This window comes from Caballeronia sp. SEWSISQ10-4 2 (genome assembly GCF_030464885.1).
Taxonomy (GTDB): Bacteria; Pseudomonadota; Gammaproteobacteria; order Burkholderiales; family Burkholderiaceae; genus Caballeronia.
The window spans coordinates 57,672-114,713 of the sequence record NZ_JALPRJ010000014.1; the positions used below are offsets into that span (position 1 = coordinate 57,672).

Genomic DNA, 57,042 nt, shown 5'->3' on the forward strand with positions numbered 1-57,042 from the left:
ATCAGGTCATCGCTCTGGATCCCAACACCATGGTCCACCATGGCGACGTCATGACCATCGAAGGCGCCAAGCAGGATGTCGCACGCGTGGCGAAGCTCGTGGGATTTTCGGACCGCCCCGTCGAGACGACCGATGTGTCGTTCATGGCGCTAGGCATCGTCATCGGCGGCCTTATCGGCGTGATTACGATCCATGTTGGAGGGATTCCGCTGAGCTTGGGCACGTCCGTAGGCGCAATCGTCGCGGGAATCCTCTGTGGCTACCTGCACGGAAAAAAGCGCACATTCGGTCAAATACCTGGATCGGCCCTGTGGATCTTCAACAATATCGGACTAAACGGTTTCATCGCTGTCGTCGGATTGAATGCGGCGCCGGGATTCGTCCAAGGGCTGCACAGCTATGGCATCACGCTGTTTGTCGCCGGGATGGTCGTGACGACAGTACCGCTGATCGCTGGATTGCTGTTGGGTAAATACGTTTTCAAGTTCCACCCGGTGATTCTGCTAGGGGCCTGCGCGGGTGCACGGTCCACGACCGCTGCGTTGGGGGCCTTGCAGGAAGCAGCCAAGAGCAACGTCCCCGCAGTGGGCTACACAATCGGCTACGCGGTTTCCCGGATCGTGATGGCAGTCTTCGCGATCGTCCTGCTGCGCGTCTATTGAACGGGTTTTCGTGAAGGGAGCGCGATGCGCGTAGAGCATGCATCGCGTAGAAAGGTCGTAAGTCAGTATCACTTTAGGTGAGTAGCCGACGGGAATCGTGCGCGACGCTTGTTGAGCAACGAGGACTGGCAATCAAGACGACCGGTGCACAATTACGATTGGCTTCATACAATCGGTTAATGAAGTGCAGGCTGCCTCAAATTTGGAGCGGGATTGCGGTTTTAGGACTATTCTGAACTATCGTAGGCGTAGGGATTCCAGCAGAGCTGCAAGCGAAGCAGCGTAATCGACTACAACAAATATGTCATACCAGGTGGCCGCTGCGCCTCCTAATATGTTTAGTCAGGATGCATTCTCATGTTCCGGAACTTCACGGTAGTGCTCAACGATCTGTGCGAATCACAAGGAGCGTTAGAGCTAGCAATTGAGTTGATGATCCAAGTTTGACTCGCCCCTGTCGAGACTATCTGTCGACGCAGCGGTGACGCGGACGCAGACGGAAAGGACAACGAAAGAAGAGTCCACCTGGGAGCTGACATGAAATATCAACTGGGCGCATTCGTGCTGCTCGCAGCCAGCACGGCCGCATCGGCACAGTCGAGCGTGACGCTGTATGGCCGCGTCGACGGCGGTGTCGAGTACCTGAATCACATCGCCAACGGCACGGGCGGCAGCTCGAGCCGCTGGAGCGCGGAAGGGGGCGACTGGGGCACGAGCATGCTCGGCTTCAAGGGAACCGAGGACCTGGGCGGCGGCACCAGCGCGCTGTTCGACCTCGAAACCGCGCTGCAGATCATGAACGGCACCACGGGCGGCGGCAAGATGTTCTCGCGCCGCGCGTACGTCGGCCTGAAGAATGAGACGTGGGGCCAGCTGCAGGCGGGCCGCAATCTCTTCATCGACAGCGACGGCGTATGGGAATTCGATCCGTTCGTGCAGCAGGCGGTCTCGTCGGCCTCGCTCGTGCGCGGGCGCAACTGGCAGCAGACGAGCAACAATGTCGAATATCACAGCCCCGTCTGGCACGGCCTCGACGTGCAGGGGCAGTACGCGTTCGGCAACCAGGCGAGCGGCTTCAACAACGGCGCCGCAGGCGATTTCGGCCGCTCGGACGGCATCATGCTGAGCTATCACTCGCCACTCTTCGACCTGCGCGGCATCTACGACGAGCTGCGCGATTCGAACGGTCGCTTCTCCAACATCTTCACGGCCTCCCGCGAGTACTTCGTGGGCGCGAACGTGCGCGTGCAGAAGTTCAAGATCCAGGCCGCATACACGCACTACGCTGCGCCCGAATCGCCCGCGGGCGTCGCCGACAGCGCCGACCACTACTGGCTCGGCGCCACGTATCAGGCCACGCCGCACTGGGCCGTGACGGCGGCGGGCTTCTACATCCGCGTGGGCGACGGCGGCGGCGACGTCTCGCACGATCCGGGTAGCCACGCAATGCTCTATGCGCTCGGGACCACCTACAACCTGAGCGCGCGCACATTCCTGTACGGCACCGTCGCGTACGCGAACAACAGCAAGAACGGCACCTTCTCGGTGTTCGCGACGCCGCGCGATTCGAGCTCGCCGACAAGCCCGATCGCCGGCGAATCGCAGACCGGCGCGTACATCGGGATGATGCACGTGTTTTGACTTGACTGTTTCTCCCGTATTTCCGGTATGCCCGAGCGCAACGGTCATCGCGCGACAGGCGGTGCGAGCAACGTCCTCAAAGAAGGTTGAGATCATCATGTCCAGACAATCGACATCGCCGGGTTTCATCAGCGTCATCACACTACTGTTCACCGCGATAACCGCGCTCTATCTGCTGATAGGGGGCGCATGGCTGCTCTCGCTCGGCGGATCGGCGTATTACGTCGTGACCGGCGTCGTGCTGCTCGGCGTGTCCTGGCTGCTGTACCGCCGCAGTCCGGCGGCTCTCGGGCTCTACGCGCTTGTGCTCGTCGGCACGGCGATCTGGGCGCTGTGGGAGTCGGGTCCCGACTTCTGGGCGCTCGCACCGCGCTCCGGCGTGCTCGTCGTGTTCGGCGTGTGGCTGTTGCTGCTCGTGAGCTGGCGGCTCAGCGCGCCGCGCAAACTCGGCGTGACGTCGCTCGTCGGCGCGCTTGTGATCTGGGCGGGCGTGCTGGTCTACGCGAGCTTCAACGATCCGCAGACGGTCAATGGCACGCTGAACGCAGCGGCCGCAACACCCGCGGCAAATCCCAACGGCATTGATCCCGCCGACTGGCCCGCCTATGGCCGCACCCAGGAAGGAACGCGCTATTCGCCACTGCAGCAGATTACGCCGGAAAACGTAAAGAACCTGCAGGTGGCCTGGGCCTTCCGCACGGGCGACATGAAAGGCCCGAACGATCCGGTCGAGATCACCAATGAAGTCACGCCGATCAAGATCGGCGATCTGCTCTATCTGTGCTCGCCGCACCAGATCCTGTTCGCGCTCGATGCAAAGACGGGCGAGCAGAAGTGGAAGTTCGACCCGAAGCTGCAACCCGATCCGTCGTTCCAGCACGTGACCTGCCGCGGCGTGTCGTATGCCGATCTCTCGGCGAGCACCGTGACGGCAGAGCCCGCCGCGCCCGCGAGCGACGCTGCCTCGGCAGCGACGGTGGCAGCGTCGGCCAACGGCGCCTGTACGCGCCGCATCTATCTGCCCGTCAACGACGGCCACCTCTACGCGCTTGACGCGCAGACGGGCGAGCGCTGCGCGGGCTTCGGCAACAACGGCGACCTCGACCTGCAGCACGCACAGCCGGTCACGACGCCGGGCATGTACGAGCCCACCTCGCCGTCGATTATCACCAGCAAGGTGATCGTCGTGGCGGGCGCGGTCGAAGACAACTTCTCGACCCGTGAGCCGTCGGGCGTAATCCGTGGCTTCGACGTGCGCACGGGCGAGCTGCTGTGGGCGTTCGATCCGGGCGCGCAGGACCCGAACAAGATTCCGGGTGCGGGCGAGCACTACACGTTTAACTCGCCGAACTCGTGGGCGCCGTCCGCTTACGACGCGAAGCTCGACATCGTCTATCTGCCGATGGGTGTGACGACGCCGGATATCTGGGGCGGCAACCGCACGCCGGAGCAGGAGCATTACGCGAGCGGCCTGCTCGCACTTCACGCCTCGACCGGCAAGCTTGCCTGGTTCTACCAGACCGCACACCACGACCTGTGGGACATGGACCAGCCGTCGCAGCCCACGCTCGCCGACATCACCGACAAGGACGGCAAGACCGTGCCGGTCGTGTACGCGCCGGCCAAGACCGGCAACCTGTTCGTGCTCGACCGCCGCACCGGTGCGCTAGTCGTGCCGGCGCCCGAAACGCCAGTGCCGCAAGGCGCCGCTCCCGGCGACCACGTTGCGCCGACACAGCCGTTCTCCGATCTCACGTTTCGCCCGAAGAAGTTGCTCACCGACGCCGACATGTGGGGAGCGACGATGTACGACCAGCTCGTGTGCCGTGTGATGTTCCACAAGCTGCGTTACGAGGGCACGTTCACGCCGCCGTCGCTGCAGGGCACGCTGGTGTTCCCGGGCAACCTGGGCATGTTCGAGTGGGGCGGTATTGCCGTCGACATCGACCGCCAGATCGCTATCGCCAACCCGATCGCGCTGCCATTCGTCTCGCGCCTGATCCCGCGCGGCCCGGGCAACCCGATGCAGCCGCAGCCGGGCGCGAAGGGGAGCGGCACGGAAGCGGGCATCCAGCCGCAATACGGCGTGCCGTACGGCGTGACGCTGAACCCGTTTCTCTCTCCGTTCGGCCTGCCATGCAAGCAACCGGCGTGGGGCTACATCTCTGCGATTGATCTCAAGACAAATGAGATCGTGTGGAAGAAGCGCATCGGCACGGTGCGCGACAGCTCGCCGATTCCGCTGCCGTTCAAGATGGGCATGCCGATGCTGGGCGGTCCGATCGTCACTGCGGGCGGTGTCGTGTTCATTGGCGCGACGGCGGACAACTACATCCGCGCGTTCGACGCGAACAACGGCAAGGAACTCTGGCGCGCGCGTCTGCCCGCGGGCGGCCAGGCCACGCCGATGAGCTATTCCGTCGACGGCCGTCAGTACATCGTGATCGCCGCAGGCGGCCACGGTTCGTTCGGCACCAAACTCGGCGATTACGTGATGGCCTACGCGCTGCCGCAGTAACGGGTCGATCGGGCGCAGCGCGCATGATGCGTCACGGCGAGTGCAGTTCAGGACCCGCTGCAGTGCGCGTGCCGTTTTCGCTCGCACCGCAGAGAAAGGCAAATGTTTCGCGAGCGAAGCGTACTTTGGCAACGGCGGCGAGGCCTGTGCCGACGACCACGAGCTTCGACAGGAGCAAGGCAAGCGCCCCCCGTGGCGTGGATACGCTCGCGCGCGCTCACTTCGCCCTTGGGCGGGGCTCCCCGCCGAGGTCGAGCTCCTGCGTTCATATCCTCAAGCTCCTCTCAGTCCGATTTCTCGCTTGACAAAGTAACAGACCTGTTCGTAACATTAAAGAAACTTACAGGTTAGTCACTTTATGAGGAATAGCCATGCAGGTAATAGAAGCAGGGACCTTCTCAGGCTGTCGCAGGAAATCGTTAATGTCGAAGCCATGGCGTAAAGCTGGAACTGAATCATGGATCAGTTGAGCGAGCGCTATCTAGAAGATTTTGCAGTGGGGCAAACGTTCGGTTCAGGGCGATTGCGCATCGACAAGGAGCGGATCCTCGCGTTCGCTGCCGAATTCGATCCACAGCCCTTCCACCTCAATGAGGCGGCGGCGGGGCGCTCGATTTTCGGTGGGCTGGCCGCCAGCGGCTGGCACACAGCCGCCGTGACGATGCGGTTAATGATTGAGACCGAACTCAAGCCGGCTGGCGGCTTCGTCGGCGCTGGCCTCGACGAGTGTCGTTGGCCCCGGCCAGTGCGCCCCGGTGACGAGTTGCGCGTCGAGTGCGAGGTGATCGAGGTGAGACCGTCAAAGTCTCGTCCAGAGCAAGGCCTGATCAAGCTCCGAACGACCACGCTGAACCAGGACGACGAGGCCGTGCTGGTGCATGTCGTGAACATGGTCGTGCCGCGCCGGAAACAACATTCGTCTTGATACCGCAAAGCGGGATTGCGCGACAACGTATCCGACCGCGTTGCCCCAAGCGCTAACCACCTTAGGATTGAGGTAAATATGGACATCGGTTTCATCGGCTTGGGCGTCATGGGACAGCCTATGGCGCTCAATCTGGCCCGCGCAGGCACGCAACTCATTGTCTGGAATCGCTCCGTTGACAGATGCGAGTCTTTGGGAGCGGCGGGCGCAACCGTCGCGACGAATCCTGCCGAGATATATAAACGGACCCGAGTGGTATTCCTGATGCTGGTCGACGGCGACGCAATCGACGCGGTCCTCGGCCGCGGCACCTCGGAGTTCAGCGCGAACATCGCGCACCACACGATCGTCAACATGGGGACGACCTCGCCCGACTACTCGCGCGGACTCGAAGCCGACATTCGCAACGCCGGCGGCACCTATGTGGAAGCGCCTGTTTCGGGCTCGCGCAAGCCCGCCGAGGCGGGCCAGCTCGTGGCGATGCTGGCGGGCGAAGACGCGGCTGTCGAAAGCATCCGCCCTCTGCTCGAGCCAATCTGCCACCAGACGATTGTGTGCGGTCCGGTTCCGAGCGGGCTTTTCATGAAGCTCGCGGTGAACCTGTTTCTGATGACCACGGTCACAGGCCTTGCAGAAGCGGCTCATTTCGCGGAACGGCATGGCCTGGACATGCAGCAGTTCCGCGCCATCGTCGACGCCGGTCAGATGGCGAGCGACATCTCACGCGTGAAAATTCTCAAGCTGGTGATGCGTGACTTCGATGTCCAGGGGTCGATCACCAATGTGCTGAAGGTCAATCGATTGATTGCGGAAGCGGCCAGGGAAGCCGGGGTCGCGTCGCCGCTATTGGATGCCTGCTACGCGCTATTCGGTGAGACGCAGGCGTTGGGGCACGGGCAGTCCGACATGGCGGCCGTCGTCTACGCACTCGAGGCAAGAACCGATTCCAGCAAATGATCGCGTTCGTACTCGTGCGCCTGTCCATATTTACCGTGACAGGGCGAGGCAGCACGCCACTTGTCTCTCCGAGGTGCTTCGCCGAACCACTAAGCCAACAATTTCACGACGGCATCGACGAGGTAGCCCCTCAAATCAGCCGATTTTGCCATTAGGCCTGTGACGTACGCGCCGTTGATGAGTAGCGCGATCTGAGACGCGGTACGGTCGGGGTCGCTGACGCCCAGCTTGGCAACGATGGTTGCGAGCCGGGCTCGCATTTCGTCCTTGTTGTTCCGGGCAATGACCCGGCCAGGATGGTTGTCGTCAGGAAACTCCGTCACCAGGTTCAGGAACGGACAGCCGCGATAAGCGGGGCTCCCGATCCGCTTCACTATTCCAGACAACAGCGCCTCCAGCAAAGCGCGAGGGTCATCGGCGTGCAGCGCCTCAGTGCGATCCCACCACGCCCAGAACGACCGATCTTTTTCGGCGGCGAAAGCGGCGATCAAATCGTCCTTGGAGCCAAACAGGCGATAGAGGCTCGTCTTCGACACGCCGGATTGCTCGACGACCGTGTCAACACCGATGGCGCGGATGCCCTCGCGGTAGAACAAGTCGCTTGCCGTCGCGAGGATACGCTCGCGCGCGCTCACTTCGCCCTTCGGCGGGGCGCCCCGACGGGGTCGGGTTTCTGCCTTCATATTCGCCAGCTCCTCGCATTTCGATTTTCTGATTGACAAAGTAACAGACTTGTCTGTAACGTTCAAGTAACTAACAGGTCTGTAACTTTAAAAGAGAGTGACGATGCGTGCGATCGAGGCAAAAGCTTTTTCGGGCTATGGCGGGCTGCGGCAGTCCGAATTGCCCAAGCCGCAACCGACAGCGGACAGAGTGCTTGTCCGCGTCACGGCAGCCGGTGTCACGCCGCTCGAGTACACGATCCTGTCGGGTGGACATCCTCGAGCCACGGCGCCGCTGGTGCTCGGCAATGAGGGCGCGGGTGTCATTGAGGACGCCGGCGATTCCGGTCTCGCGGTGGGAAGCCGCGTAATGTTCACGGGGCCTTATGGCGTTGGTGAGAACGGCGCGTGGCAAGACTGGCTGCTGGTCAGACCTGAACATCTGGCGCTCGTGCCCGACGCGATCGACGATGTCGTCGCGGCCAGCCTTCCAGCGGCCTATCTGACGGCGCAGATCACGCTGACGCAGGCCGGATTTGCGCCGGGCAAGACGTTGCTCGCTCCTGGGATCGGCGGGTCGGTCGGGAACGCAACCTATCAGCTTGCGCGGGCGCAGGGTGCTGGCAAAGTGATTTCGACGGCTGGCAGCGCGGCCAAAGCGGCCAGGGCACGCGAGCATGGTTTCGACCACGTAATTGACCTGACGACGGAAGGTCTCGCCGACGGCGTTCGCCGGATAACGGCCGGCAAGGGCGTCGATATCGTCATCGACAGCATCGGCGGGACCGTGACCAGTGAGGCGCTGAGCAGCCTTGGTCACGGCGGTGTGTTGACCACGTTGGGGTATTCGGCTGGACGCAAAACGACGATTGATGTGACGGACCTGATCTGGAAGCGCGCGCGGATGACCGGTTTCTCCCTGTTCGCCCAATCACCGACCACGATTGCCGCGGCGTGGCAGGACATTCTCTCGCTGATCGGCAACGGATCCGTCAAGCCGATCGTCGAGCGGGTCTACCCCCTCGCCGAAGCGGGCGAAGCCCTGCGTCACCTGATAGAGGATCGGCCGTTTGGCAAAGTCATTTTAACGATGTGATCGACAAGACCAGCGGATATTCACCGCTCCCGTGCGCACCTTTTCCATTGGGGTGCGATTCGCCGAACCTTGGCCGAAGCGGGTCAAGCGGAGCGGACGAAGTTTTCCTCGACGCGATGCAACCATGAGGAGGTCGTTATGTTGAGTTGGCAGGTGGGCTCGGTGAAGATAACCTGTGTGGTCGAGATCGTGATCCCCTTTCCCGACGGCAGCCTCCTGCCTGAGGCGACGCCGGAGGCGCTAGGGACCAGCCCCTGGCTGTTCCCGCACCTCGCCACGGAGGATGGCACCCTCATCGCGTCCGTCCAAGCGCTGCTAGTTGAGGCGCCAGGGTTGAGACTGGTGGTCGATACGTGCATCGGCAACGACAAGCCGCGCCATTTGACGGGCGGAAACCCGCTGGCGACGTCGTTCCTTCAACATCTGGCAGATGCGGGCTGGAGCCGCGACATCGTCGACGTCGTGATCTGCACCCACCTGCACGTGGACCACGTCGGCTGGAACACCATGTTGATGGACGGCCAATGGATCCCGACCTTCCCCAAGGCCCGATACCTGATCGGCAAGCGCGAATTCGAGCATTGGAGCACAGAAGGCGACGCTGAGCAGCAGGCGGTCATGGGAGACAGCGTTCGACCGATCTTCGAAGCCGGCTTAGCCGAACTGGTGGAGATGGATCATCGAATCTCGCCCGAGGTACGCCTGACATCAACCCCCGGGCACACGCCAGGCCATGTCAGCGTGATGATCGAATCGGAAGGGCAGAACGCGGTGATCACCGGCGACATAACTCATCATCCTTGCCAAATGGCGCACCCCCACTGGATGACGAGCCTCGAAAGCGACACCCAAGCCGCGACGGCCACCCGGGCGAAGCTGTTCGCCGAATGGGCCGACCAGCCGATCCTGGTTATCGGCACCCACTATGCCGCGCCGACAGCTGGACACGTGAAGCGCGACGGGGCGGCGTTCCGGTTCGAGGTCTAGCGCGCCGGACGGCCAAGGAGATGATCGACTAGCTGATCAGCGTTGGTCGATATGCGCAAACCACCCTCGAATGCAGCGGAGCATAGGCGCTCCGTTATTTCTCGGCAGTTGAGCGCCAGCCCAGAGGCACTGCCAATCGGAATTATCAATCAACGGAGTAATCGCTATGGGTAAGTTGCAGGGAAAGGTAGCCGTCATCACCGGCGGCTCGTCGGGGATAGGCTTGGCCGCCGCGAAGCTCTTCGTCGCCGAGGGCGCCTACGTCTTCATCACCGGCCGTCGCCAGAAGGAGCTCGACGAAGCCGTGAGGGTCATCGGGGACAATGTGACTGGTATCCAGGGAGACGTCGCCGATTTGGCCGATCTTGATCGTCTCTATGAGAGCGTCAACGCGACAGGGCGAAGAATCGACATCGTCTTCGCCAACGCCGGCATCGCTGAGTTCGCCGCTCTGGGCAATATCACCGAAGCGCATTTCGACAAACTGTTCAGTACCAACGTGAAGGGAGTGCTCTTCACCGTCCAAAAAGCCCTGCCGCTCTTGAATGACGGCGGATCGATCATTCTCACGGGCTCCGTCGCGAGCGCCAAAGGGACGCCTGCCTTTTGGGTATACGGCGCGACCAAGGCGGCCATCCGCAATTTCGTGCGGGGATGGACCGTGGAGCTGAAGGATCGTTGCATCCGTTCAAACGTCCTTAGCCCGGGCCCAATTGATACCCCGATCATTGGTGAGCAGCCTCAGGACGCTATGGCGAGGATTTTATCTACCATCCCGATGGGACGCATGGGGGAACCCGACGAAGTCGCCAAAGCTGCCCTCTTTCTCGCTTCGGATGACTCGAGTTTCGTCACGGGCATCGAGCTCTTCGTGGATGGCGGCAGAGCGCAGATCTGAGCGTCGATTCATTCGCTCCGAAGGAGGCCGCCTTGTTCGCTGAAGATGGGGTTATCGAGCTTCCGTATCTGGCGGGACCCCGGCATGCAGTGGCAATACAAAGGGCGTACCGAAATTGCATCTCTGTATGCGTTGCATCTCCAGCTTGTTCCCACGTCGAAAACGGAAAGATCAAGCTGCTACACGAGGCTCTGAACATCGTGGTGACAGCGCGCGTGTTCTTCCGCGACGGATTGGCTGACATTCCGCAAACCGAAGCCGTATAAGGCATGCCCGGGCGCTGTGCCGACTTAGGCGTTCGTCGAAGAGGAGTTTCATCATGAAAGGTGTTGTGCTTACTGCATATGGCGAACCAGCAACGGGACTTGAATTCCGTGAGTTGCCGGAACCCGCCAGTTCGGGCGCGGGCCGGGTGTTGGTCGGCGTCGAGTATGCCCCAATCAACTTCAGCGACATTCTCGTCGCGCAGGGCCTGTACCCGCTGCATTCCGAGTTGCCATCTGTTTGCAGCGTGCGAGGCCCTGGCAAGCTGGAACAAGGGGAACTCGTCACCATTTTCCCTCTACCCGAACAGTCTGATCGGGCTTTAGCGCCGAATGTCGTTGGCTTTAGATTGCTGCCTATTCGTCGCGGGAAATGATCGCAGTCAGCTTCTCAACTGCTCGTTCGATGTGCTCGCCCTCGAGCCGGCAGGTAGTTGCAACGTCGCGCGCCAGCGCGGCTTCCACAATGGCCTTATGCTCCGCGTGGACATCGCGCTCTATTTCAGTATGCACTAGGGAAATACGTCGATAACGTTCGGATTGCTGAAAGAGGACCGCCTGAAACTGCAAGAGCCATCGTAAAGGGCACGCGGCTACCAGTGCCCGATGGAACTCTCGGTTGCATTGCTCATAGTCCGTGATCAAGCTCGGAGAGGGGCTTGCCAGTTTTTGTTCGACTTTGGAAAGACGGTGATAGGCGAGAACCAAGTTTCCTTCCCAACTGTCATTTGCGGCCAGAATCGATTGGCGCACAGCTTCAACCTCGATGAACTTTCGAGTCTTGCTTAAGTCGATGAAATCAGCCAATGAGGTGCCCGCCACGCGAAAGCCGCGCTGCTCTTCGGATGTTACTAAAGCTTCGCCCCCAAGGCGGGTCAACGCCTCCCGTAGGGTGGAGGCACCGACGCCGTAGCGGTCTTTAAGAATTTCCACACGAAGCCTTTCACCAGGGGCCAAGGTGCCATTCATGATGTCATCGCGCAAAGCGACATACGCTGCTTCGACCAGACTACGCGCCGATACGCCATCCCGGCGCTGCGGTTCGATCACTCTCATTGACGTGCCCCATTCTCAGTCCGCTCGACCACCTTCTCAGTCCTCTCGACCACCGAGAATTGCATGGCGAAGGACAACGTATTCTGAATATGCTAACAATCTCAGAAGATTCGTGCAAGTCTCGAATGTATGAAAAATTACGTATTTACGATTGTTAAGTTAAATCTCGATATTTTCGTTGACAGCAGATATTTCCGGCGATACGATCCGTTGAACGCTATGAGTTTGTTTTTTTGCCAAGAAGAGTTGGCGACCAAATTGATTGGGGAGGCTGGGATGGAATTTGATCGGCCCCAAGACCGGTCGGATGGGAAAGCGCCGTTTAACGCTGCCCCGGCGTCTTTTGTCGTAACAATAGATGGAGTGGGTCACGTTCCCGCTTTTTCCGATGAGCGTGTCCTTGTCTCGCTTGAACGCGCACAAAGCTTGGGGCGGCTCCCTGAATTGAGAACCAAGCTACCTATTGGTTGCCGTCGGGGGGGCTGTGGTATTTGCCGGGCGCGCGTTCTAAAGGGAAATTACCGATCCGAGGCAATGAGCCAAGAGCATGTCCCGCCCCGGGATCGCGATGTCGGAATCGTTTTGTGCTGCTCAATTTTTGCACTTTCGGATATCACGCTCAGGCTTGAACCGGCGCCGAAAGCAAGACCGCGAACCGCCGTGGCCACGGCCTCATGAAAATCTAGGAGGAGAAAGAGCATGGCGCTTACCGGTGTGCTTCGTCCGGGCTTCATCCAAATTCGCGTGCTCGATTTGCACGCCTCTGTTGAGCACTATGTCAAACGCGTTGGCTTGCACAAAGTCGCGACGGGCGATGACGGCCGCGTCTACCTTAAGGCGGCTGATGAAGTAGACCATCATTCGATCGTGCTGTGTGAAGCGGCATCTGCAGGCTTCGACTTAATAGCGTTCAAAGTTGCCCGGGAAACCGATCTGGATGAGTTCGAGCGTCGTATCAGGGAGTTCGGTTACAACGTAGATGATGTACCTGCTGGCGAACAGCCGGGGATCGGCCGGCGGATCGGCTGGACATTGGAATCCGGGCATCGCATGGAGCTGTATCATGCCGCCGAACCATCTCACCCCCGTCCGTCATTTCAAAACCCCGAAGTTTGGGAGCATGAACCGCATGGCATGCGTGCTCGGCGATTCGACCACGCCCAATTAAATGGACCGCATATCGAGCGAGTCCTGGAATTTTTTGAAGAGGTGCTTGATTTTTCTTTGGTGGAGCGGATTGAGGGGGAGGGTGGCCCCCTGGCCGTTTTCCTTTCCTGCGGCATGAAAGCGCACGACATCGCTTTCCTAAACTTCCCCGAGCCAAACAAACTACACCACGTCTCCTTTGAACTTGAGACCTGGAACGACCTTGGACATGCCGCGGATATTATCGCCCGTTACGATGTGTCGATCGAAATCGGTCCTACACGCCACGGTGCAACACAGGGCAGAACTATCTATTTTTTCGATCCGTCTGGAAACCGCAACGAGGTCTTTGCTGGCAGTTACACGTTCTATCCGGATCACCCAGTTCGGACTTGGGATGCGCGGCACATACCAAAAGGCGTTTTCTATTACGAACGGAAAATCATCGAGTCATTTCTTTCAGTTATGACCTAGATTCTCCTCCGCGAGGACAACAACCTCAGACGTTCATTGTGGTAGAGGATCGTTTGAAATCTCTCCGATTAAGTTTTACGAAAATTGCTTACAACAATTTCAGATTGTTAGGATAGCAAAATGTAACTCAGACTAAGCTGGGATTCGTATAAACACTAACAGACAAGGCGTCAGAAAGTGACTTCAGACCCTAACATCGTCATATCGGCGGAGCGGTTGATTCAGGCCGCGGCGGCACTCGAACCATGTGCGCCAATCCGAACGATTCTTCCTCCCGGCGACCTTGACGCCGCTTATGCGGTGCAAGCTCTAGTTACGCAAGCCGGGCTAAAATCGGGCCGTCGGCTTGTCGGCCGTAAGATCGGGGCGACCTCGGCCGCCATGCGCAGGCAGCTCGGCGTCGTTGAACCGAATTACGGGGTGTTATTCGCTGATATGTCTCGGTACGAATCCGAAGAAATATCGATGGCGAATCTGATGCTGCCGACCATCGAAGCAGAAGTTGCGTTCATCATCGGTCGCGATTTGAACGAGCCACAAATTACGCTTGCCGATATGCTTCTCGCAATCGAGTTTGCTCTCCCTTCAATCGAGATTTGTACCTCGCGATTCCGCAACCGTGATTTCGATCTCGTCGATGCCATAGCTGATAACGCCTGTGCAGGACTGTACGTGCTTGGCTCCAAGCCTGTCCGCCTGTCGGATTTCGATGTCCGGCTTTGTGGCGTCGTTATGGAAAAGGCGGGCGAGCCAGTCTCGGTCGGAGCCGGCGCGGCCAGCATGGGTAATCCAGTGAATGCGGCGTTGTGGCTCGCGCGGAAGATGGCGGAGGTTGGACTGCCGCTCAAAACAGGCGATGTCATTCTTTCCGGGGCTCTCGGGTCAATGGTCCCGGTCGGATCGGGCGAATCATTCGAAGTACGAATCAATGGACTCGGAACGGTCAGGGCCGTATTCTCCGATGATTATGCTCTGCCGCCTGGCATATCGAGGGACGCAGCATGAAGAACTGGTCCGAGTTTGCACAGATGCTCGACGAAGCGACGGGTAATGCCTCAGCCATTGCTCCACTCGCTGCCACGGTCTCCTTGACGGTAGAGGATGCCTACGCGATCCAGACCGCATCCATTGCGCGACGTCACGCCCGCGGCGATACGCGCGAGGGAGTTAAAGCGACCCTTACCTCGCGGGCAGCCATGCGGCACGCTGGTTCGCCGGAGATTATTTTTGGGTGGCTCACCGAAGCGATGCGCGTTGCCGAGGATGGCGATTTGTCGCTTAGCCGCTATCTGCGGCCACAAGTCCAGCCGAGCGTCGCATATATCATGGGGCAGCCATTAAAGGGCGGCGCTAGCGCGGCCGAAGCATCCGCGGCAATCGCCGCCATTGCTCCTGCACTCGAGATTGTCGATAGCCGCTACGACACCGCCGAATATTCTCTACGGGACATGATCGCAGATAATGCTTGCGCTGCCGGCTTCATTCTTGGTGGCTTCTGTCAATCCTCCACGAATATCGAAAATCTCGGCGTCCTGCTCGACATCAACGGCAGGACGGTTCAGATCGGTTCGACCGGCGCAATCCTTGGTAATCCTGTACGTGCGCTGTTAGCTACCGTTCGCGTCCTGGAGCGCACCGGCGCAAGCCTGCAGCCCGGAGATATTGTGTTGATAAGTGGTGCGACGCCTGCACATCCTCTTATGCCTGGTGACTACGTCTGCGCGACGACTGAGGCGTTGGGCAGAGTCGCATTCCATGTCACCCCATAGAATTCGGTCGAAAGCAATCTCGCAGACGCATATTCGGCCAAAACCGGAAAAGAGAGAAATCAGATGTCAATCAATCACGAAACATTAGCCGCACGTCTAAGGCGCGCCTATTCTCAAGGCGTTGTGCCGCCACTGCGTGATGGGCTTGAGGCGTCCGACGCAAACTCTGCCTATCTTGTGCAAGATATCAATACCCGTTTCTGGAAGCAGGAGGGCCGGCGCATCGTAGGGCGCAAGATTGGCCTCACTGCGAAGACGGTGCAAGCGCAGCTCGGCGTTGATGTTCCCGATTATGGCGTGCTGTTCGAGGATATGGAGGTGCTCGATGGGGGAACATTGCCGGTTTCCAAAACAATCCAACCGAAAGCAGAGGCTGAGGTCGCCCTGATACTAGGGCGGGACCTTGATTTGTCGAACCCAACACCAGACGACATAGCGGATGCGACTGATTATGCGGTTGCCGCCATCGAGATCGTGGACAGCCGCATTGCAGATTGGAAGATTACTTATGCCGATACTGTCGCAGACAATGGATCTTCCGGATACTTTGTCCTGGGCAAGGAGCATAAGAAACTTTCCAACCTCGATCTTTATGCATGCGGCATGGCGCTCGAGGTCAACGGCGAGATCCGTTCAGTAGGGGCCGGCGCTGCATGTCTCGGGCATCCGCTGAAAGCGGCAGCTTGGCTGGCAAGGACCCTGACCTCACTCGGCATCGGCCTCAAGGCCGGCGATATTCTGTTGACTGGCGCACTGGGGCCCATGGTTTCGATGACACCTGGTGACCACGTGCGGGCGGTAATCGGAGGATTAGGTGCTGTGAGCTTCACGTATCAGGACGACCGTCGACCTTAATTCAACACCGGAAAATCAGCACCGCGATTCGTGTCAACCGACGCAAGACGATGTTTGACTCGCGTTCACAATAACTGGAACGTGGAGAAGACAGGATGAAGGAAGAGTTCTTGGAAGCGCCGTCTCCAGATAGTGACGAGCTTGGTCCTCACGCTCTTATCGCCACGATAACCGCGAAGCCAGAACATTCGGATGCGTTGCAGGAAGACCTGCTTTCGCCGGTCCCATTAACCCGGCATGAGGACGATTCGGTTGTGTATCACCTGCACCGCGACCATGCCGATCCAAACGTTTTTGTCTTTCAGGAGGCGTGGAAAGCGCCCGGAGGCTCTGCAGGCACACAAAGTTTGAATTTGACATATTTAAGGAGGAGACTAATGACTCACCAAACGCTAAACCCCCATCTCAGCTGGCCACAAAACTTCAATGAAATTCCCAAGGAGAGTTTTGTTCGCCCCGATATTTATCGCGCGGAACTCGAGCGGATTTTTTATGGCCGGGAATGGCATCCGATAGCGCATGAAAGCGAACTGCCAAACCCGGGTGATTTCAAAACGACGAAGCTGGTCGATGTTCCCTTGCTGATTGCTCGTGGACAGGACGGCACGGTTAGAGTATTTTTTAATGATTGCTCGCATCGGGGCAATCAGTTGGAGACAGCCCCCTTCGGCACAAAGAAGGAATTCGAGTGCCCATATCACCGCTGGCTATTCAGTACGGAAGGCCAACTGATTGGTTGCCCTAACCAATCAGGATATTCGCCGGGGTTCAACCGGAAGGATTATCCTTTAAGTCAACCGCGCACCGATAGCTACCTGGGGCTGATATTCGTGACGATGTCTCCAGATACGGAGTCACTCTCTGAATTTCTCGGCGAAGAGATGAAACCAACCCTTGCTGAGCTGATGGGCGGGGATGGACGGTTGAAGTTGCTTGGATATCAAAAAGTTTCTTACCGTTCGAACTGGAAGATCTACGCAGATAACGATGGCTATCACGCCCCGTTGCTACACAAGGCGTTTGGATTGCTTAACTGGCAGGGTGGAAAAGGCCGCCAGTTCACGGCGACGAAGCGCGGGCATATTGGTTTTGAAAGCCAACTTTCGGTCTCTACCGGGGCAAACGTGCTGAAAGATCCATCTATCATAGCATTCAAGGGGGCGGACCCCACCGTTGGTACGCGGATTGTTGAACTGTTTCCAACGTTCGTTTCCACGAAGCATTTGGATGTTATCAATTTGCGGTTCGCTAATCCGGTTGGCGTTGATAAGGTTGAAGTTCATTACGCTTATTTTGCTCATCAAGACGACAATGAGGAATTGCTCCGTCATCGCTTACGGCAGAGCTCGAACCTGCTTGGGCCATCAGGACTCGTCAGCCTTGAAGATGCGTCGATCTTCAATCGTGTTTTTGCTGGGAGCTTTACACCAGGCAATGCCGTTTTTCAGAAGGGCGTGAAGGACTTCAGGAAATTGCCCGCGCAGGAATTGCAGCAAAATGAGGAATCCGGAAATCTGGCGCGGTGGGAGTATTACCGCACGGTGATGGAATTTTCGCGGAGTGATGAAGCATGAGTGAGATAAGTGCCAACGCATTGGCGGCCATTGATGCGATTAACCTCAAGTACATCGAAGCGCTTGATAGCAAAGAAATGAACAAGTGGCTGGATGTGTTTTCGGAGGATGATATGGCTTCATATATTTGTATTTCGCGCGAGAATGTCAATCGGGGATTGCCGCTTGCGTTGATGATGGATGACTGCAAGGCTCGGCTTTACGACCGGGTAACCTATATTGAACAAATATGGGCGGGCACATTTGAAGATTATCAGACGCGCCATTTCGTTCAACGAGTGCGTGCTGAACAGATTGATGATTCGGGCTTCCGGGTATTGTCCAATTTCTCAGTGCTATATACGCCAGAGAACACTGGCGGCTCGGGAGTTCTTGCGACGGGAGTCTATGAAGACGAAATTCGGCTCAGCTCTTCTCAAAGCGATGGACGGATATTGTCGAGACGGGCTGTTCTTGATACAACCGTTTTGCCGCGTTACCTTGTTTACCCGCTTTGAGGTTATACAGTCGGCGCCACACTGGAACTCACACTTCGGTTAGTCAATGCCGAAGTTTTTTGGGGTGCCGCAGGTAAGGTTGAACTGGATGAAATGGAACAGCAGCTGCTCTCGGCGGGGATCGAATATTGCGTTGTCTCGCCTGCAGAAGCTGCTGAACGGCGTGTTCCTGGTCTCCAAGAACTGCAGGATCCCGAGGGAACTCCAACGGAACCATTCTACAGGCCGCATGTGGATGTAATTGCATTTGGATCAAGCATATACCTTCTACAGCGCTCATCCTTTAGGCTGGCTCTTGGAATTAGGCTTGGACACCGAGATATCGAGTTAGGTTAACGAAGAGAAGCCATCCAATCTTTATTGCTACCGAACTGCATCTGTTCATGGCGGCTTCTCCTCCATATTGCCGTTGTAGCCTTGGATCAAATTACTGGTTAGAGGAAATTTATGCAAGACCACGTCCGCTTGTGCGAAGTCACTTCCGTTAAGGAGGGTTCGCCAGTCGCTATCAGTTTTCCGACTTTTCCTTGTCTAGCCGTCTATCAAATCGGCAGGGAGTATTTCGTCACCAATAACCGATGTACCCACGGCAATGGCATGCTGACGGATGGGTTTCAGGATGGCGAAATTATAGAATGTCCATTTCATGGAGGCGCTTTTAATATAAAAAATGGAGCCGCAACCATGCCCCCGTGCCAAACTCAGTTGCGAACTTATCCAGTTGAAATTGACGATGGATGGATATCAATTCAACGTCCAAACTCTGAGGAAGAGGCCGATTGATTTTTTAGATTGCGTTATTGATACGTTTGTGGAAATGATATTTTGTCCCATTATACACAGACTAAATCAGTTATCTCAATCTTCAAGAGGAAAGACGGGATGTTGGATCAGTAAGCATTACGCAAACAGGCAAGTTACATGGTTAAATCAATAGTCGTCGTAGGTGCTAATCTTGCTGGAGGGCGTTCCGTTGAAGCCCTGCGGAAAATTGGTTTTGATGGGCGAATTACTTTAATCGGCGATGAGCCTTGGCGCCCCTATGAACGTCCGCCACTCTCGAAAGAGGTTCTTTGGGAGCCGGGCAAGTCGACGCAAAAGGTTTTTCTGCATTCCGAAGATTGGTATCAAACGAATAGAGTAGATCTGCGGCTTGGCGCTCGCGCTGTGAAATTGGATCTTGCTGCGGGAGGCGTCCGGCTTTCGGACGGTGAACTGATTACGGCGGAAAGATTTTTGCTGGCAACGGGCGCCCGGGCGCGCCTGCTGCCACTTTCCGGCGCCAATGCGCCTAATGTACATCATCTTCGAACTAAGGATGAAGCGGATGCTCTCGCGAAGGATTTGTATCCAGGGGCCAGGATTGTTGTCATTGGGATGGGTGTGATTGGCTCAGAAGTTGCTGCCAGCGCTCATAAAATTGGCTGCGAAGTATTCGCGGTCGAACCGGCTGCGGCGGTTATGATTCGGGCGGTCGGAGAACGCTTTGGTCATTGGCTCGCTGAAAAGCATCGTATAAAGGGCATTCATGTCAGGTTTGGCGTTTCGCCATTAGCCTTGCGGCAACAAGGGGGCGAAGTCCGCGCAGTCGAATTATCGAATGGCGAAAGCATTGACTGCGATGCGGTAGTCGTTGGAATCGGCATTGTTCCGGCAACGGAACTGGCGGCCGGCGCCGGACTGATAGTGGACAATGGAATTGTCGTCGATCGCTCATCGCGTACCAGTCACATGAATGTTTTTGCGGCCGGGGATGTTGCCAACCAACCTGGCTTCTTCGGCGGCCTGGTGCGTTTAGAAACATATCAAAACGCCGCTGATCAGGCGGCCGCGGCCGCTGAGTCCATGCTCGGCCTGACGGTTGATTATTTTAAGCCGGCTTGGTTTTGGTCGGATCAATATGATCTAAACATTCAAGGCGTTGGAAGACTTGACGACAGCTTATCTATCGTTGTGCGTGGTGATTTGAAATACGACGACTTTTCCGCGTTTTTCTTAAATGGAAATGTTGTGGAAGGCGTTCTTACTGTCAATCGAGCTTTTGAAACGGGAATTGGAAAACGTCTTGTTGAACGTCGGATATCAGTCAATCCGGCCGCGCTCGCAGATCCTATGACGGATCTGCGCGATTTGTTGAAAATCAAGTCGGACGTTGCATAGACCTGACTTGCTGAACAGCTTTACGCGGCAGTGTTGCGCTGGAGCGAGAGAATTAACTGCGTGTTAGCCAATTCCGCCTCCTGCCACATATAGTGTCTGACCGGTAATGTAAGATGCCTCGTTGGAGGCGAGAAAACATATTGCGGCAGCAAGTTCGTCGGGTCTTCCAAATCTTCCCATAGGGGTGTCGCGCAGCGTCTGTTCCACGACGCCTTCAAGACCATGAATATCCATATCGCTTAGCGGCGTTGAACTGCGTGGTGTGGCGCGGGTGCCAACATCCACCCCACCGGGAGCTACGCAATTGATGCGAATACCGGTCGTGCCCAACTCCAAAGACAGAGCGGCAGTTATCGCAGCAACGCCTCCTTTGGCTGCGGCATAAGGAACGCGGTTGATACCCCGGGTCGCCACTGACCCTACATTGACGATCGCGCCGGAACCTTGTCGCAGCATCACCGGCAGTACGGCATGGCACCCCCAGAGCGTCGGCCAGAGAGATCGCTGGATCTCTGCAACAATTTCCTCCGGTGCATACTCCCAGTACGGTTTAGACCAAATAGTGCCTCCAACATTGTGTACGGCTACGTCAATACGCCCAAAGTCTTGTTCGATATTTTTAATGAGATCAACGGATCCCTCTCGATGTTCAAGGTCATGCACTGCATAGATCGCATTGCCACCATCGTTCTTGATCTGGCGAACTGCGGCCTGCGCAGGTTCAATTGCCCTGTCCGCGACAATCACAGTCGCTCCTTCGCGCGCTAACTGACGTGCTGTGGCAAAGCCGATTCCCTGCGCGGCGCCGGTCACCAACGCAATGCATCCATCAAATCGTAAATGGCTCATTTCTGCTCCCAATCTTGTATCGTACGTCAGTGTGGTATCGCCGCTGAACCTTAAATCAATCGGGGCAATATTAGTAAAGTCTGGTTCCGCATTGTCGTCGCAGCCGGATTTCTGTTAGTGTTCAGCGCACCTTTCTGGCTGCCCGTATTCATTCAATATGATAGTTATCCTAATCGATCGACGTTAGCATAACTTCCTGGAATCATGGGTAATTACAAAGATTTCGGCAGATGCAAACAGCCCCTAGAACGAATGCCGCATCCCAAGCATGGCGGCCGCCTGATTCATTCCCTTGGCCGGCGTGCCGCCAGCGGCGCTAACCGCGTAAGCTGCATTCCGGCTATTCTGCAGGAAGGCTACCTGCGCATAGACCGCCGTGCGCGCAGATAGCGAATAAGTGGCGCGCATCATCTCCATGGTCGCCCGCGTATCTTGCTGGCTGTTGACGATGCGCTGCACCAAGCTGTCAATTGTCAGCGATGGCGTCACCTTGTATTCCCCTTCCAGCACAAACTGATTCGACGTAACGTCGGGCGTCACCAGAGAATCTGCCTTGACGCGCCGGTTTATCCATACCGCACTGAAGATGAACTTGTCGAACTTCAAGTAGCCGTCCACTAACAGGCGCGAGTCTCTATTTCCGCTATCCGCCATAGGCAGGGGCGTGAGACCATTAAACATATTGACGGAGGCGCCCGGACCACCGTTCTGGCGATCGTAGACCACCGTAGTGCCCCAGTTTTTTGCGTCATACCCCAGCATCGCGGACCATTCGCGGCATGCCTCGGCGTTGCCTGGAATGCTGCCCGCGCATGTGCCTTCGCCCGGCGTGTTTGAACCTCCCGCAGGCGACGCGTCCCGGCCAAACGAATAGCTTGCGCCAACGGTCAGGCCATCGAAGCTTTTCCGGTAGGCCACGGTGTTGTCGCTACGCGGGACCTCGAAACCCGAATCAAACGAATCGATCCCATATATGCCCGGCCCAATGAAATCGGCATACAGCGATCCCCATGCCAACATCGTGTACTGACGACCGAAGGTCAATGCGCCGAGCGGCCCATCAAGTCCGACGAAGGCTTGCCGACCGAACAGCCTCCCTCCCTGACCCAGGGTGCCGGTACCGGCGTTAAAACCGCTTTCGAGCGTAAATATAGCGTTATAGCCATCACCGAGCGGCTCGGACCCCTTCACACCCCAGCGCGACGGAAGCTCTCCCGTGAGGCCCTGCATACGCACGACCGACTGGCCGGCCGGATTCGCGTTGTGAATATATTCAACACCGGTATCGACGAGACCGTAGAACACAACGCTCTGCGCCTGCGCAGGCGTACACCAACCGCCCAGCTGGGTCGCCGCAGCGATGACTGATACAACTGTGATTTGCCTCATGTCTCCTCCATTTATTTAATAGTACTAACTTAATAGAATCATTTACCTCCCCAGATTCAAGGTACCTATGAGCATCTTGCCGGTTCGTTTCGATACCCCGGCAGATCCCGAGCCGTAGGTGTTTTCGCCATCAAGGCCTCAACTACATTCCTGCATTCGCTCGGCGCGTCGCGCCGAAGATGCGAATGCGATCCAATGGGAACGTCGCTTCCTCAATGTCTCGGCCAAGTCGCACGAACTTCCGGCATCTACCTGATCGTGTCCCTCGACGTTCCAATGAGCCATGACACTACAACGTTGCAGCAGCGTCCGATCGGGCGTGTTGTTCCATTGCCCCCCAATTCAGGCTTGTTCCCTGCGAAGGCAGCGTTGGGTCGGTTCCGTACGTCGTCGCGACCGACTTTCCGTTTGTGTTCAGCGCGCCTTTCTGGCGCAGTTTATGGCGGGTGTTCCGGCCCTTGCGGCGGCTGGTGTCGGGCTCAAGCCGTTCCACCGTCACCTCGTACTTGGGGTCGCCGCACGATTTTGAACAAATCTCGCGGTGACCCCTAAGACAACTCATCGTCGGAATTTCTTATTCGAGGAATTGAGCTATCAACTCGGGAAAATGCTTGGCACGTTCGATTTGAGTCCAGTGACCGCAGCGGCCAAACACGTGGAGTTGGGCTCGTTGAATTAGCTCAAAGAGGCGAAAACTATTGGAGGCCGGAATTACGCGATCCTCACGACCGTGAAGAATCAAAGTTTCGTGCGGAAGCCCAGCGATCGCGGCCTCGTCCGAGGTCAAGGCTTCGACCCAACGCTGCCGCGGCGCCGGGAACAAGCCGGAATACGATTTTTGAAATCCCGGCTCAATACTCGCGCGGTAGCGCAGCCCCACGAGCTCATCGGTAATCAAGTCACCGTCGAAGGCGAAGAAATCAAGCAAACGCTTCATGTTTTCAAGCGCCGGCTCATAACCCCACACTGCGTCCAAACCAGGCGTTATTGGGAACGGGACACCAACACTACCGCACAACACCAGCCGCCTTACGCGCTCGGGCCGGGAAATGGCGGCCGCGAGCGCCACCGCCCCTCCGAATGAATTGCCAACGAGATCGACCTGCTCAAGGCCAAGCATATCCATCAGATCGAATAATTGGCCTGTCCACGTCCCGATGCTGCATACGAGGTCATCCGGACCTTCACTAAAACCAAAGCCGAACATATCGGGTGCAATCACACGGAAACGGGATGCGAGCGCCGGCATCGTCAGACGCCAATTGGCGTATGCCGAAACGCCCGGACCGGATCCATGTACAAGAATCACCGGTGGGCCTTCACCCATTTCCAGAACATTTGTACGCCATGGGCCCGTCTGGACCATACGGCCGACTTCGGGCCGTGTCGCGGAAAGGGCCGTGCTCATGGACGTGCCGAATTGAAAAATTGAACCGGCGCCGAACGCCGGCATAGTCCGAACACCGCTTTCCATTGGTCGAATGAAGTAGCGGGGCGATGGAGCAACACGCCCGGTCGGGCGCCGCTGCAACGTTGTTGTGTCATGGTTGATTTCCTCCCTAAACACCTCTTTTCGAAGTGCCCGTGTGCCCGCTTTTGTGCGGACAGGTTCGAAGTCTCACTAAATTCCGCCACCATCATCAATCCATAAATCTCGATTGTCAACATTAATATCGAGATTTTACAAAAAAGCGACTCTTACAGTCGCGATGGTTTGTGGGGTCACCAATTCATTTGAACGATGGTTCGTGCGATCGGCGCGTGATTCATGAGGTCCGGCAACATACGAACGCCGAAATCAGCCACGAACCGGGTCGGTGCTGTTCCATGAAATCGAACAGCGTGGCCGGATCGTTTGGCCGGATGTGATGTGATATCGGGGTGGACAGCCAGAGCGGCCTGGTGCACAGCGCGGTGCTCACGCCGGCCAACGTGCATGACAAGCATCCGCTGCCGCAACTGCTGCATGGACGGGAGCGGTGCGTCTATGGCGACAGCGCGTATCCCAGCCAGAAGGCGCTGATCCACAGCAAGGCGCCCAAGGCTCGCGATTTCACGAATTAGCGCGCACGCGGCGCTGGCAGGGAAGTCGATGAGGCGCAGCGTGGCAAGAACCGCAGCAAGTCGAAGATCCGCGCTCGGGTCGAGCATGTCTTCGCGGTGGTCAAGCGACTGTGGGGCTTTACCAAGGCGCGCTATCGCGGGCTGGCGAAGAATGCGAACCGGGCCTTCGTGGCGCTGGCGCTAGCCAACGTTTACCTGTCGCGCCGACGCTTGATGGCAGCAGTCTCTCTTTGACGGATGCCTAAGTAGGCACAGCGCCCGGGCATGCCTTATGGTCTGCCTGCGGATAGGTCTACCTGCGGATATCCCACAGTCCCTCACGAAGAAATAGCTTGACATTGTAGAGTTCGATCATAATACTGATTGTGAATTATGATCGGACTCCAGATTAGAGCTGAAACAGAGCAAAGTCTGACATGGGTACGCAGACCTCAATTGGGGAGATATTGGGAATTGTTAGTACTCCAAATATCGATCCGCGGTCGCTACCGGCGTGAAATTCATGTGGAAATCAGCCATGAAAACCGCAGCGCAACTTTTGAATGAGTTCCTCACTCTGGCGCACAACCCGAAGGAGGCCGCCGCCTTGTTCGCTGAAGATGGAGTTGTCGAGCTTCCGTATCTGGCAGACCTCGGCATGCAGTCGCAATACAAAGGGCTCGCCGAAATTGAATCTCTGTATGCATTGCTTCTCCAGCTTGTTCCTGAGTGGGAGTTCAGGGACGCGGTCGTGCTGATTGATACCCCGGAGCGTGCATTTGCCGAATACAAGGTGGATGCGCTCGCCGTCACGACTCAGCGGCCGTTCAAGCAGCATTTCTTTGGCTACATCCACGTGGAAAACGGAAAGATCAAGCTGCTACGCGAGGCTCTGAACATCGTGGCGACAGCGCGCGCGTTCTTCCCCAACGGATTGGCTGATATTGCGCAACCCGAAGCCCAGGAGAAGATGCACATCGATGGCGGTCCGATCGGGATTGCCGTCCTGGACGATTACCAGCACGCCGCTCTCTCGCTTGCCGACTGGTCATCGCTGAAGCCGTGGGCGAGCATCACTATCTTCCATGACCATCTGGCGGAAGCAGATGCGGTCGTCGCAAGACTGAAGCCATTTGCTGTCGTGTGCGTGATGCGGGAGAGAACGCCCCTCACCCGCGACATTTTGCAACGCCTGCCGAGCCTCAAGCTGATCGCGTCGACTGCACCTCGCAATGCCTCGATTGATACCGATACCGCCGATCGGCAGGGGATCAAGGTCGCTCACACGGGTTATACATCCACCCCCACCGTCGAACTGACATGGGCGCTCATTCTTGGTAGCGCCCGCCACATCGCAAGCGAAGGCGAGTCCTTGAGACGAGGAGGTTGGCAGCAGTCCGTTGGCGACGATCTATCGGGAAAGACACTTGCCGTCCTAGGGCTTGGCAATGTCGGTCGAGAAGTCGCCAGGATCGGCTTGGCATTCGGAATGAATGTAATCGCCTGGAGCGAGAACCTCACCCCGGAGCGCGCTGCGGCGGCCGGTGCAGAGTTGGTATCGAAGGAAGCGTTGTTCAAGCAGGCCGATTTCTTGAGCGTCCACCTCGTCCTGAGCCAAAGAACAAGGGGTTTGGTCGGAGCCGAAGAACTGTCCCTGATGAAATCGACGGCCCGTTTGATAAATACCTCTCGCGCTCCGATTGTCACTGAGTCCGACTTGGTTGAAGTACTTCGTGCCCGGAAAATCGCGGGAGCGGCGATCGACGTATTCGATCAGGAGCCGCTCACGCCGAACCACCCTTTCCGGACGATGACTAACGTGCTTGCGACGCCGCACATCGGCTACGTGTCGCGGGGGCTCTACGAAACCTTCTACCGGGACACAGTCGCCAATATCAGGCGCTGGATCGAACAGTCTTCAATCAGAGAGAGGAATCAATGACAACAATAAAGGCGATGCGGCTAGCTTCGCTGGTCACGGCAATCAATGTCCTGGTCGCGAGCGGTTTTTCCATCGCGGCGATCATTCGTCCGCAATATCTGGTCCCTGCCGAATCCGTTCCAACGGAGGCGTCGTTGATATTGGCGATGTACGCGGCGGCACGCACAATTCCTCTGGCATTGTTCGCATTGGGGGCGATCTACAAGCAGGCGGCGCCTTCGTTGCTGATCCTGGGTGCGCTCGCCGGCGCCATGCAATTGCTGGATGCCGGAATCGGTCTGTTTGAGCATGATCTTGGGAAATGCGCTGGGCCACTCTTTATCGCCGTCCTCCAATTCTTCGTGGTGTATCTGCTTCACAGATCCGTGCGGATCACGCCGCAAACCGAGCGCGGATGAACGCACGCTACGGCCCGGCACTTCCAAGTTCGCCCCAATTGCGCGGTGAAGCTGATGCAGCGCATTCGAGAGAAGAAATGGTCCGATCGTCGAAAGCGTTTTGGATCGAGAAGCCTAGCGGTTAGACAGCGCCGCGTCCTGGCGAGCTTGGCGGCAGAATTCGGCATCCTTTCTGTTGGGCGTGAAACGTCGGAGACACGGCCCGATTTGTCCAAAAATCACATCGCGGGGGGATTTTCATGCAGTTCACGAAGTTCAGCCGAACGGGTCTGTCTGTCTCCCGTCTCTGCTTAGGCACAGGAACATTCGGCAAACAGACCGATGAAGCCGAGTCGATTCGGGTCTTCGACAAGGCGGCGGACGCCGGTGTGAATTTCATCGACACTGCGGACGTCTACCCGGGCGGCGCAGATTTGCCTGAAGTCGGCCGAGCAGAGGAAATCACCGGCCGCTGGCTGAAAGGCAAGCGCAACAGATTCATTCTGGGGACCAAGGCGGGAGGGCCGATGGGGTCATCCCCTTGGGATCGTGGCTCGTCTCGCAAGCACCTTCTTGACGCGATCAACGCATCCCTGCGGCGTTTGAACACCGACTATGTGGATCTCTATCAACTCCACATGGATGACCCGGTGACGCCGCTGGATGAGACCGCCGAAGCGCTCGACGCCATCGTCCGTTCGGGCAAGGCCCGCTATATAGGCGTTTCAAATTTTCTGGCCTATCGATTGGCCCGCGCTATCGGCCGCCAGGATACGCTGAGGTTAGTGCGCTTCGTCTCGGTGCAGCCTCGGTACAACCTTCTGTTCCGGGAGATCGAGCGGGAACTGTTGCCGCTGGCTCAAGAGGAAAACCTAGCGGTGATCCCATTCAACCCGCTGGCCGGTGGCCTCCTTAGCGGGAAATATCAGCTGGACGATAAGCCGGAAAAGGGACGTTTTTCGGCGGAAGTCGGACAGTTCGGCGCCACGTATAAGGCCCGCTACTGGCATCAGCCCGAGTTCGTGACGGTCGGCAAGCTGCGTGAGATCGCTGGCGAGGAAGGCGAAGCGCTGCCGAAACTGGCAGTCGCCTGGATTCTGGCGAACCCGGCTATTACGTCCGTCATTCTCGGTGCGAGCCGAACCGAGCAATTGACCGACACGCTCGCTGCCGCGGACTATAACCTCCTACCGGAACTGAAGACGAAGCTCGACGACCTCTCTGCAGAGTACCGCCGCGGCGACGCAGCGCGTTAGAGGATTGCGCAAGCGGGGCTAAATTGGTCCGGGTTGGGGGTCTTCGACTTCCTATTTTCCTCAAAGCAAAGGATTCCATCCATGGGAACGCACATCAAATTGACTGCCAGCGACGGCCACGAGTTCGGTGCCTATCGCGTCGATCCAGCGGGGGCGCCCAAGGGCGGCATCGTCGTCATTCAGGAAATCTTCGGCGTCAATCACCACATTCGCTCAGTCGCCGACCGTTTTGCTGCGCTCGGTTACGTCGCGATTGCGCCGGCCCTGTTCGATCGCATTGAAGCGGGGTTCGAATGCGGCTATTCGCCGGAAGAAGTGCAGGGCGCAATGCGCTTTGTCGCCAACAATCCACCAATGCAGGCCTGGATGTTGGACGTCGCTGCCGCACGCGAGGCGATTGCTGACGTCGGCAAGCTCGCGGTCACCGGCTTCTGCCTCGGCGGAACGCTGACCTATGGCGCGGCGGTCAATCTGCCGGGCTTCTCGGTGGCAGTCGGCTATTACGGTGGCCAGATCGTTGGGATGGCGGATCAGTCCCCGAAAGTCCCGACCATGCTGCATTTCGGTGAGTTGGACGCGCACATCCCGATGAGCGACGTCGAGACGATCAAGTCGAAGCAGCCGTCGGTCGATGTCTACACCTATAACGCTGATCACGGCTTCCAGTGCGACGAACGCGATAGCTTTGCCCCCGAAGCAGCTCAAATCGCTTGGGGCCGCACCCTGCGCTTCATCGACAGTCATATGTAAGATGGACGTCCTTCTCCTCGCAAAGAACTCACCACATCCGCTTTGGCGCACGGATCACCTTGATGGCGAGGTGATCGACGTGAGGCCCAAACACCACGCAGCAGGAATTCGACCACTTGGCCGCCCAGCCTGCCAGTCGCTCCCGTGACCAGGATTTTGGTCATCGGAGTTTTTCAGGCAACGGGTTCCGCCGGTGCGTCGAACTGCTCAAGCTTGCCGCCGGCGAAGCCCCGTCGGGGTCTCCGGAGCATTGAGCACCGTGTAAGGGAAAACCGATGGGATCGCGCTCACCTCCAACTGGTTGCGGGTTTCGATCGAAATCATGGTGGCGCTTCTTAAGGATGACGGAGTGTGTACGGAATGGAGTGTTTGAAAAGCGTGCGATGCGCAGACATGTTCTGTTACGCGAAGTTGTATCGATGGCGCGGACGAGCGACATCGTGGCGCCGGTGATGACGCACAGGTCCCGGGCGGGTGATCAGCTACGGCAGTAGTGCCGCAGAACTCACCCGCACGACACAGACTATCGGCCTTGCCGACGGTCCCGAAATTGTCGCGCGGATCTTCCAGGGCAAGGTTCAGGGCAGCACCGTCGTCGACGTTAGCGCCTGAGTTCCCGCCCTTTCAATTCAGAACAACAAGGAGAACCAAATGCCTCAAGTCGATCTCGCCGCCACCGCGCCGACCCAGTTCCAGGATATCGGCGGTGTGAGCCTCGCCTATCGTCACTTCGGCAAGCAGGGCGCCCCGCCGGTGGTGTGCTTTCAGCATTTCACCGGCACGATCAACAATTTCGATCCGATCCACTCCAACCGCCTGGCACAAGACCGCCCGGTGATCCTGGTCGATTATCGGGGCGTCGGTCGCTCGAGTGGCGAGATGCCGGACTCGATCCCCGCTACCGCGGCCGACATCATCGCCTTCGTCAAGGCGCTCGGGCTGAAGCAGATCGATCTGTTCGGTTTCTCGCTCGGCGGCATGGTCGCGCAGCAGGTGGTGCTTGACGCGCCCGAACTGGTGCGGCGCATCCTCCTCGCAGGCACCGGCCCGTCGGGCGGCGAAGGCATGCAGGAATATACGCCCGAGGTGCAGGAGATCGTCAATCGACCCAACAGCACCCCGCAGGAACGCACGCTCGACCTGTTCTTTTTGAAGAGCCCGGCGAGCTACGCGGCGGGCAAGGCTTGGCTCGAGCGGATCGCCGCGCGAAAGGTGGACCGCGAACCGGAAGCGAAGCCCCAGGTCGCCGAGGCCCAGCTCGTCGCTCTTGCCAAATGGGGTGCGATCCCTGCGACAGACCGCTACGGCGATTTGAAGAAGATCAAGCAGCGCACGCTCGTTGTCAACGGCAAGAACGACATCATGGTGCCGACCATCAATTCCTACATCCTTCAGCAGAATCTGCCGGATGCCCGGCTTATCCTTTACCCGGATTCCGGGCATGGCGCGCACTTCCAGTTTAATGAAGAGTTCGCCGAAGAAGCCGCACACTTCTTCGCTGCGCCGTAAACCAACGCGACCACCGCCAGGGCGGCCATGAAGAATTCAACAGGAGCAGAAGATGACAGAATCCAGCACCATCAGCCTGGACCGGCTGAGCCCTCATATCGCCAAGGTGACATTCTCGAATCCGCCTGCGAATCTGATCGTCCCCGAGACGGTTTCGCGGCTGCACGAGATCGTCGTCGAGTTGAGCGAGGATCCGGACATCAAGGTTGTGCTGTTCTCGAGCAGCCTGTCCGAGTTTTTCTTCAACCACTTCGATCTCAATTATGCGTCGGACTTCCCGGCTCTGCCGGGCGTCGAGGCCAAGCCGACTTGGACCGATCTCGTCGTGCGGATGACCGAGGCGCCGTTCATCAGCATCGCGTCCATCCGGGGCAGGACCCGAGGCGGCGGCAACGAACTGACACTTGCCTTCGATCTTCGCTATGCCAGTTGCGAGAAGGCGATCTTCGGTCAGCCTGAGGTCGGCACAGGCATTCTTCCGGGCGGAGGCGGCAGCGAACGGTTGCCCCGCTTTGTCGGCCGGGATCGTGCCCTAGAGGCAATCCTGAGCAGCGACGACTATGATGCCGATCTGGCGGAGAAATGGGGATGGGTGACGCGCGCCCTTCCCGACGCAGAGCTTGACGGGTTCGTGGAGAAGCTTGCAGCCCGCTTAGCCTCGTTCGACCGACAGGCGCTGGCCGCGGGCAAGGCTCAGATCAATCGGGCATCGCTGCCGCCGCAGGGCGATCTCTTCGCAGCCTATGGCGAATATGTGGGCTCACTATCCTGGTCGGGCTTTCAGGCCCGCATGCCAGGCTTCGGGCAGCGGATCGCCGAAAAAGGGCTCGTCGAGATCGAGCTCAATCTCGGCGCCTATATTGGCGGGGCGAAAGCCTGACCATGGCCGACGCGGCAAAGCCCCTTGCGCTGGTCACAGGCCGTCGGTCCAGGAGCCGGCGCCGCGATAGCGAGCCGGTTTTCCGAGGGCGGTTATCGTGTGGCGATGCCGGCGCGCGATGCGGCCGCCTGTCGAGAGTGCGCCATTCCGGGGGCTGAAACTTCTATGCCGCCTCCTTTAGCGCCGCTGGTTCTTCCGGTCTCATTCCGGGAAACCAGCGAACGAAGGTTTTCCGCAGATCGTCGTTCAGGACCTGCACGCGGGTTTGCAGCAGCAGATGCGCGCCGCGCTGGGTCCAACGCATCTGATGCTTTTTCACAGAGCGCTTGCTGACCACATAGTTCACGGTCGACTCGACAAACGCCGTGGAAATCGTCTTATCGTGCCGGTAGCGGTCGCCGTAGTTCGGAATGAACGCCTGGTTGGTCCCGATATAGGTGCGGAATTCCCGTACTGCCTTCTCTGGTTTCTTCTTGTTTGCCAGGCTCTCTTCCAGCATCTCCAGATCGTCGTCCAGGTCATCAATCCGTTGCAGGGCGTGCGGAACATTGCCATGCCAGAGATTCCATTTGACGCTTTCCAGGTGTTTCTCCAGATCGGCCAGCCCCGTTGCAGTTTCCGGGCATTTGTCGCCGGGCGTCAGTTCCGCCGTCATCCCCTTGATCATCTGCCTCATGACGGTCAAGCGCATGGTGATGTGGAACCAGTCGAGCAGATGTTCGGATTCCGGGCTGAGATAGTGCTGCAGATCACGCACGGTGGCGCCGCACGGACGTGGGGCTGATCTCTTCGGCGATCGGCAGGACTTCCGTCAGCAACTCAACGCTCAACCCATAGCACATCAGCGAAGCGAACCTGGTCTCCGGATACAGTAGTTGATGACAGCAGTCTCTCTTCGACGGATGCCTAAGTAGGCACAGCGCCCGGGCATGCCTGATGGTCTACCTGCGGATATCCCACAGTCCCTCACGAAGAAATAACTTGACATTGTAGAGTTCGATCGTAATACTGATTGTGAATTACGATCGAACTCCAGATTGGAGCTGAAACAGAGCAAAGTCTGACATGGGTACGCACACCTCAATTGGGGAGATATTGAGAATTTTTAGTATTCCAAATTGGTAGCGCCCGCCACATCGCAAGCGAAGGCGAGTCCTTGAGACGAGGAGGTTGGCAGCAGTCCGTTGGCGACGATCTATCGGGAAAGACACTTGCCGTCCTAGGGCTTGGCAATGTCGGTCGAGAAGTCGCCAGGATCGGCTTGGCATTCGGAATGAATGTAATCGCCTGGAGCGAGAACCTCACCCCGGAGCGCGCTGCGGCGGCCGGTGCAGAGTTGGTATCGAAGGAAGCGTTGTTCAAGCAGGCCGATTTCTTGAGCGTCCACCTCGTCCTGAGCCAAAGAACAAGGGGTTTGGTCGGAGCCGAAGAACTGTCCCTGATGAAATCGACGGCCCGTTTGATAAATACCTCTCGCGCTCCGATTGTCACTGAGTCCGACTTGGTTGAAGTACTTCGTGCCCGGAAAATCGCGGGAGCGGCGATCGACGTATTCGATCAGGAGCCGCTCACGCCGAACCACCCTTTCCGGACGATGACTAACGTGCTTGCGACGCCGCACATCGGCTACGTGTCGCGGGGGCTCTACGAAACCTTCTACCGGGACACAGTCGCCAATATCAGACGCTGGCTCGAAGAGTCTTCAACGGGATGAACGCCTCGACGGTTTCGCCGTCCGGGTTTGTGCCGATGGAATTGTCGTGAGGTCACCCAAATCAGCAGCCAGGATGTGGGTTCATTGACAATTGTGGTCAACATTGACTCTTAGGTTGGGTCAGATGACCCCGTCGCTAATCAAAGATAAGGAGTGCTTTATGTTGCTTGCGAAGGCTGTTGTTGTGGGTGTCGGTGCTGAGGATGGTCTTGGGGCGGCGTTAAGCCGTTGCTATGCAGCTAACGGTCGCCACGTCCTGGTCGCCGGACGCACGCTCGAAAAAGTGGAGAGGGTTGCAGCCGCGATCCGGCACAACGGTGGCCGCGCGAGCGCCTATGCCATCGATACGACGCAGGAAGATGATGTCATCCGACTGTTCGATGCTGCAATGACCAGCGACGAGGATGGCGGTCCCGCCGACCTGGTCACCTATAACGTCGGTAGGAACCTGAAGATCGATTTTCGACAGATGGACGCCTCGACGTTCGAGGACTTCTGGCGGATGAACACTCTCGGGGGATTTCTGGTGGGCCGTGAGGCGGCGCGACGTTTTGTGCCGCTCGGCCGCGGCTCCATCTTCTTCACCGGGGCCACGGGATCGCTTCGCGGCATGCCTGGTTTTGCCCAGTTCGCCGCGAGCAAGGCGGGTCTGCGCATGATCTCGCAGAGCATGGCGCGCGAGTTCGGGCCGCAGGGCATTCATGTCGCGCACGTCATCGTCGACGGCGCGATCGATGGAGAGCGAGTGCGGTCGCTGTTCCCTGGCGCCTTCGAGCAGCTCGGTGAGAACGGCATGCTCAACACCAATGCGGTCGCTGAGACTTATTGGCAACTCCATCTGCAGCATCCGTCCGCTTGGACGCAGGAGCTGGATGTCCGCCCGTTCAAAGAACAGTTCTGAAGCTTTGACACTAGTCCTAATATGGAGAAAACGATGAAACTTGTTGGCCCCTGGATTTCCGGATTTACGCGCCGAACTGCTATCACGATGAAGCTGCTCGGAATTCCATTCGAGCATCTCAACCTCAACGCCTATACCGACAAGGAAGAAGTTCGACGCTACAGTCCGATGGGCAAGGTGCCGGCGCTCGTTCTGGATAGCGGCGAAGTCCTGATCGATAGCGCCGGCATCATTGACGTGTTGCACGAGATGGTCGGGCCCGAGAAGGCTCTCCTCCCGCAGTCCGGCGCCCCGCGTCTTAGGGCATTGCAACTTGTCGGGGTCGGCCTTGCCATCTACCCGAAGCTCAGCGCCTTATTCGACGAAAGCCTGCGCCCGGAAAACTATCGCCTGCAGTCTGCGATAGAGGGTTTCGCCGAGCAGGCGATTGTCGGGTACAAGATCCTCGAGGAGGAGGCCGGAGATGGCTGGTACGTGAACGACACGCTCAGCCAGGCCGACATCATGGCCGTCGTCTGCTACGAGGCGGCTGCTCAGTTTGTCCTTCCCGATGTTGTCACCCCGGTGAATTTTCCACGCCTAGCAGCGCTGGCTGAGCGCGCGATAAAGATCGACGCCTTCGCATCCACTGTGCCGCACCTCTAAATGCCTCGCATGGCCCTCTCGCAGTCGAGGCAGGATACAAGCGGGATCGATGAGCGGCTCCGGGATAGCGACTACATCGCCGAGGCTTACTCGATTGCCGACATTGCGTGCTATCCGTGGATTAGGCTGCACGCTCGTCAGGCCAGGAGCTGGAGGACTTCCCTCAGGTGCGCCGCTGGTAAGTTGATGCCATCGGACTTGTCGACGCAAGTGATTAAGATTATGCTTGAAATCTTAAGTAAGGATCAACGAGTCAACTCTTAGGTCGTGGACAAATGGGGCACTCACAAGCGGATAAGGCGGCATCTCATGATGCGATCCTTGAGATCGCTGCGAAGCGGTTCCGTGAGCTAGGAATCGACGGAATCGGAGTCGCAGACGTAATGCGGGAGGCCGGACTCACAGTGGGAGGTTTTTATAAGCACTTCGAGTCGCGTGAAGAGCTGGTCGCGGAGGCGCTTGCGGCCGCTTTCAAGGACCTCGACGTCTGGGAGGACAACGCGGACGACCTCGCAGCGTCGATTCGTGGGTACCTTTCCAAGCAACATAGGGATGATCCGGGCAGCGGTTGCGCGATGGGCGCACTACTGGGAGATGTCGGCCGGAGCAGCGAGACGATTCGCGATATTTACACGAAAAGGATCACTCGCAATCTTGAATTCTTCCAAGAAAGAATGGCTGATCAACAGCCCGCCGAGAGGCGCGCCAAAGCTTTAGCCATCCTCTGCAGCATGCTAGGGGCAATTGGGTTATCGCGTGCCGTTAACAATCCCGTCTTATCAAGTGAGATTCTGAGCACCGTCGCGCGCCAACTCATTGCGCAGTTGCCGAAAGACACTAGTCGCGGCTAACGGCAGTTGGGCGTTACATCTTGCGCACCACCACGCCGTTGTTGGTCTTCGCTAGACCGTTATCGTTGCTGTGTCGCGGGCGACTACGCGTGAACTCGATATTCAGCTTGTTCGACATCCCAGCCGCCCGATGATTGACGTACTCGCCGCCGTTGTCAACGTGAGAGCCCATGATCACGAATAGAAACTGATCGAGCATCTGGCTTGATGATGGATGATAGATATACCTCGGAGATCGTTTGCACCGTGGATGCCATCTCCCACTGCGTGACACAAACAATCGCTGATGTGATACAGGCCCTCGACACCGTCGAGGTCGCCCTGATGGACGCTTTCGATGGGATGAGCCGGGGACGTGCCTCGGAGCGGCGGCGCGCGGTGAATGCCGATCGTTACCGGCCTGGTCTGCCGGGTCTTGGTCTGCACGACGCGCCCCTCGCGCTTCGTTCATATTGATCACCTTCCGGTGATGATGATCGACCCGCCGCACTGGCCGGCTGCCAATCGCCGTTTCCCCAGGCTCATTCCTCGTCGGAATCACACCCGCACCTTCAGGCTCTTATCTTATTGAGCAAGACTCCGTATTGACAATTTTGGCGCATGATCATAATCTTGTGTATCTGGATTACACAATGGCAATTGTCGGCTGCTTGTCTGAAAAATTGGGCGCCGATCGGCGCATGGAATTGCTGATAAAAGGGTAAAACCAACACAAAGGTCGGGGAGGAAATGACGTCAATCGGGGGCGTTGCCCCCTAAATCATCAGGAGAACGAAGATGTCCATGCAACAACTGGCAAGAATTCTTGAAATCGGTGCCGAAAATCCCCCTCCAACAAATGCCACGCCGGACATGATGCGCGCATGGCTAGACGAGGTTACGAGCTACCTGCCCGTGGCGGAAAACGTCAAAATCAAGCGCGTGAAGTGTGGTCCATGTGAGGGCGATTTGATCTTGCCCAAAGGTGGGGATGACTCGCGCCTCATCATTTTTTATCACGGCGGTGGCTTCGTCTTTGGTTCGAGTCGCACACACCGAGTCATCGCTTCCAACTTGGCACGCGCCGCGGGGAGCGCCACGTTGGTGCCCGATTACCGCCTCGCCCCCGAAAATCCAGCTCCCGCCGCCCACAATGATGCATTCGCTGTGTATAAATGGGCCCTGAGTCAGGGTTACACCCCTGGCAGTGTGGCTTTAAGCGGAGATTCAGGGGGAGGCAATTTGGCGCTTGCCACCGCGGTGCACGCCAAGGAGGCTGGGCTTGCGCTACCTAGTTCGTTGACGCTGGCGTCGCCCTGGTTGGATTTCGCGAAGGAGGGTGCCTCTCATTGGAAGGTGCCCGACGATCCAGTCATTTCCACAGAACTGTTGAACCTGTTGACGTCTTGCTATCTTTGCGTCGGCGACCACAAGTCGCCCAAAGTGACGCCGTTCTATTCGGACTTTACCGGTCTGCCTCCGACGCTGGTGCATGTGGGTAGTTGGGAGAGATTGCATGACGACTCGATCACGGTTGTTGCGCGGATGAAGGCAGTCGGCGTGGCGGCTGAATTGAAAATTTTTGACGGCATGTTCCATGGTTGGCAACTCTACGCTCCGATGCTGGATGACGGCATGGCTTCGATCGAAGAGTTTGCAGCGTTTATAAGGGCGCATCAGGTGTGACGTTTCATGTCGATGTTGCGTCTGAGCCAGTAGTTCTGCGGCGTCATGAGCGATTCCTTTCCCGGAGTGTGATCTTCTGCAAGCGGAAAAAGTGAGTGAACGGGACTGCGAGCGAGTTTGTTACAGAATTAAAATCTACGTTCTGATGCGTGGACCGTAGTGGGGAAATCTTGGGCGCGTGCAGTAATATCGCCAATTTCTTTTCCGACCGACAACCGATGTCCAATACGGTTAGCATGGGCGGGCTTAACCGGCACCCCAATGTCATCAGTTAGAAATTCGCATCTACGCCAGTAACCGTAGACGTGTTGTCGCGATAGCCCTTTGCCAATCGTGCGACGAGATCGGACTTCTCGGGCACAAGCTGCGTCGTGGCAAAGGGAACACGGGCTGGTTGCAGCAACAGCGAGATTGAACGAGAAGTTGATGGAAAAGACTGAAAGGTCCTCGTGTGACGCACCATTCAAAGCTTCGAGAGCGGGAACTGTGTTGTCAGTTGTACTGTGTTCTTCGTCAAGCCACGTTAGCGCACCTTGACGAAATTAGGCTGCCGCTGATCACCAGAAGCGGATGCCCGTTTTTCGCCCGAATTCTTGCTTTGATGGGCATCGCGCTGTTGAGGTGGTCGCCCACGATTCCTTGCGACTGGCCAAAAAACGTGCCGGGGCTCCGGCACGTTTTTTGGGCAGAGGCTGACGGAGACAGCGAGATGCGGCGTGAAAGTTGCGTAAGTCGTTGCTTTTGTCGATTTGACGGTGATGTCGATCCACATTCGGCTCGACAGTGGAGAAGCGAAATGATCAAGATCCTGATTGCAGACGGTCACGTGCTGGTGCGTTGCGGGTTGAGGCGGATCATCGCGGCGACGACCGATATCGCCGTCGCCGACGAAGCAGCGCGAGGCTTCGAGGTGGTCGACAAACTACGCATCGGCTATGTCGATCTGGTCTTGCTGGAGATGGCGATGCCCGGCATCAGCGGCGTCGACCTGATCCGCCGTGTGCGTGCCGAGAGGCCGCGATTGCCGGTGCTCGTTTTCAGCACCTGTAACGAAGCTCACGTCGCATCGCGCGCGCTGCGTGCGGGCGCCACCGGCTATGTGACAAAGAACAGCGATCCGGATGTCCTGCTTGCTGCGATTCGTCAGCTCGCCAGCGGCGGGCGATTTATTGATCCGAAGTTGGTGGACGCGATTATCTTCGAGACCTACGAGGGCGACGCGCCTCCGTACGAGGTCCTGTCCGGCCGTGAGTTTCAAGTACTGCAGATACTCGCTGCCGGCAGGAGTATCAACGACACCGCGCTCGGATTGGCGCTTAGTGCGAAGACCATCAGCACCCACAAAATGCGCCTCATGCAAAAGCTCGGACTAGGCAACAACGCAGAGCTGATGCGCTATGCGATCAGGCACGGTCTAGTCTGTGGCTGACGATTTTGGGATGCTGAATTAATCATAAATTCGAGGCAAATTGGCCAAGTCTTATCGCCTGCAACTTGCCTGCCCAAGAGAAGGATATTGCCGCCCATGTCGTGAATGTACATGGACCTCTCGAATTTACAATTGCTGAGCTTCGCGTCGATCTGGGCAATGCGCTGTACGACAGGCTCCAAGGCAAAATGTGTCTGGGTGCGAAGCTTCGATGGTCTTATTCCCGGCCAGCAACTTCGACGTTATCCATTTATCGATAGCTGCAACGGCGAAGCGGCGTGAGCAGATCGATTTCACGAACCGGCTGTAAGCAATCAGACGAAACTGGTCGCGCGCAAGGATTCCGGCTTTGAAGAACACTAGGCACCGGCTCAAGCAGAGATCGCAATAGACAATAGTTTAGTTATCTAAATTATTTGACATAAACTAAACCACATTTTCGTCAGCTATACGAATCATTTGCGTCTGCTGGGCCGAGCGAAGACCAAACCCCAATGAAAGCATGTTAAGTCTGTGACTCACATGACACAGCAGTTCACGAATCACGAGGAGGGCGGCAGTGCCGGGCAGTGAGATAGATGGAAGCATAAGACGTTGGCGATCAACTTTAGCGCGCAACGCCGAGTGTCAAAAGATCCGCTGATGTCCGCACCTTGGCCAGTTTTCGCCTGCGAGACCGACCGTCGCCATGTTGCCTTCGGTCAGTGGGCGCCGAAGATCCGGTCGAGCGCGGCCAATATGGCATCGCGGTGATCCGCAAGGGAGCCGATGCGCCTGCCGAGCGCGTTCAACGGAACAGCGCTCATGGCAGGCGTGTCGAGGAAGTGTTTCTCGCCATTGATCTCGAAGACCGGCAGCAAATCGGACGGTTTGCCTGAGAACCCGAGATCCGGGGTAGGTCGCAAAGGAATCACGATGCGCGTGGGCAAGATTCCGACATGCGTGCTCTGCACGTCGAGCAGGTACGGCGCAAGGCGCCGCGTCTGATCGTCGGGGTTACCGTAGAGATCAAAACGCGCCATTAAAACGTTCTGTATTTCGCGAGCGGCAGCCCGTCGCGTTCAACCATCGCAGTGTATGCTGCGACCAACTCGGCATTGTCGTCGGCCCAACGGCGAGCCTCAGTCTCCTGAATTTCTTCGCGCACGCCACGCTCACTCGCGCGCGAAAGGTTGATCCCCAGCTCCTTGGCCCGCGCCAGGACTTCAGGCGGCAATGTGACGTTCGTGGACTTGCGCGCCCGGACTTCGAGTGCCTTACCCATGTGTATTCCATGTTTGAAAACATGTGCATTATAGTCCACATGCATGATGATCGCGCTCGACTGAAGCACTTTTGTTCACTCGATTATCTATCCAACCCAATGATTTAAAATGAATTTGCATTTTCCACTGGTCAGTTTTCCATCTCTGCTTCCTGAAGCAGTCGCGACCACTCTTGATCCTTTCAGGCGTGTTACAGCCTTTCAATAACCACGCGACGCAGTTGTGACCCAGCGTTAGCCAGTGATCATGCAGTCTCATCCTGTTTCGGCAACCGGCAGGCGGGTGCACATGGGTAGGTCGGCGTATATGTCGGCAAAGGCTCGGGGTGAACGGGCGAAATCGACTCTACGAACACATCGGCCAAGCGCTAAGTTTGTGACGGTCGATTCTTGCAAAAAAAATGAAATTTGAGGGAGTGCTGCTACCTCTAGTTCCTGGAGCGAGCATATCGGCGAGTGCGTAACGTTCATCACGGTCGCGCGGGATGGATGCAACTTTCACGTGCAAGCCGTATGCGGTCAGTTCATCGGCAACGTCAATGAATTCGGCTTCATCGGCCACATTCAGTTGGAGTGTTGAGATGCCGGTTATGCGCGTTGTCGTCAGCGGCCCGAACGGCAAACGAATACTTTTACGCGGGTGACGAGGCACATCAACTATTGCAGCGCGCGGCGCGAACGGCGGAACGTTTTCGCGTCAATGTAGCTCAGGTCATCCTGCACGGATGGGTACCGCGCCAAGCCCTCCCCTGGCGCGCCACGCCGCGCGCGTTTCCTGGCTGCGCCGCGCTGCAGTCGATCCCGCAATTCAGGTGCAAGCCCGATAGCGGGCTTCTTGTTACCCGAGCCGGCGCGGGCCGTGCCAGCGGCGCAAGGGGAGGCGCTAGGGGATGCCCCGACAATGGACGGCCTCACGAGGGGAGGGTGGCTGTTACTTCGCCCTGATGAGCCAGGAGATAACGGCGCTAACCGGTCGCATTTCAGTGCCGCCCGCGAGCTGGGGTTGGACGGTGACATGGCGGCTTACCGTGGCCGTTACCGAGCCGATGTAAAGCAATTCACCGCTCTCATCCTGGTAACCTTGCTCTAGTAACAGTCGTCTTCCGTGCGAACCTCGGCGGTGCGAACCAGCGGTTTCCCCACGGGCCTCGCCGCGGGTTTTTTGCGTTGCAGCCTGCCACTGCCACAAATATTGATCGGGTACAGTGTACGGGAAGCGTTTCTATCTACCGCCAACAAGAATTCGAATGGTCCGCACCACCTGCCGCAGCCTACTTGCCATCAGCCTCGCATTGCTTGCCGTCACAACCGACGTACACGCCCGTCAATCCAATCTCGCTGATCTCGCCCAGGCGCGGCGACTGGTCGGCCAGAGCCGCCAGCTAGTCAGAGACGCGCACTGCCGAGATCCGCATGGATTCGGTGGTCACGAAGTAAAGGCCGCGGAACTGCTCAGGCGTGCCGCGCTCCAGCTCAATGAAGCGCGCGACTTCAGGATCTACAACGTTCACAGACCATCGCGTCCGGCCCATCGAGCGAAGCGATGGTCTGGCCGCCATCTCGCCTCCAAAGCCGTGCAGCAACGTATGTCGGGATGATTATTCGGTAAGCGCCCGAGCGAGGCCGTCCTTGACGCGAATCGCGATTAGGATGCGTATGAGGGCAACTGATCAGCGACGGCCCAAGGCAGCAGTTCGCTTACCTGATTGACCGGACTGGATCAAGGTCATTGAGTTTGGCGGTCGCGACCACCGTGTAGATCGCGGCGCCTCGCTCACCACCGCTGTCAGAGCCGAAGTGAAGGAAGTTTTTACGGCCGAGCGCTACCGCTCGTAACGCGCGTTCGGCGGCGTTCTCGTTCGAGGGCACCAGATTACAGATTCACAAGAATGGAAGCGGTTGAACGAAGCGCGGCCATATTGTGCGGTACATGGCGGGTAGTTCACTGAGTGGTCTACCTTGATAAGCATGAAGTGCTGATTAGTTCTCCAAACAGACGATCGGGACCCCTCAACGGACATACAGGCGCATCCGTACTCTCGAGTCTCGAGTGCGCTCATTCGGCCATCGCCATCGCGTTGGAGGACGCAAAAAAAACCATCGGGGGAAGACCGGCCGATTCCCCGAGCGGCTCTGGATAACGTGGGCTCAACGCCTGACCGTAACGATCTGGTGGATCATATTTCGTTCGATTCGATGGGAGACCGTCTTTGTAGCTCATATCGGAATGACACGCAAGAACGAGAACTTCGCCTTGCGGGAGGCCATCGTTCGTAACCCTCAGAATAGTTGCTTCGATCTTCCCGTTGGGACGGCTCAGAACCAGCGCCTTGAAATGATCAGTAAACGAAAATGGTTGATGCTCGGAATTCCAGAATCTTTCTTAGAAAATGGAGTGCGACACGGGCAACTTAAGGATGAGGCCGGTACTTGTCGAAACGGTTCTCCGGAAGGATCGTTGCGTACGATGATGGTCCTCCCGCGCAGAGGATGACGCCTACGCCGAAGGTATCAAAAACGCCATCCTTCGACAAACTAAAACCACGCCGGACGCGGGTGGCCGCGTTAGAAAAACTACCGTTACCACGCCTGTACGGGTGGCGTGCATCATGGGCGAGCGGCCTTCGTATATCCGTTGAATGTTATCGAGTCGTCACCTATATTGACCTTGTCGTCTCTCGCTCAGCTCCAAAAAGAATGACTGTAACGTAAGCTAATCGCCCGATTACTGTCACATTGCTGTCAAGTTGACTTGCAATACCGTGCCCACCGAATGCGCCACGCCTCCCGATAGCGGCCGCCGGGCTATGCATAAGCATTAACTACGCAAACGTTCGTTGCTAAAGAGTGGGCGCTCTAGAAAATCGTCTGGTCGTCGGGGACGGCCCTTGGCCGGCGAGCCGCGTCTCGAGGCGCAATCTGCTACCGGTTCGGATAACGCTCGATCTCTAGACCCGAATTGGAGGAACATATTCATGGCACACCCCACATCCCCCGATTTACTGAGCCGATTGCAGACCTTTGAGTCGCCGCCAGCCGAATTTGACCCGCAAATTGCGGATGCCAAGCAACTTCGGCGGCATGGGTTCCCACGCCGACCGGACCCGGAGAAAGAGCCGCAGTTGATGCGGCTCTGGCGGCGGGCCTTTACCCGCGCGCCACGGCTCCACATGGTCAAGGCGGAACTTGCGATAGACCCGATCATGAGCCGACGCGATCCTCAACGCAACCTGAAGTCGGACTTCAACCCGTCCGGCTGGGGTGGCGTCATCGTGCCGACGGCGTCGCTCGGCTTTTCCCCGTACGAGCCGGCTAATACTGTGTTCGCAGAATGGGTCGTGCCGGAGATCTTTCCCGTTGCCGGCGACCCTTCGACGCCTTTGACCGTTGGCTTCTGGGTCGGTCTAGACGGCTCTGACCCCACGTCGTACGAGCTATTGCAGGCGGGCACGGCAGCCACCATCACCGGCAACAGCGTGAGCTACTGGGCTTGGACGGAGTGGTACACAAGCCAGTACGGTGACCCGGCAGTGCAAGTCACCAATTTCGCGATTCAGCCGGGCGATATGGTGTCCTTCCTAGTTTGTTCGCCGCAACCGGACCAGGGCTTTGTCTCAATGATGAACTACAGGACCCAGCAAGCCACCAGTGTCGGCATTCCTGCGCGGCCAGGCGTCACCTCAGTCGGCGGCCGAGCGGAGTGGATCGTGGAGGGGATCTCAGCCGATCTTCCAGACTTCTCCCCAGCGGTGTTCACAAACATTAGCGCCGGCACACAGCACCATAGCTTCAGTTTGTCGCCTGGCGGCTCAATTACCAATATCGCGGGCAGCGGCGGCAGCTCGCTGACGCAGGCGTATATCGCCTCGCCGACTACCGCGTTGGTGCTCTGGGAAGGTAGCGCTTAGAGACTGCGGGAAGGAACCTGCGATATTGGTGTCTCACTCGGCGTTGTCACTTTATTGTCGGAGAGACGAACTGAACGCCGATGCAAGAGCCGCTCACAAACCAGCAGGTGGGGTTGGTCGCAGTAAGGCGTTCAGTCGCCAGGTTCGTACAGCCGCTATCGGCCGGCTGGAGCCGCAGCGGGTGATTGGTTGTACGCCGGCATCAAATTCGGAACCGGCCATTCGCGCAACGAGTCGGAGCCGGGCCAATTGATTGGCTCCTGAACGGTCCCGTTTATGCTGCCTATGCGTGACCCTATGCCAGATGACCGCGCGCAAAGCGCAATCCGGTTGTGTAATGCTGCTTCATGATGTCAGAGAGAGGGCTCCGATCATGGACTTACGCTCAGGTTCCCTGGATTTCTCACAACCACTCAGTGGGAGTGGTCCCCGCACCGCGTCCGCTACCGTTGTTTTTCCTCATACAGTGAAGTCCGCCATTGCGGGACTTTCGGGTTACGCGGCCGAATAGCGGCGGAAACGATCACCACATAGGCTTGCTCGAAATCAAGCTGGACACTTCGATCAACGACAACACCGTAACTGTTGACGGGAGATTCGGCTTACGCGATTGGTCCGGCAACTGGGACGACGAATACGACGGCAGCATCGATTTCGTCGTCGTTGCCGATCTTGCGTCAATCGGCGAGCCGCCTCCGCGCGGCGATCTAAGCATCACGGGAATGGAATTGAACCAGGTAGTTCAGTTCTTCGGTACGGCAGGCTTTCTCGACCCTGCCAACGTCCGGCCAGACAATTCCATATTCCTAGTCGCACGAAAGACCACGGGAGTACGGGTCTACGTGGACTGGGATTCGTCGGCCGGCCTTGCGCCAATTACGAATCTCACGGGTCAGCTGACCGTCAAGACAAGTGGCGGCACGGTCGTGCTCAATCCCATCAATCCCGGCCAGGCCATTACGCCGAAGCGTTCCACGCAGATCAATCAGGCCCTGTCCAACGACACGCTGAACTTTTCGATTCCCGCAGCCCAGTCCGTCGGCACGGTCACGGTCAGCTGCCAGGTGTGGGACCAGGCTGCGCCGGCTTCGAAGAGCGCCGAATTCACGCGCACTCTCGTGTTCGTGGCAGTCGATCCGCTCAACATCTTCCTGGTGGGCGTGAACCTTACCAACCTTCCGGCCACTGCCCCGACGCAGGCGCAGATTTCGACCGCGCTCTCGTCCTTCATGTTTAAGGTATATCCGCGCGGCGATATCATTCAAACGGGTTTTACCACTATCAACTTCAATGAGACCGTCACAGGCCCATCCAGCAGCGGATGCACCAGCGGATTCAACGACCTATTGGAGAACCTGGAAGACCTGGGCGGCGGCTCGGGCAACATGGTCTTCGGCGGCTTGCCAACACCGCCCGGAGGCATTCCGGCTGGCGTCGTCGGCTGCAACGAGTCTCTCGGCGATGGGGTGGGCACCGCCTTCATCGCCCTGACGTCCGCCTGCGCGCACGAACTGACCCATGCCCTCGGGCGTGACCACAGTGACACCGACTCGAACTATCCGAATTACGACAGCTTCCAGAATTCGAGCATTGGCGTTTTCGGATTCGATCCAACCACCAATACCGTGTTCAATCCGGCCACCGCGCAAGACTTCATGAAAGCGTCTATTCCAGGCACTCCATGGGTCAGTCCGTACACCTATCAGGCGCTCCTCGCCGGCCCGCAAGGCGCCCCTGGTCCGGGCGGACCGCAGATGAGTCGACACGTGAGAACAAACATGTTGTTCTTACGATTGAGTGTAGATCGCAAGCGCAAAGTGACCAGGCAGCCGTCGTTCTACTATGAGGCGCCGCTTCAATATCGAGGAGGATGCCGGTCGGACTTTACGGTCGAATTCCAGGATGCGGATCGCAACGTCCTAGATTGCGCTCCGCTGCACTGCCGATGCACCGATCACGGTTGCCGCTGCTGGCCCAAGGCGCTGCACGACGGGATTCCCTATCCGGATGGCACCAAGTGGCTTCTCGTCTGGGAGGACGACAAGCAGCTCTACGAAGAGGAGATCCCCGACCCCCCCATGGTCAAGATAACCGGCACGGAGCCGCACAAGGAGGGAGTGATACTGAAGTGGAGTTCCGACGCCAAGCCGCCGTGGTATCTCATCCATTGGTTCGATCGGAAATACGGCGTCTACCGCGGCGTTGCGCCTCGACTTCAAGACACCTCGCTCCTCATACCGCGAACCCTGTTCACCCACGATCCTCGACTCGAGGTATGCGTTCTGGCCACGTCCGGCATCGCCACTGGACGCGCTTGCATGGAGGTGAGCCTCGACGACTATCGGCCTCAGGTTCCCGGAATTGGGATTGTCGGGGTCGATCCAAACGAACCGTATCCCAAACCGATATCATGCGTCATTAGTGCCACTGCGACCGACACAGCGGGACGGCAGCTGGACGGAAACCACCTTACCTGGTACCGCGACGGAGCCGCAATCGCGCGGGGAAACCAACTCGATCTGCGCACACTCAACAACGGAAGGCACGTTGTGCGTGCCGTCCTGCGCGGAATTGGCGATCGACTGGTAGCACGCTCCTGGGTCGTCGATAGGACGCCGGCGGGATGCGTGCTCATCAGCACGGTGTGCGATCCACCGACAAAGGGCACGCCGGAAGACCATCCGCATCCGCATCCGGAACCGCCACCCTGCGATTAATGAGGAGGAAGAGTTATGCAAATCGTAAACAGTTCGCAGGCATTCCCGAATATCTCGGGCTTCGGACCCCAGGTAAGTACTGCCAACATTTCGATGCCGGCTAGCGTGACTCAAGCGACGGCCATACTTACCGGCTTCCTGGCGGAATTCGGCAACAACAACGACCACCACCTGGGCCAGATCGACGTACAGGTTAACGTTCCGCCAGGGGGAGTGAACGGCACTTCGGTCACGGTGAACGTTTCCCTCGGCCTGCGCGACTGGTCGGGCAATTGGGATGATAACTACAACGGAACGGTATTCTTCTCCGTAATTGGAGAGTGACCGAGCTGGCATTAGACCTATCCGGGTTTTGTCGCAATAAGGCGTTCTGGTAACCTGGCTCAATCGAAATGGTTGCGTGGGTGAAGAATGAAGACGCTGGATCCGGGTGTGGCACGCGTGCTTAAACGGCTACATTATCCGCTGGAAGCGATCCTGACCTGCGTGCGTTGGTACGTCGCCTATCCACTTAGCTTGCGTCATCTCGAGGAAATGATGGCCGAGCGTGGGATTGCGGTCGATCATTCCACGGTGCACCGCTGGGCCATCAAGCCTCTGCCCGTGCTTGAGAAGGCGTTCCGCCGATGCAAGCGAGCAGTTGGCAAGAGCCGGCGGATGGACGAAACCTACGTGAAGATCCGGGGCGAATGGAGGTACCTCTACCGGGCCGTGGACAAGGAAGGCAACACGGTCGACTTTCTTCTGCGAGCTAGGCGGAACAAGGCTGCTACCCAGCGTTATTTCGAGAAATCGATCCAGCAAAACGGCGTACCTGAGACGGTGACGATCGACAAAAGCGGAACCAATTTGGCCGCGCTGCACGCGGTGAACGCCGAGCTCGACATACCCATCAAGATTCGGCAGTTCAAGTATCTGAACAACGTGGTTGACCAGGACCACCGGGCCATCAAACGCATCATCCGACCGATGTTCGGGTTCAAGGACTTCCGCTGCGCGCGTGTCATTCTGAGTGGCATCGAGATCATGCATATGATCGCCAAAGGGCAGATGAAACACGCTGGCAAAATCAAGCCATCTGCAGCCTCCCAGTTCTACTCGTTGGTGACGTAAGCTATCCTCATGATATCGCCTTTGTACAACTCAACCGCCTTACCGCGACAGAACCTGTCATGCTTGGGTCCAGCAGCGGCGCGAGCAGCGGTGGGCGGTCCAATCTAGACGCGCAGTACTGCCGAGCCGACTGTGCGACGCGACTCGAGGTCATGGTGTGCTGTGATTACTTCTTCGAAGGAATAGACACGAGTCGCGGTAACGTCGAGAACTCCAGTCTGTATTGCGTTGAACAAATCCCTGGCTGCGGCCAACAATTCAGTGCGCGCGCCAATGAAGGAGGGCAGACTGGGCCAGGTAACCATCAGGGACCGGGGCGCGAGCTCCAACAAGTTAATAGGGCGCGACTCTCCGGACGCAATGCCGAATTGCGCGAGCGTTCCTCGGTTCTTCAATGTGGCCAAGGAACCTTCAAGCGTATCCTTGCCGACCGAGTCGAAGACTGCCTTCACGCCTTCGCCATTCGTAAGCGCTAAGGTACGGACCACGAAATCCTCAGTGCGGTAGTTGATGATCTCATCGAAGCCGGCCGCCCTCGCTGCTTCTGCCTTCTTTGAGTCCGACACGGTCCCGATGAGACGCACTCCAATCGACTTCGCCCACTGCGCGAACATCAGGCCCACACCGCCTGCGGCGGCGTGATAGAGCACCGTGTCGCCTGGCGTCAGCGCGACGATCTCCTTTACGAGGTAGCGCGATGTCAATCCTTTGAGGAAACTCGACGCGGCTTGCTCGTCGGATATGCCGTCCGGGATAACAACCACGTGGTCTGCATCGCAGATTCGTACGCTCGCGTAAGCGCCGTAAGAAGGGTGCCCGTAGACCACACGGTCACCGACTTTAACTGAGGTGACATTGGGACCAACAGCCTCGATCACGCCGGCGCCCTCATTGCCGATGATAGCGGGGAATTCTGGAACTGGCATCGAGCCGCGGCGGTAGTAGACGTCAACGAAATTTAGACCGATGACTTTATTGCGGATTCGAACTTCATTGCCGACGGGATCGGCTACGGAAATGTCTTCGAATTGCAGCACTTCGGGGGCGCCATATTGATGGATACGAGCAGCTGTCGCTTGAATGGGCATGAGGGGCTTCTCTTCTGAATGGTCGTGCGCCTCCGCCAACTGGCGTGACGAACTCGCGGCGCGCTCATGGAGCGTGACCGCCGCTTTTGGATTGATGGGGTTTCGACAGTGGCCAGTAAGCCCTATCAGATGGGCGCGGCTACTCGACGGCCTGTTTTGGACGACTCAACAGCAAGTTCCAGTAGTTGTTGCATCCAGAGTGCATCGTCGAACGATGGCAACGTACGCGTATCGTTTTCGACGTCGGCCGCGTGAAGGGCGTAGAGATCGCCAAGCTCTAGGACGCCAGTCGGCAGGCCTGTCGAATCGGGGACGACTTTGTAAGGCGCAGGGATAGGAAGGGCGCTCAGTGGAACGTTTTCACCTGAGGCGCCCAAGATCTGATAGTGCTCATCGGGCCCCCCGAAGGCAGACGTATTGGTCAGCTCCAGGTCGCCCTTATCACCAGTGATGTCGAGCCGCACTCCTGAGCCATTATGCTTGCCGCCTTCGATGTGTACGCTGAACACGGCACCGCCTTGCAAGGTTCCACTTATCAACAGTTGATCGGGTACGTCCGTTCTCAGTTGTTCACCGGTTTCCGCAATGATTACTTCAGGAAACTGATTCAGCATCAGTGCGGAGAATTCTTTTGGCCGGCCGACGACTGAGAAGAGTGGGTCCATCAGGTGGGCGCCGAAGATCGAGGTGACGCCCATGAAGTTTTCCGGAAACACACTCCAACGCAGCCCGCTAGCGCGGCGCTGGCCGAACGAGTTGACGCTGACATGCAAGCGTACGGAACGAAGCTTCCCGACGTACCCGGCGGCAACTAAATCGCGCAGGTAGCGAAAGGCCGGGGCGAAACGACGTTGCACACCGAGGATGGTTCGCACGCCCGCTACGTGTGCAAGAGCGACCAGTTCTGCGGAGGTTTTGACATCGGGAGTTAGCGGCCATTCGCAATAAACGTCCTTGCCCGCGGCGATAGCGCCTCGGATCCCTTCCTCGTGCTGCGGACCGGTGGTCAGGACCAGCACCAGATCGACCTCGGGATGATGGACGAGGCCATCAAGTGTCTTGACTACGTGTTTGATGCCGTGCTTCTGCGCTGCTTCCTGCGCCGCGTCAGCGCGCTGACTGTAGATGGCGCTCAGCTCGTACTGTGGAAACAGGGCTAGGACCGGAAAGTGCCCGTTGTTAGCCCAATTCCCTACACCAATCAGGCCGAGGCGGATCTTTTTCGTGTTGTTGGCGCTCACGTTGCTGACTCCACTTCAAGAGCTTTGGCAGCCGATTCCAATTCTGGGAAGAACTCGCGCAGCAGGTTTTCGATATATGCACGAAGCTTCGGGAGGCTTCGGAAGTAGTCAGTGATTTCCGGATGCATGTCGCGAATCTGGAACATGATGACAGTCATTCCGAATACGGCGGCATCGAACGACGTCGGTTTATCGGTGCCGAGGAGATAGCGATTGTCGCCAAGAACCTCCGCCACTGCCGCGAGATCCTTCTTTGCCTTTTCAATCACCTCATCTGGCAGATAACGACCGATGCCTTGTTTGTACATTCGGTCTGCGAAATCATCGACCAGAGGCTGGAACGCGGGCAAAAAGCCACCAAAACCGGCCTTGAAGAATGCCTCGCGGCCGGCATCGTCGTAGAACTCGTAATACAACACCACCCAGTACAAGTGATCTTCAAGAGCGCGTTGGACCAGATGGCCGATGGCGCGCTGCGACGCGCTCAGCGCGGCATCCGGATCGGGGGTAATCGTTCTCAGAAACCCGATTATCAGATCCGAGTCGACGATCTTTACGCCGTCCACAGAAATGAACGGGACCTTGCGGCGAGGTGCATTGTCCACGCCCATTTCGTAGACGCTTTCATAGGGGATCTTCTGGAATCGAAGATAGGCGGCGAGCTTGGCCGAGAAGGGCGATAACGTCGGTACCAACCGCGCGGCCACCGGGTCTGCAACTCCAAAGTAGTGCAGCTTCAGTCTAGACAGTGCGTCGCGGTCGACAGCATCGTAAGGATTCGAATAAACAGGAACTTTGTTCATTTTCTAGCTTCCTCGTGATTGTTAATTGGTAGCTGACCTGCTCATTTGCGGCCAACTGTGGGAGAACTGGCTTTTCCTCGCTGTATTTGCTAGCGATCACTAGCATAATAGGCTGACGCAAAATTAATCGCAAGAAAAACCTAGTGAATGCTAGTAAAAATATTCTGTGTTGCCAGCGCGCGGCGCGCTATGCTCGTTTGACCATGGCGCACGCTCAAGACCGGGTTCGAGTTTGTCTAAGAGCGTGACCGGGATGCGCAGGTACCGGGACTGACAAGTGCAATTGGATAAGCTCCCCAGCGGTCTATGCCGCCTTTCGCTCGAGAGAGGGATTTTTCCGCGAGGTTCGAGACGTAGTCTGCGGGTGGGGTCGGCGCCGACCCGACTGCGAACTTCGACGTCCCAACCGCTTGCGCTGAAGTCGAGAGCGAGTTGCACGGAGACCGCGCCAAAGCGGGGGCTGAAGTCTGACCTGTGAATATGGCCGCAGGGAGCAGCTATAGTGTAGGTCGATGTTCGGCGATGCTTTCCAAACCTCTTCTGCGCTCCAGTTGCGAATCAGTCTGCGCGGCGTCAGCCCTCTGGTCTGGCGGCGCATCCTGATTCCGGAGCAGATCACGATTGCGCAACTGCATCATGTGATGCAGTTTGCCATGGGCTGGAACGACGAACACCTGCACCAGTTCATTATTCGCGGCTGGCGTTACGGCAGGCAACGCGATGGTGCACTGCAGTTCTTTGACGGTCCAGACACCTTGTCGCTGGCGGCCTTTGGTTTGTACGAGCATGAGCGGTTTGGCTACGTGTACGACTTCACCGCGTGGTGGTTACACGACGTGCGCGTCGAGAAGCAAACGCACAGCCAGCGGTCGAAAACGCTACCGCGCTGTATCGCTGGCGCCGGACGGTGCTGTCAATCGAACTAAACATGGAACCCCTTCACGCGCTTGAAACCCGCTTCAATCAAGGGGCGACCGCGGCCCGGGTTGCATTTTTATGCCAATTCAGATTGACTTAAACTTGCGACTTCTTGAAAAATTGAACTAAAGTCAGGACATTGTCGATGCCCCGACTCTTTGTCATCACAGAGCCTGTTCGCGGACCAGTTCAGTGTCTTCCCAAGCAGACGCTGCATTATTGCCACACGATGATCGGCACCCTGCGGGCCGCAATAGGCCCAATCCGAATGGCCGCATTTCGGCATTAATGGTTTGGATACCGAACAATTTATTAAGCTCGCACACGGGACGCCTGTGTTTCCTCGCGGCGCATCGCGCCGTGGTTATGCGCGTTTGTCACATTCGCGTCTCTTCGCCGATACAGTTCGTTGCGATCCCGCGCATTAGTCGCTCCGACAGCACGATAGCCTGTCAGGCTAGCAGCGCTGAAAGTGTCGGACGGCTTCCTCTATGCAGAAGATTGGGGACCACTTACGGCGCCAACTTCGGTGTCAGGCACACGTTCTGAGTACGATTGGTCAAGAGCCTCCCACAGGCGCCGGCCGGCGCGTGCGGCGGAATCCGATGCCTGGGAAACGACATTACCCGATCTTCAGTGTCGCCTCGTGATATTCATGGATATCTCGCGGAGACGTTCCAAATCGATTCTTGAACATTCGACTAAAGTGCGCCGCGCTTGAAAAACCACTCTGATATGCGACTTCCTGAATCTGTATTCTTCGATTTTCCGTTCGCCCCAATAGGCGCACGGCATGCTCTACCCTCACGATCCATACGTGGCGCATGACCGACGTGCCGTCCATTCTGAAGACGCGATTCAGACGGCCGACCGAAATGTGCAGCGCTTCAGCAATCTTCAACGGATCAAGATCTAGTTCTGCAAACCTTGAACCGATTACCTGCTTCGCCCTCGAAACGATCGCACTGTTGCTTCGACCCCGATTGTAATAATCCGGGTCGCTGAAAAGCAGCTCCATCAAATTCAGCAAGTTATCGCTCGACCGTTGCCTGGTTTGCTCCGATGTCGACCCCGCCTGCCGCGCTACGCATAACGCAAAATCACGGATAGCGGCCACGTCAGGCGTCCCGATGTCTGGGGCCATCAGGCCTGGCAACGTAGCAGCCAGCCTCCGGGATCGGAGGACCCGCTTTGGTATGAGCACAACTGAAACTCGAACGCGCCCTAGGAAATGCTCGGTCAATCGCTTTGCAGGGTCGATCAGCACAAAGCTCCCGGGATCGAAGCGTCGATTGATTCCGTCCTGCTCGATCACCAATGAGCCACTCGTGATCGTTTTCAGGACAAGCGTCTCCTCTATCCAACGGTGGTCGCCGTCATTGACGGAGGACCAGTTCTGTTCGGCAATATCGAGATCCAGAATCGTCAATTCGCCAGCGTTCCAGAGTTCGGCCCGAGACGGTTGGACCGAACGCATATCCGTTTAGCATCCCAGCCCGCAATGGGTTGACAATGCAAGGAGCCATTCGTCCCATCCCGACGCATTGTCAATGCGTAGTATCGTCTGTTCTCCATTCATGAGTCACATCCCAAGGGGAATTGATGCCCTTCCGAGCGTATCAGACCAGGGTCAGGACTTGCGAAAGCGGACGACGTGGCTTCTGCGGCCAGTTGTTTTCTGCCGCGAACCCTACCGCGAGAAGCATGACCGGCACCTCGTCCGCAGCCAGCTCGAACTCGCGCGCAACGGCGTCGGGGTCAAAGCCAATCATTGCTGATGATGAAAGGTTATACGCCTGTGCGGCCGAAATTAGCGCACCGGCACCGAATGTCGCGGTACGGATCGCCTCATCACGCTGCGTTTGAGGTTTCCCGAAGTAGAGACCCTTTGCCGCACCTTCCCACCCTGCAACCATCTTGGCTGGCATCAACCCTGCTTCAACCGATGGCGCAAGGCGCTCGGCCATGACACTATGTTCCGCGAGTTGCCCACAGACAATGAACGTCACGGCAGCGTCGCTCACCTTCGCCTGGTCGTATGCGAGCTTTCGCAATCGAATTTTCTCAGCTTCCGTACGGACGGCGATGAAGCGCCAGTTTTGCAGATTGAAGGCGGTGGGAGCCAATGTTGCCAGAGAAATTAGTTCGCCGATCCGTTCGTCAGTGATGCCACGCGAGGCGTCAAAGATGTTTGTGGAGCTGCGCTGCTTGATTGCTTCAATGATTGCATTGTTCATTTTCAATTACCTCAACGGAAAGTGATGGGTCTAGATTTTGAGTACGACAGAGCCCACCGTGCGGCGGGTTTCGAGATCGTGATGCGCGGCCACCAGTTGGTCGAATGGATAAATTTTGCTTGGATCTACTCCTACGAGATGACTTAGAGAAGGGATCGCGGAAATGCGCAGCATCGACGATTGCTTTGAATCCAAAAATATCTCCAGGCTCGTCCGAGAAGGACCACACAGTGGAATGCATCGAACTACCTTCAGGTTCCGCAATCCCAAATTCCTGAAAACTCATTTCTGACGTTCACCAAAGCTAGTTAAATGAGACGAATTACTGAAAGCTGCCATTTCACTTACCAGTCCTCTGTTATAAAGAATTTCTGCAACCATTTTTATCGTGTGCAGACACTTTCGCAGCGGCAATCCGCTACCTCTATCAAACGCTTTACTATTTAGCTAATGAATGCTAGCATATTAAAAACGGTCAACGAAAGCAAGGAAAACCTAGTGATTGCTAGCGAAAAGTCTGAAGCACCCCTTCGCGGCCGCGGGCGGCCCCGCCTTTTTGACCGGGCCGAAGCACTCTCCCGTGCGTTGCCACTCTTCTGGGAGCAGGGCTACGAAGGCACGTCGATGGCTCAATTAACCGCCGCGTTGGGCATCAATGCGCCGGCGCTCTATTCGGCATTTGGATCAAAAGAAGCGCTGTTCCGTGAGGTTGTCGGGCTCTACTTTAGCGACGGAGTCGGCTTCAACCCAACAATCTACTTCGACGAACCCACAGCCTACGATGTTGTCGAGCGCGTCCTGTACGAAGCTGCGGCAGCCTACACTGCAACGACGCATCCCCGAGGTTGCATGGTCGCGACTGGAATGCTCGGATGTGCGCCGGAGCATCGGTCGATTGCGAGCGAGATTGCAGAGTTTCGACGCGCAACCAAAAAAGCGCTCGAGATCCGGTTTCGCGAGGCCCGTCTCTCTGGTGACTTGTTGGCGGACACCGATGTTGCGTCGCTCGCTGGTTTTTGCATGGCGGTACTCCAAGGCTTATCGGTACAAGCAAGAGATGGCGCGAACTACGAGTCGTTAAAGCACGTGGCGGCGGCAGCATTGCACACAATTCGAGCTGCCTCCACAGGTTCTGTCGCGGTAAGGCGGTTGAGTCGTACAAAGGCGATATCATGAGGATAGCTTACGTCACCAACGAGTAGAACTGGGAGGCTGCAGATGGCTTGATTTTGCCAGTGTGTTTCATCTGCCCTTTGGCGATCATATGCATGATCTCGATGCCACTCAGAATGACACGCGCGCAGCGGAAGTCCTTGAACCCGAGCATCGGTCGGATGATGCGTTTGATGGCCCGATGGTCCTGCTCAACCACGTTTTTAGATACTTGACCTGCCGAATCTTGATGGGTATGTCGAGCTCGGCGTTCACCGCGTGCTGTGCGGCCAAATTGGCTCCGCTTTTGTCGATCGTCACCGTCTCAGGTACGCCGTTTTTCTGGATCGATTTCTCGAAATAACGCTGGGCAGCAGGCTTGTTCCGCCTAGCGGATAGGCGACGTACCAACGCACGCAGGTCAGGATCATTTCCAGCGGATAATGTAGCCGTTTAAGCACGCGTGCCACACCCGGATCCAGCGTCTTCATTCTTCACCCACGCAACCATTTCGATTGAGCCAGATTACCCGAACGCCTTATTGCGACAAAACCATGCGGCTCGGTCCGAAACCCCTATCAAACTTGCCGCCGATATTGGTCGGCCACAGCGAAGGATTGAACTAAACATGGCGACATAAATATTGCAGCATTATATGATTGACTGGTTACTCTTTTGGAGAGGCAACCATGCGCAAGCTCGAAATTGCCGACCCGCAGATCATGCAGGTTGCGATTCAACAGGAGATCGAACGGAGCGAGGAATCGCGGTATGACCATCGTCTCCATGGGGTGCTGCTGGTAAGCAGCGGTTACTCGTGCACCGAAGTGGGCCAGTTGTTCGGTCAGGCGGCCACGACCGTTCAGCGATGGGTCCAACGTTTCGAGCGCGGCGGCTTCGAGGGATTACGGGAAGGTGAGCGGCCCGGACGTCCGCGTACGTTGGATGAATCGCAATGGGCTCTCATTGAGGCTGACCTGCGCAAGACACCACGCGACTTCGGATTTGAAGCGGGCCTGTGGGATGGACCCGTTCTGTCAGAGCACTTGCGTCAGCGCTACGGCATAGAGCTGGGCGTGCGACAGTGCCAGCGGCTGTTTCGCCAGATGGGTTTTCGGCTGCGCAAACCGCGCCCGCAAGTCGCCCAGTCTGATCCCGTACGGGTTGCGACAGTAAAAAAAACTGCGGCGCCTGGCAAAGCGCGACGACGTTGAGTTATGGAGCCTGGACGAATGCCATTTCCAGCAGCATGGATCGCGCTGTCGCATGTGGGTGGCCCCGGAGGTTCGCGATCCGGTGTTGATGCACGCGCCCACGCGCAAGTCGGTGGCGTGCTTTGGCGCCGTCAGCCTGAGCACCGGGCGCTTCGTCTGGCAGGTGTGCCCTGTCTTCAACGCAGAAACGTTTGTGTCCTTTCTGCGCCGGCTACTGCGTCATCGACGTCGTGGCAAGCGCATCGTCGTCGTGCTGGACAACGCCAAGTACCACCATGCCAACATGCTCAAGCCACTGCTGCGCAAATACAGGCGGGACCTGACGTTGCTGTTCCTCCCGCCATACAGCCCGCAACTGGCACCTATTGAACGGGTCTGGAAGCTGACAAGGCGTCTGGCACTGCATAACCGGTACTTCGCCACGCTCGCCGAAGTCCTCTCGGCCGTCGAGGCCTGTTTCCAGCACTGGATCGGACCAAACGAAGTTCTACGAAGATTATGCTGCATTATTTAAGACGCTATGTTTAGCACGAAAGAAACGCGAAACTTGCCTGCGGGAAGCAGGGTTCGGTGCGGCAAGTTTAGGCACGGGAGCAAAGGATGCACTGTGTATTCCGCAATCGAATATCAGCGGAAAGAATTTTGATTATCGACAACGGCCGGTGCAAATTAGACTTCGATAAAAGCTCCAGACAGGAAATCCAATAGCAGTCGCCGATTGGCAAGGAAATGAAAATGGAACAAGTAACGCAAGGTGCCGTGGTTGCGGGAAAAGCGAAACCTCGCGGCCGCTTCCCTCACGTGGTCAGGGCGGGCGATCTCCTGTTCGTGTCCGGGACGAGCTCCCGGTGTCCGGATAATTCGTTTGTGGGAGCGTCGGTCGACAAGATGGGAACAGCTACAGTCGATATTCGCGAGCAAACCCGAGCGGTGATCGAGAACATTCGCGACATCTTGCGCGTGCAGGGCGCCAACCTGGCGAATATCGTCGACATCACCAGCTTTCTTGTCAACATGAACGACTTCGGCGGCTACAACGAAGTGTAT

Annotated in this window: 53 protein-coding genes and 6 pseudogenes (2 of these 59 running past the window's edge); 42 read left to right on the top strand and 17 right to left on the bottom strand. The window is 57.4% G+C overall.

What is annotated here, in order from left to right:
* The 5 genes from aspT to M0D69_RS11955 form a co-directional block, all read left to right on the top strand.
* Positions 1-662 carry the final stretch of an aspartate-alanine antiporter gene (gene aspT / locus M0D69_RS11935; RefSeq protein ID WP_301782222.1) on the top strand. It extends 1,018 nt beyond the left edge of the window, so the window shows 662 of its 1,680 coding nt (coding positions 1,019-1,680); its start codon lies beyond the left edge, outside the window; it ends in the stop codon at positions 660-662.
* Positions 663-1,199: 537 nt separating this feature from the next.
* Positions 1,200-2,303 (top strand): porin, encoded by a 1,104-nt coding sequence (locus tag M0D69_RS11940; RefSeq protein WP_301782223.1) that lies wholly within the window; start codon positions 1,200-1,202, stop codon positions 2,301-2,303.
* Between the two features lie 97 nt (positions 2,304-2,400).
* The gene (locus M0D69_RS11945; RefSeq protein WP_301782224.1) at positions 2,401-4,821 is read left to right on the top strand and encodes a glucose/quinate/shikimate family membrane-bound PQQ-dependent dehydrogenase; all 2,421 of its coding nucleotides are present in this window, start codon (positions 2,401-2,403) and stop codon (positions 4,819-4,821) included.
* Between the two features lie 466 nt (positions 4,822-5,287).
* Positions 5,288-5,746 (top strand): MaoC family dehydratase, encoded by a 459-nt coding sequence (locus M0D69_RS11950; RefSeq protein WP_301782286.1) that lies wholly within the window; start codon positions 5,288-5,290, stop codon positions 5,744-5,746.
* Positions 5,747-5,824: 78 nt separating this feature from the next.
* Entirely contained in the window at positions 5,825-6,703 is an 879-nt protein-coding gene (locus tag M0D69_RS11955; protein WP_301782225.1) for an NAD(P)-dependent oxidoreductase, read from the top strand.
* An 89-nt stretch (positions 6,704-6,792) separates the two neighbouring features.
* On the opposite strand, the gene M0D69_RS11960 is transcribed toward M0D69_RS11955, so the two are convergent.
* The gene (locus M0D69_RS11960) at positions 6,793-7,386 is read right to left on the bottom strand and encodes a TetR/AcrR family transcriptional regulator (RefSeq protein ID WP_301782226.1); all 594 of its coding nucleotides are present in this window, start codon (positions 7,384-7,386) and stop codon (positions 6,793-6,795) included.
* 103 nt (positions 7,387-7,489) lie between these two features.
* On the opposite strand from M0D69_RS11960, the gene M0D69_RS11965 reads away from it, so the two are divergent.
* The 4 genes from M0D69_RS11965 (at position 7,490) to M0D69_RS11980 (ending at position 10,986) form a co-directional block, all read left to right on the top strand.
* On the top strand, positions 7,490-8,461 hold the full coding sequence (locus M0D69_RS11965) for a zinc-binding alcohol dehydrogenase family protein (RefSeq protein ID WP_301782227.1): 972 nt from the start codon (positions 7,490-7,492) through the stop codon (positions 8,459-8,461).
* Positions 8,462-8,599: 138 nt separating this feature from the next.
* Positions 8,600-9,448, top strand: coding sequence for an MBL fold metallo-hydrolase (locus M0D69_RS11970; protein WP_301782228.1), 849 nt, complete (start codon positions 8,600-8,602; stop codon positions 9,446-9,448).
* A gap of 166 nt (positions 9,449-9,614) precedes the next feature.
* Positions 9,615-10,346, top strand: a complete 732-nt coding sequence (locus M0D69_RS11975; protein WP_301782229.1) for an SDR family oxidoreductase — start codon at positions 9,615-9,617, stop codon at positions 10,344-10,346.
* Between the two features lie 319 nt (positions 10,347-10,665).
* On the top strand, positions 10,666-10,986 hold the full coding sequence (locus tag M0D69_RS11980; RefSeq protein WP_301782230.1) for a hypothetical protein: 321 nt from the start codon (positions 10,666-10,668) through the stop codon (positions 10,984-10,986).
* Here M0D69_RS11980 and M0D69_RS11985 read toward each other — a convergent pair.
* The gene (locus M0D69_RS11985; protein WP_301782231.1) at positions 10,967-11,665 is read right to left on the bottom strand and encodes a GntR family transcriptional regulator; all 699 of its coding nucleotides are present in this window, start codon (positions 11,663-11,665) and stop codon (positions 10,967-10,969) included. The genes M0D69_RS11980 and M0D69_RS11985 overlap by 20 nt on opposite strands.
* A 276-nt stretch (positions 11,666-11,941) precedes the next feature.
* Between M0D69_RS11985 and M0D69_RS43735 the strand changes: the two genes are divergently transcribed.
* The 9 genes from M0D69_RS43735 (at position 11,942) to M0D69_RS12020 (ending at position 20,140) form a co-directional block, all read left to right on the top strand.
* Positions 11,942-12,343 (top strand): 2Fe-2S iron-sulfur cluster-binding protein, encoded by a 402-nt coding sequence (locus M0D69_RS43735; RefSeq protein WP_367619706.1) that lies wholly within the window; start codon positions 11,942-11,944, stop codon positions 12,341-12,343.
* Positions 12,344-12,364: 21 nt separating this feature from the next.
* Positions 12,365-13,285: a catechol 2,3-dioxygenase gene (locus M0D69_RS11990; protein WP_301782232.1), complete on the top strand. Its 921-nt coding sequence runs from the start codon at positions 12,365-12,367 to the stop codon at positions 13,283-13,285.
* A gap of 177 nt (positions 13,286-13,462) precedes the next feature.
* Positions 13,463-14,290, top strand: a complete 828-nt coding sequence (locus M0D69_RS11995) for a 2-keto-4-pentenoate hydratase (RefSeq protein ID WP_301782233.1) — start codon at positions 13,463-13,465, stop codon at positions 14,288-14,290.
* Positions 14,287-15,054 (top strand): 2-keto-4-pentenoate hydratase, encoded by a 768-nt coding sequence (locus tag M0D69_RS12000; protein ID WP_301782234.1) that lies wholly within the window; start codon positions 14,287-14,289, stop codon positions 15,052-15,054. Before M0D69_RS11995 ends, M0D69_RS12000 begins: the two co-directional genes overlap by 4 nt.
* A gap of 63 nt (positions 15,055-15,117) precedes the next feature.
* Positions 15,118-15,909, top strand: a complete 792-nt coding sequence (locus M0D69_RS12005; RefSeq protein ID WP_301782235.1) for a 2-keto-4-pentenoate hydratase — start codon at positions 15,118-15,120, stop codon at positions 15,907-15,909.
* Between the two features lie 95 nt (positions 15,910-16,004).
* A complete protein-coding gene (locus M0D69_RS12010) occupies positions 16,005-17,483 on the top strand; it encodes a Rieske 2Fe-2S domain-containing protein (RefSeq protein WP_301782236.1) in 1,479 nt (492 codons plus the stop codon).
* Positions 17,480-17,980 (top strand): aromatic-ring-hydroxylating dioxygenase subunit beta, encoded by a 501-nt coding sequence (locus M0D69_RS12015; protein WP_301782237.1) that lies wholly within the window; start codon positions 17,480-17,482, stop codon positions 17,978-17,980. Before M0D69_RS12010 ends, M0D69_RS12015 begins: the two co-directional genes overlap by 4 nt.
* 447 nt (positions 17,981-18,427) lie before the next feature.
* Positions 18,428-18,763: a non-heme iron oxygenase ferredoxin subunit gene (locus M0D69_RS43740; protein ID WP_367619704.1), complete on the top strand. Its 336-nt coding sequence runs from the start codon at positions 18,428-18,430 to the stop codon at positions 18,761-18,763.
* Positions 18,764-18,901: 138 nt separating this feature from the next.
* Positions 18,902-20,140: an NAD(P)/FAD-dependent oxidoreductase gene (locus tag M0D69_RS12020; RefSeq protein ID WP_301782238.1), complete on the top strand. Its 1,239-nt coding sequence runs from the start codon at positions 18,902-18,904 to the stop codon at positions 20,138-20,140.
* A 63-nt stretch (positions 20,141-20,203) separates the two neighbouring features.
* Here M0D69_RS12020 and M0D69_RS12025 read toward each other — a convergent pair whose 3' ends face one another.
* The 3 genes from M0D69_RS12025 to M0D69_RS12035 form a co-directional block, all read right to left on the bottom strand.
* Positions 20,204-20,989 (bottom strand): 1,6-dihydroxycyclohexa-2,4-diene-1-carboxylate dehydrogenase, encoded by a 786-nt coding sequence (locus M0D69_RS12025; RefSeq protein ID WP_301782239.1) that lies wholly within the window; start codon positions 20,987-20,989, stop codon positions 20,204-20,206.
* 243 nt (positions 20,990-21,232) lie between these two features.
* On the bottom strand, positions 21,233-22,378 hold the full coding sequence (locus M0D69_RS12030; RefSeq protein WP_301782240.1) for a porin: 1,146 nt from the start codon (positions 22,376-22,378) through the stop codon (positions 21,233-21,235).
* 574 nt (positions 22,379-22,952) lie between these two features.
* Positions 22,953-23,744, bottom strand: coding sequence for an alpha/beta fold hydrolase (locus tag M0D69_RS12035; protein WP_301782287.1), 792 nt, complete (start codon positions 23,742-23,744; stop codon positions 22,953-22,955).
* A 509-nt stretch (positions 23,745-24,253) separates the two neighbouring features.
* Here M0D69_RS12035 and M0D69_RS12040 point away from each other — a divergent pair.
* The 7 genes and pseudogenes from M0D69_RS12040 to M0D69_RS12075 form a co-directional block, all read left to right on the top strand.
* Positions 24,254-24,676, top strand: a pseudogene (locus tag M0D69_RS12040) (transposase); the annotation flags it as partial.
* A gap of 283 nt (positions 24,677-24,959) precedes the next feature.
* Positions 24,960-26,363 (top strand): NAD(P)-dependent oxidoreductase, encoded by a 1,404-nt coding sequence (locus M0D69_RS12050; protein WP_367619705.1) that lies wholly within the window; start codon positions 24,960-24,962, stop codon positions 26,361-26,363.
* Positions 26,360-26,761: a hypothetical protein gene (locus tag M0D69_RS12055; RefSeq protein ID WP_301782241.1), complete on the top strand. Its 402-nt coding sequence runs from the start codon at positions 26,360-26,362 to the stop codon at positions 26,759-26,761. The genes M0D69_RS12050 and M0D69_RS12055 overlap by 4 nt, the downstream gene beginning before the upstream one ends.
* A 239-nt stretch (positions 26,762-27,000) precedes the next feature.
* Positions 27,001-27,996 carry an aldo/keto reductase gene (locus M0D69_RS12060; protein ID WP_301782242.1) on the top strand — a complete coding sequence of 332 codons (996 nt, stop codon included), beginning with the start codon at positions 27,001-27,003 and terminating at the stop codon, positions 27,994-27,996.
* Between the two features lie 33 nt (positions 27,997-28,029).
* Positions 28,030-28,746: a dienelactone hydrolase family protein gene (locus M0D69_RS12065; protein WP_301782243.1), complete on the top strand. Its 717-nt coding sequence runs from the start codon at positions 28,030-28,032 to the stop codon at positions 28,744-28,746.
* A 651-nt stretch (positions 28,747-29,397) separates the two neighbouring features.
* Positions 29,398-30,255, top strand: coding sequence for an alpha/beta fold hydrolase (locus tag M0D69_RS12070; RefSeq protein WP_301782244.1), 858 nt, complete (start codon positions 29,398-29,400; stop codon positions 30,253-30,255).
* A gap of 52 nt (positions 30,256-30,307) precedes the next feature.
* Complete coding sequence (locus tag M0D69_RS12075) at positions 30,308-31,135, top strand: enoyl-CoA hydratase/isomerase family protein (protein ID WP_301782245.1); 828 nt, start codon at positions 30,308-30,310, stop codon at positions 31,133-31,135.
* A 163-nt stretch (positions 31,136-31,298) separates the two neighbouring features.
* Here the strand turns inward: M0D69_RS12075 and M0D69_RS12080 are convergent.
* A pseudogene (locus tag M0D69_RS12080) lies at positions 31,299-32,013 on the bottom strand (hypothetical protein); the annotation flags it as partial.
* Between the two features lie 239 nt (positions 32,014-32,252).
* On the opposite strand from M0D69_RS12080, the gene M0D69_RS12085 reads away from it, so the two are divergent.
* The 4 genes from M0D69_RS12085 (at position 32,253) to M0D69_RS12100 (ending at position 35,246) form a co-directional block, all read left to right on the top strand.
* On the top strand, positions 32,253-32,849 hold the full coding sequence (locus M0D69_RS12085; protein ID WP_301782289.1) for an NAD(P)-dependent oxidoreductase: 597 nt from the start codon (positions 32,253-32,255) through the stop codon (positions 32,847-32,849).
* Between the two features lie 160 nt (positions 32,850-33,009).
* Positions 33,010-33,750 (top strand): SDR family NAD(P)-dependent oxidoreductase, encoded by a 741-nt coding sequence (locus M0D69_RS12090; RefSeq protein WP_301782246.1) that lies wholly within the window; start codon positions 33,010-33,012, stop codon positions 33,748-33,750.
* Between the two features lie 33 nt (positions 33,751-33,783).
* A complete protein-coding gene (locus M0D69_RS12095) occupies positions 33,784-34,395 on the top strand; it encodes a glutathione S-transferase N-terminal domain-containing protein (RefSeq protein ID WP_301782247.1) in 612 nt (203 codons plus the stop codon).
* A 275-nt stretch (positions 34,396-34,670) separates the two neighbouring features.
* A complete protein-coding gene (locus M0D69_RS12100) occupies positions 34,671-35,246 on the top strand; it encodes a TetR/AcrR family transcriptional regulator (RefSeq protein ID WP_301782248.1) in 576 nt (191 codons plus the stop codon).
* A gap of 13 nt (positions 35,247-35,259) precedes the next feature.
* Here the strand turns inward: M0D69_RS12100 and M0D69_RS12105 are convergent, their stop codons facing one another.
* Positions 35,260-35,445 carry a hypothetical protein gene (locus M0D69_RS12105; RefSeq protein ID WP_301782249.1) on the bottom strand — a complete coding sequence of 62 codons (186 nt, stop codon included), beginning with the start codon at positions 35,443-35,445 and terminating at the stop codon, positions 35,260-35,262.
* A gap of 578 nt (positions 35,446-36,023) precedes the next feature.
* Between M0D69_RS12105 and M0D69_RS12110 the strand changes: the two genes are divergently transcribed.
* The 3 genes and pseudogenes from M0D69_RS12110 to M0D69_RS43745 form a co-directional block, all read left to right on the top strand.
* Positions 36,024-36,911 carry an alpha/beta hydrolase gene (locus tag M0D69_RS12110; RefSeq protein WP_301782250.1) on the top strand — a complete coding sequence of 296 codons (888 nt, stop codon included), beginning with the start codon at positions 36,024-36,026 and terminating at the stop codon, positions 36,909-36,911.
* Positions 36,912-37,707: 796 nt separating this feature from the next.
* Positions 37,708-38,340, top strand: coding sequence for a response regulator transcription factor (locus M0D69_RS12115; RefSeq protein WP_301782251.1), 633 nt, complete (start codon positions 37,708-37,710; stop codon positions 38,338-38,340).
* Between the two features lie 146 nt (positions 38,341-38,486).
* Positions 38,487-38,688, top strand: a pseudogene (locus M0D69_RS43745) (transporter substrate-binding domain-containing protein); the annotation flags it as partial.
* Between the two features lie 353 nt (positions 38,689-39,041).
* On the opposite strand, the gene M0D69_RS12120 reads toward M0D69_RS43745, so the two are convergent.
* Positions 39,042-39,362, bottom strand: a complete 321-nt coding sequence (locus M0D69_RS12120; RefSeq protein WP_301782252.1) for a CcdB family protein — start codon at positions 39,360-39,362, stop codon at positions 39,042-39,044.
* Positions 39,362-39,604 carry a type II toxin-antitoxin system CcdA family antitoxin gene (locus M0D69_RS12125; protein ID WP_301782253.1) on the bottom strand — a complete coding sequence of 81 codons (243 nt, stop codon included), beginning with the start codon at positions 39,602-39,604 and terminating at the stop codon, positions 39,362-39,364. Before M0D69_RS12125 ends, M0D69_RS12120 begins: the two co-directional genes overlap by 1 nt.
* 1,247 nt (positions 39,605-40,851) lie before the next feature.
* On the opposite strand from M0D69_RS12125, the gene M0D69_RS12130 reads away from it, so the two are divergent.
* On the top strand, positions 40,852-41,202 hold the full coding sequence (locus M0D69_RS12130; RefSeq protein ID WP_301782254.1) for a hypothetical protein: 351 nt from the start codon (positions 40,852-40,854) through the stop codon (positions 41,200-41,202).
* A gap of 47 nt (positions 41,203-41,249) precedes the next feature.
* Here the strand turns inward: M0D69_RS12130 and M0D69_RS12135 are convergent.
* Together M0D69_RS12135 and M0D69_RS12140 are read right to left on the bottom strand one after the other, a co-directional pair.
* Positions 41,250-41,464: pseudogene (locus tag M0D69_RS12135) on the bottom strand (transposase); the annotation flags it as partial.
* A 551-nt stretch (positions 41,465-42,015) separates the two neighbouring features.
* Positions 42,016-42,138, bottom strand: a pseudogene (locus M0D69_RS12140) (flavin reductase family protein); the annotation flags it as partial.
* Positions 42,139-42,579: 441 nt separating this feature from the next.
* Between M0D69_RS12140 and M0D69_RS12145 the strand changes: the two are divergent.
* From M0D69_RS12145 to M0D69_RS12160, 4 genes are all read left to right on the top strand, one after another.
* Entirely contained in the window at positions 42,580-43,512 is a 933-nt protein-coding gene (locus M0D69_RS12145; RefSeq protein WP_301782255.1) for a G1 family glutamic endopeptidase, read from the top strand.
* 536 nt (positions 43,513-44,048) lie between these two features.
* Positions 44,049-46,229: a hypothetical protein gene (locus M0D69_RS12150; protein WP_301782256.1), complete on the top strand. Its 2,181-nt coding sequence runs from the start codon at positions 44,049-44,051 to the stop codon at positions 46,227-46,229.
* A gap of 15 nt (positions 46,230-46,244) precedes the next feature.
* Entirely contained in the window at positions 46,245-46,553 is a 309-nt protein-coding gene (locus M0D69_RS12155) for a hypothetical protein (RefSeq protein ID WP_301782257.1), read from the top strand.
* A gap of 87 nt (positions 46,554-46,640) precedes the next feature.
* Positions 46,641-47,342, top strand: coding sequence for an IS6 family transposase (locus M0D69_RS12160; RefSeq protein ID WP_301782258.1), 702 nt, complete (start codon positions 46,641-46,643; stop codon positions 47,340-47,342).
* A 104-nt stretch (positions 47,343-47,446) separates the two neighbouring features.
* Here the strand turns inward: M0D69_RS12160 and M0D69_RS12165 are convergent, their stop codons facing one another.
* The 3 genes from M0D69_RS12165 to M0D69_RS12175 form a co-directional block, all read right to left on the bottom strand.
* On the bottom strand, positions 47,447-48,430 hold the full coding sequence (locus M0D69_RS12165; RefSeq protein WP_301782259.1) for a quinone oxidoreductase: 984 nt from the start codon (positions 48,428-48,430) through the stop codon (positions 47,447-47,449).
* A gap of 125 nt (positions 48,431-48,555) precedes the next feature.
* Complete coding sequence (locus M0D69_RS12170) at positions 48,556-49,671, bottom strand: Gfo/Idh/MocA family protein (protein WP_301782260.1); 1,116 nt, start codon at positions 49,669-49,671, stop codon at positions 48,556-48,558.
* The gene (locus M0D69_RS12175) at positions 49,668-50,474 is read right to left on the bottom strand and encodes a glutathione S-transferase family protein (protein ID WP_301782261.1); all 807 of its coding nucleotides are present in this window, start codon (positions 50,472-50,474) and stop codon (positions 49,668-49,670) included. The genes M0D69_RS12170 and M0D69_RS12175 overlap by 4 nt, the downstream gene beginning before the upstream one ends.
* Positions 50,475-50,986: 512 nt before the next feature.
* Between M0D69_RS12175 and M0D69_RS12180 the strand changes: the two genes are divergently transcribed.
* Positions 50,987-51,400 carry a plasmid pRiA4b ORF-3 family protein gene (locus tag M0D69_RS12180; protein ID WP_301782262.1) on the top strand — a complete coding sequence of 138 codons (414 nt, stop codon included), beginning with the start codon at positions 50,987-50,989 and terminating at the stop codon, positions 51,398-51,400.
* A 614-nt stretch (positions 51,401-52,014) separates the two neighbouring features.
* Here the strand turns inward: M0D69_RS12180 and M0D69_RS12185 are convergent.
* The gene (locus tag M0D69_RS12185) at positions 52,015-52,869 is read right to left on the bottom strand and encodes an AraC family transcriptional regulator (protein ID WP_301782263.1); all 855 of its coding nucleotides are present in this window, start codon (positions 52,867-52,869) and stop codon (positions 52,015-52,017) included.
* A 142-nt stretch (positions 52,870-53,011) separates the two neighbouring features.
* Entirely contained in the window at positions 53,012-53,629 is a 618-nt protein-coding gene (locus M0D69_RS12190; RefSeq protein WP_301782264.1) for a nitroreductase family protein, read from the bottom strand.
* A 498-nt stretch (positions 53,630-54,127) separates the two neighbouring features.
* On the opposite strand from M0D69_RS12190, the gene M0D69_RS12195 reads away from it, so the two are divergent.
* Complete coding sequence (locus M0D69_RS12195) at positions 54,128-54,805, top strand: TetR/AcrR family transcriptional regulator (RefSeq protein ID WP_301782265.1); 678 nt, start codon at positions 54,128-54,130, stop codon at positions 54,803-54,805.
* Positions 54,806-54,812: 7 nt separating this feature from the next.
* Here M0D69_RS12195 and M0D69_RS12200 read toward each other — a convergent pair.
* Positions 54,813-55,272, bottom strand: a pseudogene (locus tag M0D69_RS12200) (DDE-type integrase/transposase/recombinase).
* A 198-nt stretch (positions 55,273-55,470) separates the two neighbouring features.
* Between M0D69_RS12200 and M0D69_RS12205 the strand changes: the two are divergent.
* The 3 genes from M0D69_RS12205 to M0D69_RS12215 all read left to right on the top strand — a co-directional run.
* Entirely contained in the window at positions 55,471-55,995 is a 525-nt protein-coding gene (locus M0D69_RS12205; RefSeq protein WP_301782266.1) for an IS630 family transposase, read from the top strand.
* Positions 55,996-56,005: 10 nt separating this feature from the next.
* The gene (locus M0D69_RS12210) at positions 56,006-56,509 is read left to right on the top strand and encodes an IS630 family transposase (protein WP_301782290.1); all 504 of its coding nucleotides are present in this window, start codon (positions 56,006-56,008) and stop codon (positions 56,507-56,509) included.
* A 215-nt stretch (positions 56,510-56,724) separates the two neighbouring features.
* A protein-coding gene (locus M0D69_RS12215) for a RidA family protein (RefSeq protein ID WP_301782267.1) crosses the window boundary here: on the top strand, positions 56,725-57,042 show its 5' portion. 138 nt of this gene lie beyond the right edge of the window; the window shows 318 of its 456 coding nt (coding positions 1-318); the start codon lies at positions 56,725-56,727; its stop codon lies beyond the right edge, outside the window.

Bases quoted from the DNA above. Each gene is read 5' to 3' on its own strand.
- M0D69_RS11940 (WP_301782223.1), top strand. From the start codon at position 1,200: ATGAAATATCAACTGGGCGCATTCGTGCTGCTCGCAGCCAGCACGGCC.
- M0D69_RS11945 (WP_301782224.1), top strand. From the start codon at position 2,401: ATGTCCAGACAATCGACATCGCCGGGTTTCATCAGCGTCATCACACTA.
- M0D69_RS11955 (WP_301782225.1), top strand. From the start codon at position 5,825: ATGGACATCGGTTTCATCGGCTTGGGCGTCATGGGACAGCCTATGGCG.
- M0D69_RS11960 (WP_301782226.1), bottom strand. From the start codon at position 7,386: ATGAAGGCAGAAACCCGACCCCGTCGGGGCGCCCCGCCGAAGGGCGAA.
- M0D69_RS11965 (WP_301782227.1), top strand. From the start codon at position 7,490: ATGCGTGCGATCGAGGCAAAAGCTTTTTCGGGCTATGGCGGGCTGCGG.
- M0D69_RS11970 (WP_301782228.1), top strand. From the start codon at position 8,600: ATGTTGAGTTGGCAGGTGGGCTCGGTGAAGATAACCTGTGTGGTCGAG.
- M0D69_RS11975 (WP_301782229.1), top strand. From the start codon at position 9,615: ATGGGTAAGTTGCAGGGAAAGGTAGCCGTCATCACCGGCGGCTCGTCG.
- M0D69_RS11980 (WP_301782230.1), top strand. From the start codon at position 10,666: ATGAAAGGTGTTGTGCTTACTGCATATGGCGAACCAGCAACGGGACTT.
- M0D69_RS11985 (WP_301782231.1), bottom strand. From the start codon at position 11,665: ATGAGAGTGATCGAACCGCAGCGCCGGGATGGCGTATCGGCGCGTAGT.
- M0D69_RS43735 (WP_367619706.1), top strand. From the start codon at position 11,942: ATGGAATTTGATCGGCCCCAAGACCGGTCGGATGGGAAAGCGCCGTTT.
- M0D69_RS11990 (WP_301782232.1), top strand. From the start codon at position 12,365: ATGGCGCTTACCGGTGTGCTTCGTCCGGGCTTCATCCAAATTCGCGTG.
- M0D69_RS12000 (WP_301782234.1), top strand. From the start codon at position 14,287: ATGAAGAACTGGTCCGAGTTTGCACAGATGCTCGACGAAGCGACGGGT.
- M0D69_RS12005 (WP_301782235.1), top strand. From the start codon at position 15,118: ATGTCAATCAATCACGAAACATTAGCCGCACGTCTAAGGCGCGCCTAT.
- M0D69_RS12010 (WP_301782236.1), top strand. From the start codon at position 16,005: ATGAAGGAAGAGTTCTTGGAAGCGCCGTCTCCAGATAGTGACGAGCTT.
- M0D69_RS12015 (WP_301782237.1), top strand. From the start codon at position 17,480: ATGAGTGAGATAAGTGCCAACGCATTGGCGGCCATTGATGCGATTAAC.
- M0D69_RS43740 (WP_367619704.1), top strand. From the start codon at position 18,428: ATGCAAGACCACGTCCGCTTGTGCGAAGTCACTTCCGTTAAGGAGGGT.
- M0D69_RS12020 (WP_301782238.1), top strand. From the start codon at position 18,902: ATGGTTAAATCAATAGTCGTCGTAGGTGCTAATCTTGCTGGAGGGCGT.
- M0D69_RS12025 (WP_301782239.1), bottom strand. From the start codon at position 20,989: ATGAGCCATTTACGATTTGATGGATGCATTGCGTTGGTGACCGGCGCC.
- M0D69_RS12030 (WP_301782240.1), bottom strand. From the start codon at position 22,378: ATGAGGCAAATCACAGTTGTATCAGTCATCGCTGCGGCGACCCAGCTG.
- M0D69_RS12035 (WP_301782287.1), bottom strand. From the start codon at position 23,744: ATGGTCCAGACGGGCCCATGGCGTACAAATGTTCTGGAAATGGGTGAA.
- M0D69_RS12050 (WP_367619705.1), top strand. From the start codon at position 24,960: ATGAAAACCGCAGCGCAACTTTTGAATGAGTTCCTCACTCTGGCGCAC.
- M0D69_RS12055 (WP_301782241.1), top strand. From the start codon at position 26,360: ATGACAACAATAAAGGCGATGCGGCTAGCTTCGCTGGTCACGGCAATC.
- M0D69_RS12060 (WP_301782242.1), top strand. From the start codon at position 27,001: ATGCAGTTCACGAAGTTCAGCCGAACGGGTCTGTCTGTCTCCCGTCTC.
- M0D69_RS12070 (WP_301782244.1), top strand. From the start codon at position 29,398: ATGCCTCAAGTCGATCTCGCCGCCACCGCGCCGACCCAGTTCCAGGAT.
- M0D69_RS12075 (WP_301782245.1), top strand. From the start codon at position 30,308: ATGACAGAATCCAGCACCATCAGCCTGGACCGGCTGAGCCCTCATATC.
- M0D69_RS12090 (WP_301782246.1), top strand. From the start codon at position 33,010: ATGTTGCTTGCGAAGGCTGTTGTTGTGGGTGTCGGTGCTGAGGATGGT.
- M0D69_RS12095 (WP_301782247.1), top strand. From the start codon at position 33,784: ATGAAACTTGTTGGCCCCTGGATTTCCGGATTTACGCGCCGAACTGCT.
- M0D69_RS12100 (WP_301782248.1), top strand. From the start codon at position 34,671: ATGGGGCACTCACAAGCGGATAAGGCGGCATCTCATGATGCGATCCTT.
- M0D69_RS12105 (WP_301782249.1), bottom strand. From the start codon at position 35,445: ATGCTCGATCAGTTTCTATTCGTGATCATGGGCTCTCACGTTGACAAC.
- M0D69_RS12110 (WP_301782250.1), top strand. From the start codon at position 36,024: ATGTCCATGCAACAACTGGCAAGAATTCTTGAAATCGGTGCCGAAAAT.
- M0D69_RS12115 (WP_301782251.1), top strand. From the start codon at position 37,708: ATGATCAAGATCCTGATTGCAGACGGTCACGTGCTGGTGCGTTGCGGG.
- M0D69_RS12120 (WP_301782252.1), bottom strand. From the start codon at position 39,362: ATGGCGCGTTTTGATCTCTACGGTAACCCCGACGATCAGACGCGGCGC.
- M0D69_RS12125 (WP_301782253.1), bottom strand. From the start codon at position 39,604: ATGGGTAAGGCACTCGAAGTCCGGGCGCGCAAGTCCACGAACGTCACA.
- M0D69_RS12130 (WP_301782254.1), top strand. From the start codon at position 40,852: ATGGTCCGCACCACCTGCCGCAGCCTACTTGCCATCAGCCTCGCATTG.
- M0D69_RS12145 (WP_301782255.1), top strand. From the start codon at position 42,580: ATGGCACACCCCACATCCCCCGATTTACTGAGCCGATTGCAGACCTTT.
- M0D69_RS12155 (WP_301782257.1), top strand. From the start codon at position 46,245: ATGCAAATCGTAAACAGTTCGCAGGCATTCCCGAATATCTCGGGCTTC.
- M0D69_RS12160 (WP_301782258.1), top strand. From the start codon at position 46,641: ATGAAGACGCTGGATCCGGGTGTGGCACGCGTGCTTAAACGGCTACAT.
- M0D69_RS12165 (WP_301782259.1), bottom strand. From the start codon at position 48,430: ATGCCCATTCAAGCGACAGCTGCTCGTATCCATCAATATGGCGCCCCC.
- M0D69_RS12175 (WP_301782261.1), bottom strand. From the start codon at position 50,474: ATGAACAAAGTTCCTGTTTATTCGAATCCTTACGATGCTGTCGACCGC.
- M0D69_RS12180 (WP_301782262.1), top strand. From the start codon at position 50,987: ATGTTCGGCGATGCTTTCCAAACCTCTTCTGCGCTCCAGTTGCGAATC.
- M0D69_RS12185 (WP_301782263.1), bottom strand. From the start codon at position 52,869: ATGCGTTCGGTCCAACCGTCTCGGGCCGAACTCTGGAACGCTGGCGAA.
- M0D69_RS12190 (WP_301782264.1), bottom strand. From the start codon at position 53,629: ATGAACAATGCAATCATTGAAGCAATCAAGCAGCGCAGCTCCACAAAC.
- M0D69_RS12205 (WP_301782266.1), top strand. From the start codon at position 55,471: ATGCGCAAGCTCGAAATTGCCGACCCGCAGATCATGCAGGTTGCGATT.